At 41.3% G+C, this 57,671-nt stretch carries 49 protein-coding genes and 2 tRNA genes (1 of these 51 cut by a window edge); 27 read left to right on the top strand and 24 right to left on the bottom strand.

Features of this window, described 5'->3' with window-relative positions; translation table 11 throughout:
* Positions 1 to 2 precede the first annotated feature (2 nt).
* The 4 genes from KF872_09540 to KF872_09525 are packed head-to-tail and all read left to right on the top strand — an operon-like array spanning position 3 to position 2,862.
* Positions 3 to 356 carry a hypothetical protein gene (locus KF872_09540; GenBank protein MBX2903786.1) on the top strand — a complete coding sequence of 118 codons (354 nt, stop codon included), beginning with the start codon at positions 3 to 5 and terminating at the stop codon, positions 354 to 356.
* On the top strand, positions 319 to 1,137 hold the full coding sequence (locus KF872_09535; GenBank protein ID MBX2903785.1) for a DUF1295 domain-containing protein: 819 nt from the start codon (positions 319 to 321) through the stop codon (positions 1,135 to 1,137). The genes KF872_09540 and KF872_09535 overlap by 38 nt, the downstream gene beginning before the upstream one ends.
* Positions 1,138 to 1,181: 44 nt before the next feature.
* Positions 1,182 to 1,583 (top strand): RidA family protein, encoded by a 402-nt coding sequence (locus KF872_09530; protein ID MBX2903784.1) that lies wholly within the window; start codon positions 1,182 to 1,184, stop codon positions 1,581 to 1,583.
* A gap of 31 nt (positions 1,584 to 1,614) precedes the next feature.
* Complete coding sequence (locus KF872_09525; GenBank protein MBX2903783.1) at positions 1,615 to 2,862, top strand: HD domain-containing protein; 1,248 nt, start codon at positions 1,615 to 1,617, stop codon at positions 2,860 to 2,862.
* Here the strand turns inward: KF872_09525 and KF872_09520 are convergent, their stop codons facing one another.
* On the bottom strand, positions 2,863 to 3,996 hold the full coding sequence (locus KF872_09520; protein ID MBX2903782.1) for a collagen-like protein: 1,134 nt from the start codon (positions 3,994 to 3,996) through the stop codon (positions 2,863 to 2,865).
* 110 nt (positions 3,997 to 4,106) lie between these two features.
* Here KF872_09520 and KF872_09515 point away from each other — a divergent pair, with 110 nt between their 5' ends.
* The 3 genes from KF872_09515 (at position 4,107) to KF872_09505 (ending at position 8,037) form a co-directional block, all read left to right on the top strand.
* Positions 4,107 to 4,748: a hypothetical protein gene (locus tag KF872_09515; GenBank protein MBX2903781.1), complete on the top strand. Its 642-nt coding sequence runs from the start codon at positions 4,107 to 4,109 to the stop codon at positions 4,746 to 4,748.
* A 167-nt stretch (positions 4,749 to 4,915) separates the two neighbouring features.
* Complete coding sequence (locus KF872_09510) at positions 4,916 to 6,340, top strand: hypothetical protein (GenBank protein MBX2903780.1); 1,425 nt, start codon at positions 4,916 to 4,918, stop codon at positions 6,338 to 6,340.
* An 80-nt stretch (positions 6,341 to 6,420) separates the two neighbouring features.
* Positions 6,421 to 8,037, top strand: coding sequence for a T9SS type A sorting domain-containing protein (locus KF872_09505; GenBank protein MBX2903779.1), 1,617 nt, complete (start codon positions 6,421 to 6,423; stop codon positions 8,035 to 8,037).
* Positions 8,038 to 8,187: 150 nt separating this feature from the next.
* Here KF872_09505 and KF872_09500 read toward each other — a convergent pair whose 3' ends face one another.
* Positions 8,188 to 10,878, bottom strand: coding sequence for a class I SAM-dependent DNA methyltransferase (locus KF872_09500; GenBank protein MBX2903778.1), 2,691 nt, complete (start codon positions 10,876 to 10,878; stop codon positions 8,188 to 8,190).
* 472 nt (positions 10,879 to 11,350) lie between these two features.
* Between KF872_09500 and KF872_09495 the strand changes: the two genes are divergently transcribed.
* Entirely contained in the window at positions 11,351 to 12,448 is a 1,098-nt protein-coding gene (locus KF872_09495) for a bifunctional 3-deoxy-7-phosphoheptulonate synthase/chorismate mutase type II (protein MBX2903777.1), read from the top strand.
* A gap of 128 nt (positions 12,449 to 12,576) precedes the next feature.
* Complete coding sequence (locus KF872_09490) at positions 12,577 to 13,116, top strand: shikimate kinase (protein MBX2903776.1); 540 nt, start codon at positions 12,577 to 12,579, stop codon at positions 13,114 to 13,116.
* Positions 13,117 to 13,130: 14 nt separating this feature from the next.
* Here KF872_09490 and KF872_09485 read toward each other — a convergent pair whose 3' ends face one another.
* Both KF872_09485 and KF872_09480 read right to left on the bottom strand, forming a co-directional pair.
* Complete coding sequence (locus tag KF872_09485; protein ID MBX2903775.1) at positions 13,131 to 14,525, bottom strand: FAD-dependent monooxygenase; 1,395 nt, start codon at positions 14,523 to 14,525, stop codon at positions 13,131 to 13,133.
* Positions 14,526 to 14,527: 2 nt separating this feature from the next.
* Positions 14,528 to 15,715, bottom strand: a complete 1,188-nt coding sequence (locus KF872_09480; protein MBX2903774.1) for a squalene synthase — start codon at positions 15,713 to 15,715, stop codon at positions 14,528 to 14,530.
* A 225-nt stretch (positions 15,716 to 15,940) separates the two neighbouring features.
* Here KF872_09480 and KF872_09475 point away from each other — a divergent pair, with 225 nt between their 5' ends.
* Positions 15,941 to 16,429, top strand: a complete 489-nt coding sequence (locus KF872_09475; GenBank protein ID MBX2903773.1) for a DUF2147 domain-containing protein — start codon at positions 15,941 to 15,943, stop codon at positions 16,427 to 16,429.
* 28 nt (positions 16,430 to 16,457) lie between these two features.
* Positions 16,458 to 17,714, top strand: coding sequence for a helix-turn-helix transcriptional regulator (locus KF872_09470; protein MBX2903772.1), 1,257 nt, complete (start codon positions 16,458 to 16,460; stop codon positions 17,712 to 17,714).
* A 9-nt stretch (positions 17,715 to 17,723) separates the two neighbouring features.
* Here KF872_09470 and KF872_09465 read toward each other — a convergent pair whose 3' ends face one another.
* On the bottom strand, positions 17,724 to 19,259 hold the full coding sequence (locus tag KF872_09465) for an aromatic amino acid lyase (GenBank protein ID MBX2903771.1): 1,536 nt from the start codon (positions 19,257 to 19,259) through the stop codon (positions 17,724 to 17,726).
* Positions 19,260 to 19,385: 126 nt separating this feature from the next.
* Between KF872_09465 and ribD the strand changes: the two genes are divergently transcribed.
* Entirely contained in the window at positions 19,386 to 20,423 is a 1,038-nt protein-coding gene (gene ribD / locus KF872_09460; GenBank protein ID MBX2903770.1) for a bifunctional diaminohydroxyphosphoribosylaminopyrimidine deaminase/5-amino-6-(5-phosphoribosylamino)uracil reductase RibD, read from the top strand.
* Positions 20,424 to 20,439: 16 nt separating this feature from the next.
* On the opposite strand, the gene KF872_09455 is transcribed toward ribD, so the two are convergent.
* The 9 genes from KF872_09455 to KF872_09415 all read right to left on the bottom strand — a co-directional run bounded on the left by KF872_09455 (position 20,440) and on the right by KF872_09415 (position 33,084).
* The gene (locus KF872_09455; protein ID MBX2903769.1) at positions 20,440 to 21,156 is read right to left on the bottom strand and encodes a geranylgeranylglyceryl/heptaprenylglyceryl phosphate synthase; all 717 of its coding nucleotides are present in this window, start codon (positions 21,154 to 21,156) and stop codon (positions 20,440 to 20,442) included.
* Positions 21,157 to 21,164: 8 nt separating this feature from the next.
* Positions 21,165 to 21,695 (bottom strand): hypothetical protein, encoded by a 531-nt coding sequence (locus tag KF872_09450; GenBank protein MBX2903768.1) that lies wholly within the window; start codon positions 21,693 to 21,695, stop codon positions 21,165 to 21,167.
* Positions 21,696 to 21,717: 22 nt separating this feature from the next.
* The gene (locus tag KF872_09445) at positions 21,718 to 22,116 is read right to left on the bottom strand and encodes an HIT family protein (protein MBX2903767.1); all 399 of its coding nucleotides are present in this window, start codon (positions 22,114 to 22,116) and stop codon (positions 21,718 to 21,720) included.
* Between the two features lie 5 nt (positions 22,117 to 22,121).
* A complete protein-coding gene (locus tag KF872_09440; GenBank protein ID MBX2903766.1) occupies positions 22,122 to 24,581 on the bottom strand; it encodes a T9SS type A sorting domain-containing protein in 2,460 nt (819 codons plus the stop codon).
* 101 nt (positions 24,582 to 24,682) lie between these two features.
* Entirely contained in the window at positions 24,683 to 25,453 is a 771-nt protein-coding gene (locus tag KF872_09435) for a hypothetical protein (protein ID MBX2903765.1), read from the bottom strand.
* Positions 25,454 to 25,465: 12 nt separating this feature from the next.
* On the bottom strand, positions 25,466 to 25,684 hold the full coding sequence (locus KF872_09430) for a hypothetical protein (GenBank protein ID MBX2903764.1): 219 nt from the start codon (positions 25,682 to 25,684) through the stop codon (positions 25,466 to 25,468).
* Between the two features lie 23 nt (positions 25,685 to 25,707).
* A complete protein-coding gene (locus KF872_09425; GenBank protein MBX2903763.1) occupies positions 25,708 to 31,038 on the bottom strand; it encodes a T9SS type A sorting domain-containing protein in 5,331 nt (1,776 codons plus the stop codon).
* A 389-nt stretch (positions 31,039 to 31,427) separates the two neighbouring features.
* Positions 31,428 to 32,219 (bottom strand): 3-deoxy-8-phosphooctulonate synthase, encoded by a 792-nt coding sequence (kdsA, locus tag KF872_09420; protein MBX2903762.1) that lies wholly within the window; start codon positions 32,217 to 32,219, stop codon positions 31,428 to 31,430.
* A 13-nt stretch (positions 32,220 to 32,232) separates the two neighbouring features.
* Entirely contained in the window at positions 32,233 to 33,084 is an 852-nt protein-coding gene (locus KF872_09415) for a PorT family protein (GenBank protein ID MBX2903761.1), read from the bottom strand.
* Positions 33,085 to 33,174: 90 nt separating this feature from the next.
* Here KF872_09415 and KF872_09410 point away from each other — a divergent pair, with 90 nt between their 5' ends.
* The 3 genes from KF872_09410 to KF872_09400 are packed head-to-tail and all read left to right on the top strand — an operon-like array spanning position 33,175 to position 34,402.
* Entirely contained in the window at positions 33,175 to 33,456 is a 282-nt protein-coding gene (locus tag KF872_09410; protein ID MBX2903760.1) for a hypothetical protein, read from the top strand.
* Positions 33,457 to 33,465: 9 nt separating this feature from the next.
* Entirely contained in the window at positions 33,466 to 34,230 is a 765-nt protein-coding gene (locus KF872_09405; protein MBX2903759.1) for an MBL fold metallo-hydrolase, read from the top strand.
* A gap of 19 nt (positions 34,231 to 34,249) precedes the next feature.
* Entirely contained in the window at positions 34,250 to 34,402 is a 153-nt protein-coding gene (locus KF872_09400) for a hypothetical protein (protein ID MBX2903758.1), read from the top strand.
* A gap of 119 nt (positions 34,403 to 34,521) precedes the next feature.
* On the opposite strand, the gene KF872_09395 is transcribed toward KF872_09400, so the two are convergent.
* Both KF872_09395 and KF872_09390 read right to left on the bottom strand, forming a co-directional pair.
* Positions 34,522 to 34,596, bottom strand: a tRNA-Pro gene (locus tag KF872_09395).
* A 24-nt stretch (positions 34,597 to 34,620) separates the two neighbouring features.
* Positions 34,621 to 34,708: transfer RNA gene (locus KF872_09390), tRNA-Ser, on the bottom strand.
* A 305-nt stretch (positions 34,709 to 35,013) separates the two neighbouring features.
* On the opposite strand from KF872_09390, the gene KF872_09385 reads away from it, so the two are divergent.
* From KF872_09385 to KF872_09370, 4 genes are all read left to right on the top strand, one after another.
* Complete coding sequence (locus KF872_09385) at positions 35,014 to 35,553, top strand: DUF177 domain-containing protein (protein MBX2903757.1); 540 nt, start codon at positions 35,014 to 35,016, stop codon at positions 35,551 to 35,553.
* 22 nt (positions 35,554 to 35,575) lie between these two features.
* Positions 35,576 to 35,764, top strand: a complete 189-nt coding sequence (gene rpmF / locus KF872_09380) for a 50S ribosomal protein L32 (GenBank protein MBX2903756.1) — start codon at positions 35,576 to 35,578, stop codon at positions 35,762 to 35,764.
* Positions 35,765 to 35,836: 72 nt separating this feature from the next.
* Entirely contained in the window at positions 35,837 to 37,186 is a 1,350-nt protein-coding gene (locus KF872_09375) for an MATE family efflux transporter (protein MBX2903755.1), read from the top strand.
* An 87-nt stretch (positions 37,187 to 37,273) separates the two neighbouring features.
* Positions 37,274 to 38,797 carry an aspartate aminotransferase family protein gene (locus tag KF872_09370; GenBank protein ID MBX2903754.1) on the top strand — a complete coding sequence of 508 codons (1,524 nt, stop codon included), beginning with the start codon at positions 37,274 to 37,276 and terminating at the stop codon, positions 38,795 to 38,797.
* Between the two features lie 13 nt (positions 38,798 to 38,810).
* On the opposite strand, the gene glmS is transcribed toward KF872_09370, so the two are convergent.
* The 3 genes from glmS to KF872_09355 form a co-directional block, all read right to left on the bottom strand.
* Positions 38,811 to 40,649, bottom strand: coding sequence for a glutamine--fructose-6-phosphate transaminase (isomerizing) (gene glmS, locus KF872_09365; protein MBX2903753.1), 1,839 nt, complete (start codon positions 40,647 to 40,649; stop codon positions 38,811 to 38,813).
* Positions 40,650 to 40,655: 6 nt separating this feature from the next.
* Positions 40,656 to 41,948, bottom strand: coding sequence for a DUF4270 family protein (locus KF872_09360; protein ID MBX2903752.1), 1,293 nt, complete (start codon positions 41,946 to 41,948; stop codon positions 40,656 to 40,658).
* A 68-nt stretch (positions 41,949 to 42,016) separates the two neighbouring features.
* The gene (locus tag KF872_09355) at positions 42,017 to 42,826 is read right to left on the bottom strand and encodes a glycogen/starch synthase (GenBank protein MBX2903751.1); all 810 of its coding nucleotides are present in this window, start codon (positions 42,824 to 42,826) and stop codon (positions 42,017 to 42,019) included.
* Positions 42,827 to 43,190: 364 nt separating this feature from the next.
* On the opposite strand from KF872_09355, the gene sucC reads away from it, so the two are divergent.
* The 4 genes from sucC to KF872_09335 all read left to right on the top strand — a co-directional run bounded on the left by sucC (position 43,191) and on the right by KF872_09335 (position 47,072).
* The gene (gene sucC / locus KF872_09350; protein ID MBX2903750.1) at positions 43,191 to 44,402 is read left to right on the top strand and encodes an ADP-forming succinate--CoA ligase subunit beta; all 1,212 of its coding nucleotides are present in this window, start codon (positions 43,191 to 43,193) and stop codon (positions 44,400 to 44,402) included.
* A gap of 81 nt (positions 44,403 to 44,483) precedes the next feature.
* A complete protein-coding gene (locus KF872_09345; protein ID MBX2903749.1) occupies positions 44,484 to 45,785 on the top strand; it encodes a PAS domain-containing protein in 1,302 nt (433 codons plus the stop codon).
* Between the two features lie 27 nt (positions 45,786 to 45,812).
* Positions 45,813 to 46,238 (top strand): response regulator, encoded by a 426-nt coding sequence (locus tag KF872_09340; protein ID MBX2903748.1) that lies wholly within the window; start codon positions 45,813 to 45,815, stop codon positions 46,236 to 46,238.
* 66 nt (positions 46,239 to 46,304) lie between these two features.
* A complete protein-coding gene (locus KF872_09335; GenBank protein MBX2903747.1) occupies positions 46,305 to 47,072 on the top strand; it encodes an alpha/beta hydrolase in 768 nt (255 codons plus the stop codon).
* Positions 47,073 to 47,095: 23 nt separating this feature from the next.
* Here the strand turns inward: KF872_09335 and KF872_09330 are convergent, their stop codons facing one another.
* Both KF872_09330 and KF872_09325 read right to left on the bottom strand, forming a co-directional pair.
* Positions 47,096 to 47,791 carry a hypothetical protein gene (locus tag KF872_09330; protein ID MBX2903746.1) on the bottom strand — a complete coding sequence of 232 codons (696 nt, stop codon included), beginning with the start codon at positions 47,789 to 47,791 and terminating at the stop codon, positions 47,096 to 47,098.
* Between the two features lie 21 nt (positions 47,792 to 47,812).
* Positions 47,813 to 48,436, bottom strand: a complete 624-nt coding sequence (locus KF872_09325; protein ID MBX2903745.1) for a hypothetical protein — start codon at positions 48,434 to 48,436, stop codon at positions 47,813 to 47,815.
* 58 nt (positions 48,437 to 48,494) lie between these two features.
* Between KF872_09325 and KF872_09320 the strand changes: the two genes are divergently transcribed.
* Complete coding sequence (locus KF872_09320) at positions 48,495 to 49,361, top strand: aldose 1-epimerase family protein (protein ID MBX2903744.1); 867 nt, start codon at positions 48,495 to 48,497, stop codon at positions 49,359 to 49,361.
* Positions 49,362 to 49,376: 15 nt separating this feature from the next.
* Here KF872_09320 and uvrC read toward each other — a convergent pair whose 3' ends face one another.
* The 3 genes from uvrC to KF872_09305 form a co-directional block, all read right to left on the bottom strand.
* The gene (gene uvrC / locus KF872_09315) at positions 49,377 to 51,209 is read right to left on the bottom strand and encodes an excinuclease ABC subunit UvrC (GenBank protein MBX2903743.1); all 1,833 of its coding nucleotides are present in this window, start codon (positions 51,207 to 51,209) and stop codon (positions 49,377 to 49,379) included.
* A gap of 41 nt (positions 51,210 to 51,250) precedes the next feature.
* The gene (gene lipA / locus KF872_09310; protein ID MBX2903742.1) at positions 51,251 to 52,114 is read right to left on the bottom strand and encodes a lipoyl synthase; all 864 of its coding nucleotides are present in this window, start codon (positions 52,112 to 52,114) and stop codon (positions 51,251 to 51,253) included.
* Between the two features lie 86 nt (positions 52,115 to 52,200).
* Positions 52,201 to 52,638, bottom strand: coding sequence for a response regulator (locus KF872_09305; protein ID MBX2903741.1), 438 nt, complete (start codon positions 52,636 to 52,638; stop codon positions 52,201 to 52,203).
* A gap of 488 nt (positions 52,639 to 53,126) precedes the next feature.
* Here KF872_09305 and KF872_09300 point away from each other — a divergent pair, with 488 nt between their 5' ends.
* The 3 genes from KF872_09300 to KF872_09290 form a co-directional block, all read left to right on the top strand.
* Positions 53,127 to 55,562 carry a hypothetical protein gene (locus KF872_09300; protein ID MBX2903740.1) on the top strand — a complete coding sequence of 812 codons (2,436 nt, stop codon included), beginning with the start codon at positions 53,127 to 53,129 and terminating at the stop codon, positions 55,560 to 55,562.
* 33 nt (positions 55,563 to 55,595) lie between these two features.
* Positions 55,596 to 57,365: a T9SS type A sorting domain-containing protein gene (locus tag KF872_09295; GenBank protein MBX2903739.1), complete on the top strand. Its 1,770-nt coding sequence runs from the start codon at positions 55,596 to 55,598 to the stop codon at positions 57,363 to 57,365.
* Positions 57,366 to 57,523: 158 nt separating this feature from the next.
* A protein-coding gene (locus KF872_09290) for a UDP-2,3-diacylglucosamine diphosphatase (protein ID MBX2903738.1) crosses the window boundary here: on the top strand, positions 57,524 to 57,671 show its 5' portion. The gene runs 596 nt beyond the window's last position; the window shows 148 of its 744 coding nt (coding positions 1-148); its start codon is at positions 57,524 to 57,526; the stop codon falls past the right edge of the window.

Raw genomic sequence — 57,671 nt, 5'->3', positions numbered from 1 at the left:
ACATGAAACTAAATAAACCAATTGCAGGCTATCATTTACTCATGATTCTTTCTGCTGTTGATGAACAGTTTACTTTCCAAGAAGATAAGGTAATTGCACAATACATTGCCGAGCAATTTCCCATAAAAGTAGATTTAGATGCCGAAATAGAATTCCTTGCTGCGCTACCTAAAGAGGAATACATGAAACATTTCCAAACAGCAATGGACAATTTTTACAACGATAGTACCGAAGAAGAACGCTTAGATTTAATAGACTTTGCCGTGCAATTGGTAAAAGCCACTAAACCCATCACTAAAGAAGAAAACATCTTTTTAGATGAACTCTTTAATGAATGGACAGAAACTGCAATTTAACACACTTATTCCCGGCATGAATTTTACGGCACAAAATATAAGCCTTGCCGCTTGGGCATGGATTGGATTGGCATTGTTGCTACTTCCCCTTATTTTAAAAAACAAAGCACCTTACGGCAGGTATGTTTCTTCGAAATGGGGCATTACCATTCCCAATAAATTAGGCTGGTTCTTAATGGAAATTATTAGCCCCGCTATGCTTTTGGGCAGTTTCTTTTGGAGCGCACAACCCAAAAGTGGCATTGCTATTTTTTTAGTCTTGCTATGGTGCCTGCACTACTTCAACCGCAGTATTATTTTTCCGTTACGCACCAAAACAAACGGAAAAGTTATTCCGCTTACACTGGTACTTTTTGCCATTATTTTTAATGGAATAAATGCGCTGCTAAATGGCTGCCACCTCGGCAATTTTACCACCACTCCAAATTGGAATACCAACGAAATTATTCGCATTGCCGGTGGGTTTTTAATTTTTATTTCGGGAGCTTATATCAATATTAGAAGTGATAATATTTTACTCAACCTGCGCCAACCGGGCGAAAGCAGCTATAAAATTCCGCAAGGCTTTTTATTCAAATACATTAGCTGCCCCAATCTGCTGGGCGAAATGATTGAATGGATTGGCTTTGCAATAATGGCATGGAATATTCCCGCACTTTCATTTGCCGTATGGACAATTGCCAACCTTGCCCCCCGAACCTTCCACCTTCACCAATGGTATGTGGCAAATTTTGATAACTATCCACGAAACAGAAAAGCACTACTTCCTTTTTTGTGGTAAAAAATTTTAACCGGAGTACCGTAAATTTGCATCAATAATTCTTTATGCTCAACGAAAACTTACCAAAACCAATGGGGCTATATCCCATGACCAAAAAGGTTGGAAATTTATTGTTTGTTTCCGGTATGGGACCGCGCCAAGCCGGGTCAGATTCTATTCCCGGATTAAAGTTAGATAAACATGGAAACTACCTTGAGTTTGATTTCGAAGCACAGGTACACAGCGTTTTTAATAATATAAAAGTTGCTTTGGAAGAAGCGGGAAGCAACTGGAATAAAATAGTGGATGTAACCGTGTTTCTTGTAAACATGAAACGCGACTTCCACACCTTCAATAAAATTTATGCCGATTATTTTAACCAAGTTATGCCATGCCGCACCACGGTTGAAGTAACAGCGCTGCCTTCGGCCATTGCCATAGAAATAAAAGTAATTGCCGAAGTATGAAATTAAATGTTCAATCTCGCAATTGGTAAGCATCTTTCTACCCGTGAACAAACGTAAAATATTCAACGATCCTGTGTATGGTTTCATTACCATTCCGCACGAGTTGATTTTCGATATTATTGAACATCCCTATTTCCAGCGGCTACGCAGAATTAAGCAGTTGGGCTTAAGCGATTACATTTATCCGGGAGCGCTACACACGCGCTTTCATCATGCGCTGGGAGCATTTCATTTAATGCGCAAGGCCATTGCCGTGCTAAAAGTAAAAGGCGTAGAAATTTCTGCCGAAGAGGAGTTGGGTGCCTCCATTGCCATTTTACTGCACGATATTGGACACGGGCCTTTTTCGCACACCTTAGAAAAAACACTTATTAAAGGCGTGCACCACGAGCATATTTCCAAAATATACCTCCAAAAACTGAATCGAGAATTTAACAATAAACTTTCCCTTGCCATTAAAATTTTTGAAGGCTCTTATCACAAAAAATTTCTGCACAGTTTGGTTTCATCGCAGTTAGATGTAGATAGACTCGACTACCTCACCCGCGATAGTTTTTTTACCGGAGTAAACGAAGGCATCATTAGCTACGATCGCATTATTGAAATGATGAACGTAAAAAACGATGAACTTGTAATAGAGCAAAAGGGAATTTACTCTATCGAAAAGTTTATTATTTCGCGCAGGCTCATGTATTGGCAAGTGTATTTACACAAAACCGTTTTATGTGTAGAATGGATGCTGGTAAAAGCCATCGAAAGAGCAAAAGCACTCACGGCAACAGGCGTAGAATTATCATGCTCCGAGGCGCTACATTTCTTCCTTAAAAACCAACTTACACTTTCCGATTTTGAAACAAACGATACTGCCATACAGCACTTTTCTAACTTAGATGATATAGATGTTTTTGCCGCACTTAAAACATGGAAAACAACTTCGGATCATGTGCTTTCGTTTTTGTGCAATGCCATTTTGAATCGCCATTTGTTTAAAATAGAAATGTATAACGAAGCCGTTTTGCCACAAAAGCTAACTGCCTTAAAACAAAGCGCTGCCGCGCATTTCAACCTTTCTGAAGAAGAGGCATCGTGGTTGGTATTTCAAGGCTCTACCTATAACCATGCTTACAATGCCAAACATGCTACCATAAAAGTAATTGATCAAAAAGGTACTGTGCAAAATGCCGAAAATATTTCCGAGCATTTAGAAGCTACCGTGCTCAGCGAAAAAGTGGTAAAGCATTTTGTGTGCTATCCCAAAGAACTATTGCAGGCTAGTTAGTTAAAAGCCTGTTCCGCCTGTATTCCAAGAATTGGTTGGGCGTTGGTCATCTACCAATTGTCGTTTTATAAACATAATATCTACACTCCAACTTTCGCCACTGGGGCCTTCTGTGTCGCCTTTAAACCACCATGTGTTGGTAGAAGTATTAGCGTACACCGCGGCTCGTGTACTTTCTGCATCATTATTACTAGTTGGGTAAAAGCCTGCTACCACAGCCACCCAATCTGCAGTAGAAACACCTGTATTTCTATTAGGGTCATCGCAACCACCACAACTAAAACGTCTAATTACAATCGGTTTACTGCCTGCCACAAAAATATCGCCATTAGCTTCTACGCTCATGCGGTTTTGGTTATTGGTAACCAATACCAAAGGAGCATTGCCTGTTTGTCCTAAGTTATTGCTGGCGGGTGCAGTATTTCCACCCACCAACCAAGCTGCCTGTGTGGTGGTAAGAGTGCCATTGCCATCGGTAATAGCTGCTGTACCCGAAGCGTTAAACGAAAATGCCGTATTAAAACTGCCCGGAGCAGTAGCACCGGTAGGACCGGTAACACCTTGTGCACCTGTGGCTCCCTGCGGGCCGGTAGCACCTTGCGGCCCGGTAACGCCTGCCACACCTTGTATGCCTTGTGGACCCTGAGGGCCGGTATCGCCCGTGTTGCCCTGTATGCCTTGCAGACCTTGTGGGCCGGTGTCGCCCGTATTGCCTTGAACGCCCTGTATGCCTTGTGGGCCGGTTGCTCCGGTTGCTCCACCACTGGTGGGAATAATTACCGAATTGCCGTTTGATATAGTAAGTGTTTGGCTGGCACTATCGAAGTTAAGCGTTTGCGCATCGGTAGGGAAGGGCACCCATTTTGTACCATCCCAGAAGTAAAAGAGAATATCAATAGGATCAAACACCATAAGCCCTTTGTCGGCTGCGGCAAGTGCTGCGGCTAATGCAACACGCTGCTGCTGGTTCAGGCGTGGAGCTAAAAAGCCTTTGTCTTTTGCCGGAGGATCTAAATCCAAAATAGCGTTTGCATTGGGTGTGCTGGTACCTATGCCTATATTGTTTTGAGCGGTAAGAAATAGTGAAGAAAACACTAAAAAAAGCAATGCTGAAAGTGCCGATATCTTTGTCATAAATTCAAACCTACATAAATATTTGGCACTAAAACAGTACCTTGTAGAAGTATTTTTTGTTTAGGTGTTTATGGAATGTAAGCATCTTATCATCTTCAATAAAAAACAATATGCCTTTTATTTTTACACTTTTCATAATTGCCTTACTGGCGGGCTGCCAACCACAACAACCAACGGCACACCAAACCAATACTGCTGCCCAGCGCGACACTATTGTAATAAAAGATACGGTGGTGGTTATTGTAAAAGAAAAAGCAGTAGAAAAACACGAACCCGATACGCCTAAAAAAACGCCTACTCCATTACCGAGCACACCTTTAAAAACCCAAAAGAAAACAACACCCGCATTAACTCCACAGCAATATACCGAGCCTAAAGACACACAATACTTTTACTACAAAAACAGCAAAACCATTTCGGTAAAAATTACTCCATGGGAAAATAGCAGACGCTTTACTATTCTATACGATCCATTTGGAAAAGAAACCTATAAAATGGAAGCTGTAAACAGCAGCTATCAAATATCGGTGTATTTGAAATTTCAAGACAATGGTGCAGTTGCAAATGCTAATATTCACACCAATCCGGGAGCCAGCATGTATTGGTATGAAGACGATATTTCTTTTGACCTGAACAACGAGCCTCTATGGAAAACATCGAAACAGCTACCCGAAACACAGCTAAAAATAAATGTGCCGGAGTACTGGGATAAAAAACTGAAAACCTGGAGAAAACAGGAAAGTATGGAATAGTTGCAGCAAGCCACATCCCTTTAAATCTCCTTATTTTATTATAGTTCTACAAGTTTTTGCGCTATCGTATTTTATTTTCTATAATTATTGCAACTCTTGCATGTATGCTTGTATGGCAATGCAGGTTTTTTGCCTTCGGGCAAATAAAAATTGGAGCATAGAAACACATGAGAACAGTAGAACTACTTAAAATATTAGACAACAAAAACCGCAAAATTTTCCATGCAGGAATAAAGAAACACCATCGAAAAAAACTATTGCTGCTGCTTGATTGGTTTCTAAAAAATGGTGAAGCAACTACCAACAAGAAAGAAATGTATGAAGCGGTTTTTAACGCCCAATACGAAGAAGATAAAGATTACCTGCTACGCAACGAACTGCGCCTATTAAACAATGAATTAGAAGATTTTATAGCATCACTTCCTCTTAATACCGATACATCAAAAGATAATTTACAAAAAGAAATAAACCTGCTGCAACACATTGCAGAAACAGGCAACGAAGCACTTTTTAATACTTATTTCAACACTGCATTAAAACAAGCCTCCCAAGCAGGAAAATTTGAAACACTTGCCAAACTGTATTCTCTCAAAAGCAAGTTCCTAATTAGGTTTAAAGAAATAAGCATTAAAACCTATAACGAAATAATACACCTACTGCAATTAGAAAACCAAGCATTAACTTCGCTATCAGAAGAAACACTGAGTATAAACACCCTTCACCTGCACTATTCACAAAGAGTTTTAGAGCAACTGCAAGGAACATCTAAGTCTTTACCTTCATTAAAAGCACTACCGCTTTTGGCAGAAGCTGCACTCATTATTCAATACAATAAACTAATTGCTGCAAGCTATCTGCAAAAAGGTGAAGAAAAGATTGAAACCCTACTTGCTGCCTTAAAAATACACCCCAAAATTATTGTGCTTCGAGAAGAAAAAAAGCGCGACACAGCTACTATTTATGGCAATATTGCACTTGAATATTTTCTACACGAGCAGCACGAAAAGGCACACCATTACTATAAAAAAGCCATTGCTTCTTGCACTCCCGCACAAATAAATATTGAACTTCTTTTCAACTATTGTATCAACGCGCTTGCAATGGGGCATCACAAATATTTTATAGACATTGCCAAGCAACACCAAACAGCCATTGCCGGCAACCATAAACTAAAATACCGATTTCAATATTTCACAGCTATGGCTTTACTGTTTGAAAACAAGCCCAAAGAAGCCTTTCTGCTATTAGATCACGATATTTCTAAACGCCCCGAAAACGAATACTACTTTTATAGAATGGTATATTCTATGGTTTACTATCAACTAAACGATTTTGATTTAGCAGCGCGTGAACTAGAAAACATCTTGCAGAGTTTTAGATTCCGAAAACCCATAGAAGCCTACGATAAAGCACTGGTAAAAGCTATGCAACAACTGCTTGCCACACATGCGCTTAGGCATCAAAAAGAAAAATACGCCAAAGAACTACACAAACTAAAAAAACAAACCCACGAACTTCGCCAAGATACTACACGTTTCAGCAAAACAATTCACAAATGGTTGCGGTTACAAATAAGTAAAATGGAAAAATAATTGCCATCACAAACGCCACACTTTCACCATGTAAAATATACTTGTTACACTTCTTTTTTGCAGCAATAAAACAAAGGTTTATGAAAAGAAGTTTACTGCTTACCATGTTGCTGTACTTTACTTACAGCACCTATGCCCAACAAATTCTAAAAGATATAAGAAGCGGACAAGACGGCTCCGAGCCCGGCTATGAAAACGCAATTATGCACAACGGCTATCTCTATTTTACTGCTGATGAAATTGGAACTTACAGAGCACTTTACAGAACAGACGGCACCACAGGCGGAACTGAAAAACTATTGGGTGATGTAAATTTCAACGTATTTAACCTCTATGGATTTTTAAACAACGAATTGATATTTACGGCAGGAAATTTTACCGATGGAAGTGCCCTGTACAAAACCTCGGGTACTAACTCTTCTTACACACTAATTAAACAGTTAAACACAGTTGATTTAATTTCTTTTGGAGCAGGCAGCGCAGCCTTGGGCAACCATCTCTATTTTATCGGAGCCGATGAAACACACGGTTTCGAACTTTGGAAAACAGATGGAACCACAGCAGGCACAGAAATGGTAAAAGACATCAATCCCGGCTCCGGCAATGGCATTTCAAACATTAGCATTAACAGCAACTTTGGGAAACTCGGAAACATACTTGTTTTTAGCGCCAACGATTCTACCTATGGCGCAGAACTTTGGAAAACAGATGGCACCGAAGCCGGCACAACTATCTTAAAAGATATTGAATCCAATAACTCGTTGGGAGCTTTCTTTGGTAGCAACCCCACCTACTTTACATTGTTCAACGGCAAACTATACTTCTCTGCATACCGCACAGTAGATGGCAGAGAACTTTGGGTTACAGATGGCACTACCAACGGAACCCAATTAGTAAAAGATTTAGCTACAGGCGATGGCTATCCAAAAGATTTTGTAGTGTGGAATGGCGCTTTATACTTTAATGCCTATGCCACCAACGAGAGCTACACACTTTGGAAAACAGACGGAACTGCCAACGGAACCAATACCGTAAAATTACCTTCTGCCGGAGGGCCTGATTTGCTTTCAAAAATTACTGTATTCAAAAACAAGTTGGCATTTATTGCTGCATCCACCTCCGGCACCACTTCTGTTTGGCTCAGCGATGGCACATCTGCCGGAACTGCAGCAGTTTCTAACAACAATCTTCAATTTTACTCTGTTGGCGATTTGGTATTGGCAACCTCTAACTACTTTTACTTTGCCGGCTCCAACAGCAATGGCACTTTTAACTTGTATCGCAGCGAAGGCACTGCCAACAGCTTGCAGCAATTAACGTCAGGCAGCAATTTCGATATAGATTTATACCAACCATTTTATTTGATGAATAACTGTGTGCATTTTGTGGCTACAGACGGCACCACCGGAAAAGAGCCTTACACCGTTTGCAATCAACAAACCGTTGGTATAAACCACATAGAATTGCTTTCCGCGCAGCTTTATCCCAATCCGGCAAACCATTTACTTAATGTTACCACATCGAGCAACGAAGAACTAGCACTGCATGTTTACAACCTCTCCGGCAATGTGGTAATGCAAACAACCGTAGTAAACAATTTGAATTTAGATATTGCACAGCTAACATCCGGCTTCTATTTCATAGAATTAAAAGCACCCAACGGAGTTTCTACTCGCTTAAAATTCATTAAAGAATAATAAGCACCTTTGCGCTTAATGCAGAAGGGCGAGGAGAATTTATATAGTATTCTCCTCGCCCTTTTTTCTACTATAACTTGAATAACTAGATTACTCTTTTACTAACCATTGGTAGCTAATGGCGCTCTTTACGGCTGTATCGTTTTGTTTTTACCAAGCCCTTGCTTTAGCCTTTTTAGTTTTCTCTTTTGTAAAAAGGTCTGCCGTGTATTTCCCGTAGAGTTCAAATAAAAATTCCATTCTATTTGCTTCCGTTGTGAAGGCTTGCAGACGGTAAGCCAAGTCAACGGCTTTGTCTAACTCATTGTGTGCTTTAATTAAAACTGGTGGCATTGTCAATGGGTCGTAAAGGTCGGCAAGTGAACTGTTAGGAAATTGTAGTCTTGCATCTAAAACCTTTTGAGCTGCTGTTTCAATAGCTTTAATTTGTTTTTCAGTTGGATTTTCTGGCCAAGGAAAATTATTGTAAACTACAGAGTTTGAATATCGATAATCACTTTTTAGTCTTCCACACAAATTGCGAACCCAAGCCATATGCATCTCTGAAGTCAAAATTCCAAAATGAAATATTGTTGCATTAGGAATTATTAAACATAAGTTACTTGCAATAATATTTGATGGCATAAAGCCAATCGGAATATATCTTCTTTTCTCAGACGAAACGCTTGGAATAATTATGTATTCACTTTCACTATGTGAAACAAAAGCAAACTGCGAAGAATTGTTTGCTAATTCTCTTGTGTCCTTTCGTGTACTATTTTCTCTAAATGATTTTACACCTTTTAGTCTTTCTGAAATGAAAGTTGATTTTCTTAAATCAGAAGGTTCAGCATCTTTTAACCATAAACAATATCTTGGAATATTATTTATAAATTCTACGCTTCCAACGTATTTTCTAATATATTTTGAAATAAAAGACTCTTGATTTATTGCTTCATTTTTTACTTCTTCATTAAATAACAAAAAACCACCATCTATTGGCTGATTACCGAATTTGATTTTAGGAACATTGCAAAGTGGGTTTGTCCGTTTAGTGATTAAAATGTCTTTCGCATCAACTAAATACGGATTGATGTTTTTAGCTTTTATTTCGTGGGCTTCGCCTCTAATATCTTCATACTCAAAAATGCTTTTGTTTGCAGTATCGTAGTTAGCGAAACCAACTATCACACAATACACTGCTGCATTTCCTTTTGCTTCGTTGCTCCACTTAAAAGTGCGATGAGCAAAATGAATTTTAATACCGTATTTGTTTAGCATTTGCTTCCAAAGAATACTCGTTTGTTCGCCCTGAACGATAGAGTTTGTGGAAACAAAAGCAACCTTAATTTTGGTGTCTTGTATGTATTTAGCAGCTTTGATATACCAACCTGTTACATAGTCTAAAACTCCGCTACCGTCTGCATTGTCAAATTCTTTTACAATTTGGCTACGTTGAAATTGGGTCATCAACTTAGAACCAATAAAAGGAGGATTACCAATTATATAATTAAACTTTATCTCATTTATTGGTTCTGGCTTGCCTGTGTGAACAGTATAAGTTTCTGCTTGAATATTGGCGGTTTTGTATTCAGCCGCAGGTTCTTTAACTAAATAAATATTGGCGTGCTTTGCAATTACGTTAATCTCATTAACCGGATTTAATAAACTTTGCCAATCTGTTTCTAAGGCATCGCCATGAACAATTTTTGCAGCCTTTTTAAGTGGTAAACGAACAAAGTATTGCCCAAACTCCTGGCTTATTTGCATATTCATTTGATGGTCGATAAGCCACATGGCTACTTCGGCAATTCGTGCAGGAAATTCTTCGTATTCAATTCCGTGCATCATGTCCACATCTAACCAAATAATTTCTCGAACATCTAAGAATCCTTGACCCGATTTGTTCAACACTCTTAAAATTTCAATTTCAAGCAGTCGTAACTCTCTATAAGTAATTACAAGGAAATTTCCACAGCCACAAGCAGGGTCTAAAAACTTAAGTTTGCTCAATTTTTTATGAAATTCTTTGAGTTTGGAGGCTGAGGCTCTCGAAGCCTCAAACTCTTTCCAAAGTTCATCGAGAAAAAGTGGCTTAATGAGTTTTAAAATGTTGGTTTCGCTGGTGTAATGCGCTCCAAGGTTTCTGCGCTCTTTTGGGTTCATTACGCTTTGAAACATGGAACCAAAAATAGCAGGCGAAATTTTGCTCCAATCTATGTAACAACAGTTGAGCAATGCTTGGCGCATTTTTGTGTCGAAACTTGCCATTGGCAGGTTTTCTTCAAACAGTTTCCCGTTTACATACGGAAAATCGGCCAATTGTTCATCAAGGTTTTTAAAACGACTTTCTCTTGGTGTATTTAATACTTGAAACAACTCTTGCAATTTAGCAGCAAGGTCGCTTCCGTCTTCGGCTGTTCGCTGTTCTATATATTCTTGAAATTGCTGCTTGTTGAAAATGGTGGTGTCTTCTGCGAAAAGTAAAAACAGAATACGAACCAAGTAAACTTCTAATGGATGTCCGGTATAGCCAATTTCTTCGAGCCTATCGTGCAGTTTGCCCATTAGCTCTGCTGCCTTTATGTTTGCAGGGTCTTGCTCTTTGTAAACCTTTTTTTGATATCCTAAAATATAACCAAAATGCTGAACATTTTTTACAAGCTCTTTGAGCTTAAACTCTATGATTTTATCATCTTCAAGGTCGTAAAGTCTAAAGCTATCAAAGTCGGAAACAAGAATATATTTTGGCAATTCGTGTTGTTTCAGTCCGTGTGTATATTCTTTTGCTTGTTGGTAGGCATTATCGAGGTTTTTGCCCTTACTTTTCATTTCAATTAAAATCGTTCCTTTCCAAAGCAAGTCTATGTAACCGTCTTTGTTGTCCGCCTTTTTTACTCTGTGTTCAAAGGTAGAAACACGTTTGCTGCTAATGCCAAATACGTTAAAAAATTCAACTAAAAATGGCTTTGCATCTGCTTCTTCGTTTGATGTGCCCGCCCATTCTTTTGAGAATTTTAATGCTCTCTCTTTTATTTCGTTCCAGCTTAATGCCATTCTATAATTGTATGGTTGCTAAGATAAGTTTTAAAATCTTTCTGTTGCTCTAAGCATTGGCTATAGAGGAGTCTTCTGGTTTTGCGAAGGATTTACTTCTTAACTAAGCCGTCTGCTATTGTATTATTTGCCTTGCATGCCCTAACCTTCCAATGTATGCTGCTTTAACCTTGCTATCGAAAACCTGTAAAATACAAACATCCATTTCTATTCAAATTCATTTTTTACCACCCTTTTTCAGAACCAGACTGTACCTTAGCCTCGGCAAAAATTCTTTATGTCTGCTTTAGAAAAACCTACGTTTGAAATTACACCGCTGCAACAATGGAGTAGTACTTCAAAAACACCCTTTGTAATTGCAGGACCTTGCAGTGCAGAAACAGAGCAGCAAGTACTCGAAACCATACGCGCCATAGCCGCCAACGCACCCCAGGTAAACATGCTGCGGGCAGGCATTTGGAAACCGCGCACGCGCCCAAATACTTTTGAAGGTGTTGGCCCTGTTGGGTTGCCTTGGATAAAAAATGCAGGAAAAGAAGTTGGCCTGCCTGTAATGGTAGAAGTGGCCAATCCTCTGCATGTAGAGCTAAGTTTAAAAATGGGCATAGATGCACTGTGGATTGGTGCCCGCACTACCGTATCGCCTTTCAATGTGCAGGAAATTGCAGAAAGTTTACGCGGTGTAAACGTTCCCGTTTTTGTAAAAAATCCGGTAAACCCCGACCTCGATCTTTGGGTAGGAGCCATAGAGCGGCTCTACAATGTGGGCATAAAGAAGCTGGCAGCCATTCACCGCGGCTTTTCTACTTACGATAAAAGTGTTTACCGCAATCCGCCCATGTGGGAAATACCAATTGAACTGCGCAGGCGCTACCCGCAAATTCCCATTATTGTAGATCCATCGCACATTGGTGGCAAGCAAGATATGGTGCAAACGCTGGCACAGCAAGCCATGAACATGAGTTTTGATGGACTAATGATTGAAACCCACATTAACCCCGATGTGGCATGGAGCGATGCACAACAGCAACTTACGCCCGAAGCGCTTGGTTCATTGCTCAATACACTGGTGGTACAAGAAACCAATATTGAAAAAAACAGCTTTGAACACCTTTATGAATTGCGTGCCCGCATAGACCGCATAGACGATTATATAGTAGAACTGCTGGGAGAGCGCATGAGCATTAGCGAAGAAATAGGCGTTTTTAAAAAGAAAAATCGCTTAGCTATTCACCAGGCAGAGCGGTGGGCAAATATTGTGAAACGCACGCTGGAAAACAGCAAACGTGCAGGCTTAACCGAAGAGTTTATTCTAAAAATGTTTCAGCAAGTGCATAATGAAAGCATTCGCCATCAAGAAAAAGTAATGAAATAAAAACGCTGCGCAAACACAACGCCAATAGTCTATTGCCCTATTTCGTATTCATTAAACTTGTAATGGTTTACGGATGGCTGAATAAAACAAAATTTTGCGCTTTACATTTGTAAAAACAAGCGCTACACATGAAGCCGGTATTTATTGTTGGGTTTATGGGTGCTGGCAAAACCGGCACCGGCAAAAGGCTTGCCAATGCACTTAAACTAGAGTTTATTGATGTTGATTGGGAAATAGAAAAGCGCATCAAAAAAAGCATATCGGAGCTGGTACTTAAAGAAGGAATAGAAGAGTTTCGCACCATTGAGCACGATGTGCTTATTTCGCTCAACTACGATGGAAAACTTATTGCTACCGGAGGTGGCACACCCTGCTTTTACGACAATATGGAATACATGAACTCGTTGGGTACCACTGTTTTTTTTGATGTAAACGAAGAAATTTTATTCAGCAGGTTACGCAGCCAAGAACACCGCGATAGGCCACTCATTGCAAGCCTTTCCGGTGAAGAATTGCGCGATTTTATTCAAAAGAGTTTAGTACAGCGCAGACCTTTTTACGAAACTGCCAACCTTACTTTTAATCCCGTAAAAATGCACGTAGATGAAATGGCAAAAGCCATATTAGCTTACGAACAGCAAACCACCGCCATAGCAGCAACAGAATAACACTTGCACTTTGCTTACGCAAAAATTTTATTACCTATCCAAAGCGCCATTTTTTCTGCCTTTCCGGGCTGCTCATTTATAAGCAAGGGCGAAACAATCTTAACTGCATCGCTAAACATACCAAACGATTGCTTTAAGTTAGATACAGTTGGCCGCTGTAATACTTTTCCTCCGGCTCCTTGCACCGCAACCGCAAAGAAATGCCGCAGCAACAAACTGCGTTTCCGCGAAACAGCAGATAGCAATGCCACCGGCTGGGCAGCTTGCTTTCCACCTTGCTTTAAGTAATCGAAACACGCTTGGCTCAGCGTTTCGTGCGAAAACACTTTGTACAGTGCATTTGCTAAAATATTGATGGTAGCATCGGAGCTGCTGCGCTGCTCGTAAAAGTTTTTAACTGCTGCCAAAATATTCGCCTTGGTAAAAACGCTGCTCTCCTGAATTGATAGCAGTAAATCGCCCAAGCGTTTCACATCAGAAAAAGCAACCGTCATTCCTCCGCCCGTAAGCGGATGGCGCATATTAAGCGCATCGCCCATAATTACAACTCCCGCTTTATACTTCGGTTTTGCCGGCAAATAGTGGTTGGGCATTACCTTAAACTTTCCCTCTTGTATGGCAGCATCAAAAGAAGGATACATCATTTTAGGTAAAAACGGGCGCACTTGCTCCTGCAAATAGGTATTCAACAGCGCGCCTTTGCGCGGTGCTTCGCCTCCCGGAAAATCTATGAGCATACGCGTTTCGCTGCTGCTAATAGGGTATGCCAAAAATGGAGTTTTTCCTCCTGCAAAAACATGACCATGATTTGGAAATGGAAGACTGCAATGCTTTAATACCAAGCCTAAAAAATAGCCACTCACTTCCTTTTGTATTTCGCAAAGTTGGTTTCTAAACACCGAAAAAATACCATCGCTAACTACTGTAAGTGCTGCCGTAAAAAGCACTTCGCTATCGGAGTTTTTTAACCTTACTCTAATGCCCGTTACGTGTGTTTCTGTTTGTTCCAAACCTGCCACTTCACCTTCTACACAAGTAACATTAGTGCCTTGCTTGGCTGCCGCTCTTATTTTTTCTACAAACTTACCATTGTGAAATCCGCGCCCCATAAGGTTATTTCCTGCTGCGTCTTTTGGGTATTCAACCGTAAAGTGTTCGTTGTTTTTAAATACTGCATAGCCCGACACTGCTTGTGCATCAAAGCCTTCTAAACAATGTTCCAGCTGCATGGCTTTAAGCTGCTCTACGCCTCCCGGTTGCAATAGTTCGCCCACAATGCGGTCTTGCTCGCGCCAATCTTTTTCTACCAATAGAATTTTTAGTCTGCTTTGCCGCAAATAAGCAGCCAGCGAAGCTCCGGTAATTCCTGCGCCTACAATGGCAATATCAAATGTTGAATCGGCATTCATTGCTAAAAGAAAACTGTTTGTTCAATTGTAATGGTAGCAGGTGTTTCCCATTGGTAAGGCTGCGGTTTGTACAGTGTGGTTTTTATTGCAGCCACTTGGCTCAGCACCTGCGCACCCAATGGTGTATTAGAAGTGGTTTTGCTCTCAATTAGCGATAGCGCCTGCTCTGCAAACTTTTGAAAATCGCTCATATCGTTGGTGTAAACCATAATAGATGCCGCTTGCGGCTTGCGAATTTTTACCGTAGAGGTAAACACAGCCGCATTGTTGTAAACCTCTGCCAAAGTAGCCAGCGCCATAGCCTGCGGAATAGCGCAAAACCTAAACACCTCTTTGTTTTGCAACAACCGCAAATACGTAAAACAATCCTGCACATGCGTAAGTGCATCGACCACTAATTCGTTTAAGCAGGCCAACGATTTTGGGTGCTGTGGGTTTTTGCTGAACCACGAAAAATCATCGGTATATTTTTGCCATACTTCGCTATACCAAAAAATACGCTGCTGCAAAAGGTCTTCAAAATAATCGCGTATAATGTTTGTTTTTTGAAGCATTAAACCCATAGCATTAGAAATGCCGAGTTGGTTTTTTAATTGTGTGTCTTCTTTACCCGAAGCCGAAAATAAACCAGAAAGCCCATAGCCAACCAAACCTGCAACATAGTGACAGTACAAGTTGTAGTCGTCTTGCGTATGCAACTTGCTTGTGGCAAATTGTGCCATACCATCGCCCATTTTGCGGCAAATATCTGTAATAACTTCACGGTACTTGGGTTCCAACTTATTGAATGCCCGCGCCACTTTGTAATAATGCAGCAGCAACAAACGGTAATCGGGCGTATCGCCAATATTTTCGAGTTGCAACGATTCGTTGCCGCACTGCTTGTAGAAATTTTGCAGCAGGTGCAGTTTCTGCGGCAGCGGCAAATTCATATCGTCTTCAATAGTATCTAAACCGCGCAGGGTGAGGTAAAAAATACAAACTGGATTGCGCAATGCTGCAGGTAATTGCTGAATAACTACTGCAAACGAGCGCGATACTTTATTCAATGCAGCATAGCAAAATTCTATATCGGCCATTTGAAATGCTGCTGCTCTTAAATCTACATCGCTCGAACTGCTCCCTTGTATTTTTAACAAAGCAATTAGTTCTTTGGTGGTGTGTGGCAAATTTTTTAGTACAGTACTCATGGTGAATTTTTACTGCAAAAAAGGTTGCCGCAACCACCTCAAACGCCCGCAGTACACAATTAAGACAAAGCAGCAGGTCTAAACTTTAAAACCAATTGAATTTCAATTTATTAGAGGCGTTTTAATTGCCAAATTGGGCAGTACCGTTGGGAGTTTAGACTTCTTATTGCCCTCACACAAAGTCTCGATTTCTACATTTGCACTCTATAATTTTTTCTACACTGTATGAAACGCACTTTTTCTGTAATGGCATTTATGTTTCTTTCTCTCCTGCTTTTTGCAAAAATACGAGGCGATAAAGAAAAGATACTTGGCTACTGGATGAATGAAGAGCACGATATTATTATCTATATTTTTGAAGATGCCAACAACCTTTTTCAAGGTAAAATTGTGTGGTTGAAAGATTCCTTAGATGAATACGACAACTATAAGCGCGATGTAATGAATAGCAACTCTAAATTGCGCTCCCGAAAACTAATTGGCACAAACATACTTTGCGATTACAAATACGATGCAGGAGATAAAGAATGGGAAAGTGGCAGAATTTACAATTTTGAAAACGGAAATACCTACCGCAGCAAAATGTGGATTAACGAGGAAGGAGTATTGCGTGTGCGCGGGCATTGGTGGATTTTATGGTTTTTAAGCAAAACTAAAAGCTGGACCAAATCTATTCCTCCCGAACTGCTCCATGCCGTAGCACGAAGAAAATAATCCTTACCAACCGAAGACACCAAACAGTATGAACGAGGGAATTTTATACATAGGAGCATCGCAATGCGTTTTTGCCGCATTTGTATTGCTTATGCGCCAGCATAAAGCCACACACGAAAAAATATTGTTGTGGTGGCTGCTGGTTATGGCACTAAAATTCTTTGTGCTTATTTTAAAACTTTACCACGATGAGTATTTCGATGCCGAATTCGCCACCGGACTCATCCCCTTCACGTTTGGCCCATTCATGTATTTATACACTCGTTTTTTAACCGATGACGATGCTCGTTTTAAGTTCTTAGACCTTAAACATTTTCTACCCTTTCTTATCAGCACCATTGTTTATTTCGGCTATTGCCGCGAGCGGGTGTCGTTTGCCGAAAGCACTTATCTGGCAAACGATGAACACCTATGGATTCGCGCCTTGTTTGCCGTTGGTATTATTGGTTCGGTAGTGGTGTATAGCACGCTTACTTCGGTGCAAATACGTTTGTTTTTCAAAAATTTTCGCCATAAGTTTTCGTTTGAATCGGGGAAACAACGCATTTACTGGCTGCGTTTTGTAAACATTACTTTTATTGTTAGCAATGGTGTGTTTCTATTTGCCGGAGGCTGGAATGCCGTGCACTACCAAAAAGTATTTAACCTCGACTTTCTTTCTGGCGTGGGCCTAATTTTATTGGCGTATGCCGTTAGTTATTTTGGCATGCAGGAAAAAGGATTGTTTCACACATCGGTACGCAGAGAAACCACATCGCCATTTACCATAAGCCATGAAGAACAACTGCAAACCACCAAAGAATTAAAAACCATCTTAGAAGAAAACCACATTACCGCCAGCAAAAATTTAGAAGAGAATATTGATATTGAAACTATTGAAGAAAATGCCATACCCAACAGCGATTCCATTGCTAAAAAACCTTTGGTAAGCGAACCCGAAATGGAGCGTGTAATTGAGCGCCTGCTTGCATTTATGGATGCCGAAAAACCTTATAGAAATCCCGAACTTACTATACAAGATTTAGCCGATAAAATAAATATACAAAAGCATCACCTTACCTTTATTATCAATACAGGCTTGCATAAAAACTTCTTCAATTTTGTAAACGAATACAGAGTAGAAGAGTTTAAGCAAAGGGTTGCCAATCCTAATTTCAACCACCTTACTTTGCTTGCAATTGCTTTCGATAGTGGTTTCAATTCCAAATCTTCTTTCAATAATATTTTCAAAAACATTACGGGGCAGACACCTTCGGAATACAAAAAAACAATAGATGGTAAATAGCACCCAAAACTATACCACTGCTATGTTTTCCTCTTTTAAATATAGTTGAATTGCCCGCAACGCCTTAAACGAAGGCGCATCTTTAGCAATAGCGGGCATTACCTTTCTTATGCCCTTGTAAAACAACGTTGGCTGTGGCGAAAGCTGCCCACCAAGCCCAAGGCTATCTATGGCTTCGGCAATGGCTAAAGCATGCACGCTCAACACTTCAAAAGTGTTTTCTATTACGCGTGCCGCCATGAGCGCTGCATTGCTACCCATGCTTACAATATCTTGGTTATCGTTGTTGCTAGGAATGCTGTGTACATAAACGGGCGTTGAAAGCGATTGGTTTTCAGCCACAGTAGATGTGGCCGTATATTGAATGCCTTGTATGCCAAAGTTTAAACCAATTACTGCGTTATTGATAAACGGAGGCAGCTTGCCATTCAATTTATCGTTGAGTAAATAATTGAGCTGGCGCTCTGCCAGCATAGAAAGTTTGGTAACTGCCATTTTAAGCTTATCCATTTCGAGCGCCACATAATCGCCATGAAAATTTCCTCCATGAAAAACATTCTGCGAAGCATCGTCCACAATCGGGTTATCGCTTACCGAATTTAACTCGTTTAGAATTGTTTGTTCGGCTTGCAGAAGTGTATCCCACACAGGACCTATTATTTGAGGTGTGCAACGCAAAGAATAATACTCCTGAACTTTTTCCTTAAAATGTGTTTCATCGGTAGAAGTATATAAATACTCATGGCGGCTGCGAATGAGCGTGCTCTGCGCCAATACACTCCTTAATGCCGCAGCAATGGCTGCTTGCCCACTGTGAAGTTTAGCAGCATTGAGCGACTCCGAAATATGATCGTTATAGGCTCTAAAAATTTCATTTATAGTGGCAGAAAACAGTACACTCCAATTAACCAATTTCTTTACTCGAATTATGTTTACAAGAGCAATTCCCGTCATACACGAAGTGCCATTCATAAGCGCTAAACCTTCGCGCAACCGTATGGCAAAAGAGGTGAGTTTTTCGGCTTCAAACACTTCTGCAGCAGGTGTAATTTTACCATTGTAAAAAATTTCGCCCTCACCAATAATAGCAAGCGCCATGTGTGCCAACTGCACCAAATCGCCACTGGCACCTACGCCACCATGTTCATAAATTACGGGCAATAGATTGCGATTCAGCATGGCTGCAATCAACTTTAGCAAATCCGGGTGGATACCGCTTTTGCAACACGCCAAAGTAGAAAGCCTATCTAGCAACATGGCTTTTGAGAACTCTGGCGCAATGGGCTTTCCACTGCCTCCGGCATGGCTGCGTATTAGGTTATATTGAAGCGAAAGGCGCTCTGCATAAGGAATTTTATACTGTGCCATTGGCCCAAAGCCTGTATTTATTCCGTAAATAACTTTATCGGAAGAAAACTCCCGCAAAAAATTGAAATTGGCTTCAGCGCGCTTTAGTACAGATTCGGGTATTTCTACGGCTACATTTTCAAATAAAACTTGCTCAACTTGCTGCAACGTTAAAGGGGACTCTCCTATGGTAATCATCATCGTTTTTGTAATTAGCCGCAATTTTATGAAATGCAAATCACTTGGAAGCAAAAAGTAAAACCATACCAGTTATATTTTGTGTTTTGCACCTGAATTCTTTTAAAAAAACAACACTTTTGATGCGTGAATGCACACGAAATATACATGCACCGATGCCTGCTACTGGCGCAAAACGGCTTAGGAAACGTAGCTCCCAATCCATTAGTGGGAGCCGTGTTGGTGCATAACCAAACTATTATTGGAGAAGGCTGGCATAGGCAATATGGTGCTGCTCATGCAGAGGTAAATTGCATTCAATCTGTAAAACCGGAACTGCGCCATCTTATTGCAGAAAGCACACTGTATGTAAATTTAGAACCTTGCAACCACACCGGAAAAACACCGCCTTGTACACTGCTGGTATTAGAGCAGCAAATTAAAAAAGTAGTAGTTGGCAGTACCGACCCCAACCCATTGGTGGCAGGCTCCGGCATTGCTCGCTTGCGCCAAGCAGGAGTAGAAGTTATAGAAAACATTCTACCGCAAGAATGTGCTGTACTCAACCGCAGGTTCTTTACTTTTCATCAAAAAAAACGCCCGTTTGTAATTGTAAAAATGGCGCAAAGTGCCAATGGCTTTATGGCACCAAAGGGCAAACAACAGCAATGGCTTACCAACGATATTTCTAAACAATTAAGCCACCGCTGGCGCAGCCAAGAAGCGGCAATTCTTATAGGAAAAAATACAGCACTTATAGATAATCCGCAACTCACCACTCGCCTCTGGAAAGGCCGTAACCCTTTGCGTATTCTTGTTGATAAAAAAAACGAAGTACCCGATTCGAGCAATATTTTTAGCACCGATGCCAACACCTTGGTTTTTAACCAAACACATTCACTGCAAAAGGAACATATAGAGCTACAGCAAATTGAGTTTACACAAAATGTGCCTGAGCAAATACTGCATCAACTCTTTTTAAGGAATATACAATCGGTAATTGTAGAGGGCGGCCCTGCTACCGCACATGCTTTTTTACAAGCAAATGTTGCAGACGAAGTGCGCCTAATTACCGCACCTTGCTTATTAGCAAATGGAATTGCCACTCCGGTTTTTTCCGGGAATTTACGCGAGCAATTTTACCTGCAACAAGATATGATACAGGTATTTAATCTTTCTTCATAAGCAATGGCTGCTCAGCTTAAAGAATAGCACCTATTTGGTTTAAAACTTCAGGCTGGCGCTCTAAGATATTGCCAACTACTACCATGTCGGCTCCGGCATTAAATGCTGCCAAGGCTGTTGCTGCATTCACAATGCCTCCTCCGGCAATTACCGGAAGTTGCACCGCATTTTTTACGGCTTCAATCATAACTGCATTTACCGGGTTGGAGGCTCCGCTGCCTGCTTCTAAATATACTGCTTTCATGCCTAAAAACGATGCTGCCAAGGCTGTGGTGGCAGCAATTTCAGGCTTATCGGCAGGAATAGGAATTGTTTGTGTAATGTACGAAGTGGTAGATGTTTTCCCGCCTTCTACCAAAATATAAGCGGTAGGAATTACCTCTATGTTTGCTTGTTTTACTGCAGGAGCAGCTATTACTTGCTGTTCAATTAAATAGGTGGCATTTCGTCCGCTTACAAGGCTTAAAAACAATATACCATCGGCATTTCCGCTTACTTGAAATGAATTTCCCGGAAATATAACTACCGGAATCACACTGTTTGTTTTTAAAAACTTTATTGTGCTCTCAAAATTTGAACCATATAATAAACTGCCACCCACCAACCAATAGGCAACTTTATTGCTTTCGGCAAGTTCAACTATGTATTTTAAGGAATGCTCGTTGTAATTATCCGGGTCTATAAGTACCGCCAATTTTTTCTTTCCGTTAGAAAAAGATTCGAGCAAACTCATACGTGGCATTAAAATGTTTCGCGGGCTTCGGCCTTTAAAAAATCGAGTGCCTGCTGGGTTGGCATTGGCACATTGGCATTGGCAACAGCCTGAAAAATAATGCGGCTCAACTCTTGTGCGCTCGCTCCGGCATTTACTTGTGCACTTACTAAATTGATGGTTTTAATAATTTCATCTTTAGATTGCACAATTAAATTCCAGCAGTTATCGCTCACATAAATTTGTTGCGAAAGGTTGTGCTCAAATTCTGCCCTAACAGTTTTTACGATAGCGTATTGTAGTTCGTGGCTTGCCATATCCGGCTCTATACAACGCGCCACCAATGCAAATGGCGATATGCGTTCTAAAAACAATGCCAAGCGTTCATAAGCTTGCAACCGCAGCACTTTCAACTCTTTGGAGTCTTTAAGTTTTATTTCCAGCAGTTTGGCTTCAAGCTCTTTTTTGGTGTATTGTTTCAATACCAAATAGGCTGTTAGCAATACCAATACGCCCGGTATGGTTATAGAAAGAATTTGAAGAATAGCAGATGCTTCCATACTGCAAGAATACAACTAAAAATCAGGAGGTTAAATATTGCCTAATGCTTGCTGCCACAGCATCCATTTCTTCGGGTGCAAATTTTTGCTTTGGCTGCGTAAAATCTATGTCGCGCATGGCATTCAACGGTACTAAATGAATGTGTACATGCGGTACTTCTAACCCAATAATGGCAACGCCTACTCTCTTACACGGAATTGCTTTTTCTAATGCAATGGCTACTTTTTTTGCAAACAAGTTGAGCGAAACGATGGTGTTGTCATCTAAATCAAAATACTTATCTACTTCTTGCTTGGGAATAACCAACACATGCCCCTTCACTAAAGGAAAAACATCTAAGAATGCCAAGTGCTTTTCGTCTTCAGCAATTTTATAGCAAGGAATTTCGCCTGCAACAATTTTAGAAAAAATAGATGCCATATTTCTTACTGTTTACTTACAGCTATTTTTACGGTAACTGTTTTTCCTTCGGCTTTGAAACGCACAAAGTACATTCCCGCAACAAAACTTTCGGTATTGATGGCAACCAACTGGCTGCTAACGTCTTTAACCGTTTGCTGCGCCACCAATGTTCCATTTGCAGTAAAAGTAGAAATGTGTACATCGCAAGTGGTTACGGTATTTACTTCAAACCAAACATTTCCGCCACTGGTTCCTGCATTTTTCACCCAAATTATTTCTCCAATTTCTTTTAAACCTGTTGGTTGCGAAACGGTGAAAGCACTGCTTTGGGTACAGCCCTTATCGTCCGTTACAGTAACGGTGTAAGTACCTGCAGTTAGGTTACTGCGATCTTTGGTAACAACGCTATTTCCCCAATCGTAATCGTAATTAGGAGTGCCTCCGCTTACTGTAAGTACAATAGCACCATCAGCACCTCCTGCGCTGCTTACGTTTGTTACCTGCCCACTCAAATTCAGCGAATCGGGTTGTGCAACGGTAAAGGTTTGTGTGCCTGTGCAGCCGGTTCCATCATCTACCGTAACTGTATAAACACCTACTGCAAGGTTTGTAGGATTTGCCCCACTTGCACTGCTGCTCCATGTGTAATTATAGTTGCCGGTACCTCCGGTTGTTACTACCGAAATAGCACCATTACTACCGCCATAGCAAGCAACATCTGTAGCTGTGCCCGTTACGTTTAAATTTGCAGTTTGCAAAATGGTATCTTTTCGCTCTGCTGTACATCCTTTACTATCGGTTACGGTTACACTATAAGCGCCTGCTGTTAAATTACTTCTACTAACCGTAGTATCATTATCGTTCCACAAATATGTATTGCCGCCATTGCCGCCTGCTGTGTTTAAAGCTAAAGAACCATTATTGGTGCTGCCACAAGTTATATTTCCTTTCACCGCATTCAATACTAATGGTGTAGGCTGTTTCACGGTATCGGTTTTTACAAGTTGGCAATTGTTAGTATCGGTAACGGTAATGGTATATACACCTGCTGCCAGATTAGTACCATTGCCGCTACTCCAAGCGTACTGATATGGTGCCGTGCCTCCGGTACCTGCAATAACAATTGAGCCGTTGCTCTCGCCAAAGCAGGCAACATCTAACTTAGCCACATTGGCTCCTAATGCTGCTGCCGGCTGCGTAATGCCGATATTGGTTACTACAGTGGTGCAGCCCAGTTGATCCGATACTGTTACACTGTAAACTCCTTGCTGTAAATTGTTTCTGCTTGCACCTGTACCGTTATCGCTCCATGCGTACGTTATGGTTCCGGTTCCGCCTGTTACATTCACAGTAGCACTACCTGTAGAGTCTCCAAAACATTTTACGTTTGTAGTAGCTCCCAAAGATGCAACCGGGGCGCTGCCTGCGCTGGTGCCTGGAGCAAAAGCAATACCTCTAAAAACAGTGTTGGTTGCTTTGCCCACCAATGCCGTAATGCTAGCATTTATAGGTTGATTGTATCCAGCCATATCGGTAAATGCGCAAATAGAATCTTGAGAAGCCACATATCCGCTTACGCTTCCGCATGCCTCTATAAGCGCCAAACCTCTAAAAGAATTAGATGAAGCCAATCTACCATTGCTTACCCATGTTCCTGCTACTTTGCTGTATTTAAGAACACCACCCTTAGTTGTGTTATCATTTACCAAATACAGCAAGTCGTTGCCCGGCTCGGTAGCATCTACATCAAATAGCACGAAAGCATAACTGGAGCTATCGTTTACACCACTTAAAGAGGTAGTGGTTTGCCCTGAAGTAGTTGGCAAGCCGCTACCCACTTCGCTAACACCAAAAAAAGTGCTGGAAGCAGAAGAAAGATACAATTGCCCACCAAAAACATTTACAACTCTTGTATTGGTTGGAGCAGCACTTATTTTAGTTGGCGTGGCGGTAAAGCTATCTGCGGGTACATAGTAAGTGCCGCCCGAAGAGCTACTTCCTGCACCACTAAACCAAACACCGGTACCATCATTGGTTGCAGCACCTCTAATATTACTGGTTTTATAGGCACTTCCTGCCACTATGCCCGTTTGGGTATTTATATTTCCATTTGCATCTACGATTGCAGCCACTCTGCCAACCGATAATGAGGTAACGCTGGCAGCACCAACAGTAGTATCGTACCCTGCCAAACACAAATACTGCTTATTGGCAGAAAGCGTTAAAGCGCCCTCAGAAACAGCAGAGCCACTAAGCGTTAATCTATGGTGATTGCCATTGGTAGCAGTAGGCAATGCTTTTGATTGCACCAACTGCCCTGTAACGGAATACTCATCTAAAAAAACAGGTTGCGATTTGCTATCTAAAGAAACGGAACCATCGCCAACTCGCACCACCACTATATTTCCGGGAGTAAAAGATTGGCAATAAGTAGCTGTGCCCCACAAACCACAAGCAACCAACAAAGCGTAGAACTTCTGCATAAAAGAGTTTTTTTGATTGATATACAATGATAACAATTTATGGCATCATGGCTCGCTATTACAATTCGCATACATTGCATACTTGGTTGCTATGGAGCTTTTTAAAAAATGTGTTGATATACATTATGGTCAGCATCGCCATCTAAGATAAAGTGGCTCTGCTTTTTTATGCTTAGACCAATACCAAAACACACATACACCAAAAGAATACAAAGGTGCAGCGAAATCGAATACTCGTTTGTAAGCAATAAAAGCGGCACCACTGCCAAAGCTAATGGCAACCAAAACATTTCTAAAAAATAAGCTCGCCCAATGGCAATAGAAAAATCATCTTCTTGCCCTACGGGAAAATAATACCTGAAAAATCTTTGCCGTATAAAAAAGCCAAAACCCATTGCCAAAAGCAGCCCTACTACTGCAATTGCCAAGCCCGCCCCAAAAGGCAAATAAAACCAAGCAGCAATAGTGGCAAAACCCTGAAAAGCACCCCACAAAAATGAAATATGCGATGCCGGAACAATTACCAAATTAGTAAGGAAGAAATTTATACAAGCAATACTCCACCAAAAAAGAAAAAAGCGCATCGGGCGAACACGGTATCTTATTCTCGAAAATCGCAACAGCAATACTCCCATAAGCAACATCAATATGGGTGCTGAACCAAAAGCCACAATCACGCGTGGTTTCGACCAGTAATCGTAATCTCTATTAAGATTTAAAATTTCGTTGTAAGTAGGTATCGCTTTTTGACCCAACAACCAACAAGCAGCAGCAGTAAGCACCATATACGTGCATACTGCCAACACATATACTACAGCTATAAATAAGCTATTGATAATTATTCTTCGCGTGCGACTGTTGTGGGTTGGCACAAGCAAATTTTACTACGCCTCTTCAGCTTTTTTCTTTCTGTTGTTTCTCATCTTTTTTGCGCCATACAATCCGGCACCTGCCAAAAGCAGCACTGCGCCCCCATCTATAGGAGCTGCTTGCGGATTATTATTTTGCCCTTGGTTGGGCGGCACAATTTGCGCTATAACAGCAGTAGTGCAACTACAAAAGAAAAGCACTACAAAAAGTATTTTTAATGAACTATTTTTCATGTAATCTGCAATTATAGTATTACTTACTCTTTTATCAATTTCGAAACAAAGTGGCTGCTGCCTGTGGCTCTCAATGTGTAAACACCCGATGGAAGCATAGCAATATCCACCATTTTATTTTCGTCTTGAGCCGCCACTGGAATAGACAGTACTACTTTTCCTGCCACATCAAAAAGTTGAATTTTTTCAAATCCGTGTTGCTTACCCATAGCAATGGTAACTAAACCTGCGCTTGGGTTTGGATATACCTGCACCTTACCGGCTTGGGCGGTGTGTATGCCGCTTACTTCATTAGCTTTATTGAAATGTAATACAAAGCGCTCGTTTGGTTCACCAAAGGTTCTTGTAAAGCTGTAATTCAACGATTCGGAGATAGGCGTAAAGGTTTGTTCTTTGGTATCTTCGAGCGTAGCGGTAATGCCTGCACTTGTTAAGGTTGCCACATCGCTAAACACCAAAGAAAAATTATCGGAAACAGCACTATGCACACCCAGAGGAACCGATTTTGTTTCACCCGGATTCAATTCTTCGTAAGCATTGTAGCGCATTCTTTCGCTGGCAGCTACTGTGTAAAGTATTGGCACACTCCAACTTGGGCTTAGCCTGTTGGCATCCAACTCACTATCAAAAGCATCGGTAGCGCCTTGGTAAAAATAAACCATAGTAGCATCTAATTCGCCATTGCTGCCTGCCAAAGCCACATTCAGGTAATGCTGGCGCGGTCCGTTTTTATGGAAGGTTGGATTTCCCTTTTTTCTAAACGTATTATCCAGCGAAAAATCTGCTGTGCCGCCTACTGTTGCTTTTCTTATTTGGAAACCTTGTGCAACGGCAATATCTAAACCTGCGGGATCTAATGGGTCGCTGGCAATCCAGTTGCCACTCGATGCGCTGATTGGTTGCCACATTTGTATTTGTGCATCAAAGCCCATGGCTGTTAAATCGGCAGCTTTTAAATTGATTGGGCTTGGGTATGGATTGCTCACAATATGCCACCCGCGCGTGCTGCTGCCTTGTGTGGCGGGAGGTGTGTATGGAGCACCAATAGAGCCGCTCTGGCGTGTTAATCCGCCATAAGTTACAGTGCCATTATTTACTTTTCCTTTAAAATTCAATACTTGCCCACCATTGGTGTACATAGAATAGCCTCTTGCATTTGTAAGTGTTCCGGCAGATTTCACGTACCACAACGAGTGAGAACAATTATCTATTGGAGTAGCATCTTCTTTCAACTCCAAAATACTCCCCATGGGTGAATTTTGTGCTACCGAATCGGGATTGCATTTTCCAATAATAGGCACAACTTGTGCGCCATTGGTGCCGCTTGCCGAAATACCAAAACTGCTTACACCAACATTGTAAATAGGAGCACCTACAAATCTAGAACCTTGCACACCTGCAAAAGCACGTTTTACAGTAAAGGTGCCTGAGCCTGCCAAGGTAGAACCATTATCTTGCACCAAACTGCCACCGGATTGAACCGTGAAATTACCATTATTGGTAAGTACGCCCGTTACGGTTAATGCTTTATCTGCCGGAATGGCAAAACTTGCACCCGTTGCCACCGTTAAATCTCCAACGGTTACATCTACTTCCAACACCGGGTAGTGTGGTCTGCCGTTTGGAATAGTTACATCATCGTTGGCAGCAGGTATTCCACTGCTCCAGTTGCCAACTTCGTTCCAATTGGTATTGGTATTGCCTGTCCACTGAGTGCCGCCACACACATTAGCCGTTACTCCTTGGCTGGCGGTTGAAGTACAACCAAACCCATCGGTAATAGTAAGCCCATAAGTGCCGGTAGTTGTGGCAGTAATGTTATTGGCGGTGCTGCTACCTGTCCAAGAATAGGTAAGCACATTGCCGCTGCTAGGATTGGCAGTTAATGCAACGCTACCCGGAGCACAAAAAGTGGTAGGTCCTCCGGCAGTTACAGTAGCCGATGCCGTTTCGTATTTATATAAGCGCATATTGTCTATACGTGGCGGAGCAGAGCCTCCCATATTGCTAGAAAATCTCAACCGCACATTGCTTGCCTTTGGCAATACATTGTCTAACACAATAGAGTCCCAACGCCCGGAACCTGAAAACTGGGGATACGACACCGGAAAAAACTGTGTGCCGTCTGTACTTATTTCTATGGTAAACAAGGTACTATCCACATACGTAAAACTACCCGATTTATAGTATTCAAATGCCAACCTGTTTGGATAGGCATTGGTGGTATTGATATTTGAAATGGTTACCACACGCTTACCTGCAGGAGCCGAACCCGTTCCCACAAAAAACATATTACTACCTCCACTCGGAGAAAGCACTGTAGTTCTAATATCTACGGTATAGATACCCGGAGAAACCGTAAAATCGGAGTTAGAAAAATGAGAATAGTCGGTATGGGTGGTTACACTAGATGAACCGGTAGTGCCAAAAGTTTCTGCCCAAACCAAAGATCTATCGTAAGCAAGATTTTTAGCTAAAGCAAGGTTTGAAGTTGCCACCAACGGCCACACGCACGACCCGCCACTGGCGGTCATTTCTACCCAAATTCTATCTTCTGCACTAGGTGAAGTGGTATAAGTAGCACTGTTGGTGTCTACTAGAGTTCCATTTTTATACCATTGGTAGGTAGGCGAAGCTCCTCCATTGGTTGGGTAAGCCGTAAATGTTTGGCTCACACCTGCACAAAAAGCAGGGGAAGAAGAAGCTACTCTCACATGAGCAGGAATAGTAGATGAAGTTGAAACCGAAAGAGAACGGGAAGGGCCTGCACAACCGTTTATAGAAGGTGTAACAACAATACTGCCGGAAGTAGCATCGGAAGTAACTGTTATTTGCCCTAAAGTAGAATTATTGCCTGCGGTAATTACCCAATCGGTAGGAACTGTCCAATTGTAAGTTACTCCGGCAACCGGAGTAATACTATACAGTAAGCCCGGCATATTTTCACATGCAGGATTAGTTCCCGAAATAACCGATGGCTGTGCCGGAAGGGCAATAACCACTATTTGTTTTTCGTTGCTATTGGCAGAACTACCGCCACAAGTTACCACACAACGGTAATAATTAGCATTTCCGGATAATCCCGTAGGTACATTGTATGTAGCCGCATCTGCTCCGGCAATATCGGTAAAGCCCGATCCGGAAGTTGTAGAGTATTGCCATTGGTAGGTAGCTCCTGCAGGCACGCTGCCATTTACGCTAAATGTAATACCCGAAGCAGCATAACCGCTGCATAGCGAATCGGGGTTGGCAGGAGAAAGCGTAAGTGCTGTTGGGCTGCCCGGAGTGCCACTGCATGCCACCGGAGGCAAGCAAGTTACGGTAATATCATTTATCCCTCTTTGGTGAGTACCGGAGGCTCTGTTGTCTAAGAAACGAAGATACTGCGTACCGCTGTAGCTGCTAAGATCTATTTCCGAATTGGCAGCACAAGTAGTGGTAATACTGGTAATACTTGCCACATCAGTCCACGGACCGGAAGGCAATGTACTTATTTGAACTTTCAACTCCCAAGCCGTGCTATTACTGCTTCGTTTCTTATTAAAATTAAGCTTATTGGGATTGTTTATGGCTGGAGTAATTACATATTGACCTGTTGCAGCAAAGAGAACGCCATTGCCTGAACATGCCTGCCCGGAAGACTCCGAAGCTCCCGAGAATGTCCAACCCGCATAACCGGAGGCATCGACTAAACAAGGTCCTGTGGTTACAGTTAAAGTGCCATCTACCAATGTAAAAGTATAATTAGTAGCCGCACCTCCCGAAAGTGTAATGGGGTAAGTGCCCACAGGAGAACCAGTTACTGCCGTGGTACTTGCAGTTGGCTCCGTTATATTGGCTTCTGTATCGCCACCCACAAAACCTGTGTAACTAATAGTAAAAGTTGGATTGGCAGCACCCTGTACTTTCGATGCATCGTTTGCCGTAGCAGTAAGTGCCGCTTGCGCAATATTTACAGTGGTGCCGGGTTGGGTTAATGTATAATTTCCCGCATCGGCTCCGGTAATGGCAAAGGTTACTGCCTTATTGCTTCCGGCATTTTTGTTGGCCATAGTTCCGGTAGTACTAAGTGTTACCACATCGCCACTAATTACACCCGCTAATGTACCGCCAACGGTTACCGTGGTAGCTCCATTGTAAACGCGGTCGGTAGCAGTAGCTCCGGTTACGGTGAGGGCAACCGGTGTAATATTGGCAGTTAATCCGCTGGGCTGTGTAAGTGTATATTTGCTCGCATCTGTCCCACCTAAAACAAACCCCGAAACTACCGTTGATTTATTAGTGCCCACCGTGGCAGTATTAAAAGTAGCTGAACCTCCGCTCAATGTTACATCATCACTACCCACAACTCCCACCAAAGCCGGAGTTCCTACAATAGTGGCTGTAGTTGTTTTGTCATACACTTTATTTCCTATGCTGATTCCACTTATAGTTAATGATTTTGGGTTAATAGTAACAACTAACGTTTTGGTATCGGTGCCACTGCCATTGGCAGCAGAAATATCCACATTAAATGTACCTACATCCGTAGGTGTTCCGGTAATATCTCCGGTTCCGGTATTAATAGAAAGCCCGGATGGCAACCCTGTTGCACCATAAGAAGTGGGGCTGTTGGTAGCCGTTATGCTATATGAAAAAGTTGCACCATAAGTGCCTGTTTTAGTTAAAGCACTGGTAATAGTAGGTGCTGCACCTCCCGATGCCGTACCGGTTACTGAAACATTATCAATAGAAAAACCGGGTCTAGCTCCGCTACCGAGGGTATCTTTAATAACCCATCTAAGTTGAACAACTGCTTGATTATCGCAAGCCGCAGGTAGGGTTACAGTAATAGTACTTACACCTACTGTGGTTGTTCCTGTAGTATTGGTTGGAGACATCTGATTGTAATAACCCGATGAAGCAACATTCGTAAATGTACCCGAAGTACCCACTCTGTATTGTAATCCAAGCACATTTTTTCTTGAATTTTCAGTTCTTTGCGTTCCTGCATCGAATGCAACACCAATAGAAGTATATCCTGTTGTGTTAACTGCCAAGCAAGCCGTACTCATTGCGCTGCCCGTAGCCATAATACCCAACTTACCAATAAAATCTGCCACATGGCGAGATGTTGTAGTATTGGTTGCTACGATAATTGACCTATCAACAGATGGTGCTGCTGTGGGAAAGGATGTCCCCAAAGAGCCGCTAATATCCCACCCTTGCCAACCTGCCGGATATACAGGAGAAGCGCCTGTTAAACTTGAAAAATCTTGTGAATACGGAATAGCCTGCGCAGATGGATTGGTGGGTTGCGCCCAACTTGCCAGCCAACAAAAAACTAATGCGAGTAGTGAAAATTTTTTACCCATACAAATGTGTATTTTAATCCTTCAATTTTTCAAAAAGGGCTGCGAAATAAAACAATCGGTCTATAAAAAAGAACTTTTACACATTAAATGTTTATGATAACAATGTTACTACAATAAGATGAAAGGTATCATTCTTAAGATGGCAGTGCAACTTTCGGCCAACAAGCCCGAAATTAACTTTTAATGCTGCCTTTGCAGCTAATAAAATCAACAGTATTAAATGAAAAACAGATATGTAAACTTCATCTCAAACGACCATTTATTGGACAGTATCGGCAACTTGCATAAGGCATATTTGAAGGCTCAAAATAATATCACACAAAAAGAATAAACTCCAAATAGCAGCTGGGTAAATACTCGCCCCTACCGATTTTAAACCAATGTAGCAACTATTTGCACAAAGCCCCAATTGCATGCAGCGCCTGCGGCAACATGTTTAAATAAAGCGAGTTGGCACCATCAGAAAGTGCCATTTCAGGATTGGGGTGCACTTCAAAAAAGAAACCTCTTACGCCTATTGCGGCAGCGGCTTTTGCCAGCGGTAGTGCATAATTGCGGTTGCCTCCGGTTTTGCCCGGCAAGGCTCCGGGCTGCTGTACGGCATGGGTAGCATCCATTACTATGGGCACCCCCAATTGTTGCATATCTATAATTCCGGTGTAATCTACTACTAGCCTTTCGTAACCAAACATGCTGCCGCGCTCGGTAAGCAGTATTTGCTTGTTGCCCGCAGCCATTACCTTTTCTACCGGATACCGCATTTGTGTGCCGCTCAAAAATTGGGCTTTCTTAATATTCACAATTTTGGCTGTTTGGGCGGCAGCCTGCAACAAATCGGTTTGCCTACATAAAAAAGCAGGTATTTGAATTATATCCACTATATCTTTAACCATATCGGCATGTTCCGGCAAATGAATATCGGTAGTAACCGGAATTTGGAAGTTGGATTTTATTTTCTCTAAGGTTTTTAAGCCCGCCTCTATGCCATTGCCTCTAAAAGAATGAATAGAAGTGCGATTAGCCTTATCGAACGATGCTTTAAATATATAAGTAAAACCCAACTGCACAGCTACCTGCTTGGCGGTTTCGGCTATTTCAAAACAAATTTCTTCGGATTCTATTACGCAAGGTCCTGCTATTAAAAACGGCTTTTCCTGAAGTGCTTGATACAATGCTGCCATGCTATGCTATTTATTACTTCTTTTTCTTTGGACTTAAAATATACATAAACCTAAATGTGAGCACATTGTTGTATTGCTTGCTTACTTTAGAGCCGGGCAAGGCATCGCGCATGCCAAGCAGCGAATACGAGAACCTGCCCCCCAGCGCAAACTGCTCTTTAATAATAAAATGTAAACCCGCTTCGGCACACACATCGAACCTGCGTGGCTCTTTTAAAAATTGCGATGCTATGGGCGCAGAGGCATCGGGATTGGTATAGTCTTTACCGCCAATTATTTGCTTAAAACGAGCCATGTAACCCAGCGATATGCCTGCGCTAAACATTACTATGCGCTTATCGTGCACATTAAATAAAATGGGCACCTGCACATAATCGTGTACCAGCCTAAAGCTACTATCGGCAGTATTGTTGCTAAACAATCTCCGCTGTGCGCCTTTCATGTTGTACACAATTTCCATGCTCACACTCATGTATTTATGAAACTTTACCATAGTGCCCACGCCTACATGCGCCCCCAAATAATTATAGCCCGAAGCATCATCGCCATCTACTTGGCAGGCATTTAAACCTGCAAAAAACAACCCCTTAAACAATCCGTTTCTAAAATCCGGTTTTTCTTCTTCCTTTTCCTCCGGTAGTGGTTTTGCTGCTTTATGCTGCCTCACTTTCTTTTCCTTTTTGGGTTTTTCGGGCACTTCTTCTTCCTCATCTAAAGGATATGTGTGGTCTATCTTTTGCTCTGTATTTTCGGCAGGCTTTTCCTCGGAGTTTTTCTTTTTATCCAAATCGAATCGAATAACGGGAGCTTCCTGTGCCAATAAAAACAGCGGAAAAAGAAATATCAACAATGTTTGTTTTTTCATAAATAAACTGCTCGTAATAAAACACTAAATTCGTTGCAAGTTTAAGGTATTCGCACTTCCTTTTTCATAATAAAAAAATGACGATAAGTTATGTTTAAATACAACACCGCTTTATTAAAGAAAGTAGAAGATATTTATCACGAAGGCGGCTATACTGTTCGCTATGAAAAAGGAAACTTCAACAATGGCTACTGCGTGTTAGAAAGCAAGCGGGTGGTGGTAATCAATAAATTTCACGACCTTGAAGCTAAAATAAACAGCCTCATGGAAATACTTACCGAAGTAAACATAAGCCCCGAAAACCTACCCGAAGAAACACGCAATTTATATCACAAAATTTTATCGGAAAGAGCAGAAACTCTTTTTAGTTAAACTGCAAACGTGAAGGTTACATTTTTAGGAACAGGCACCAGTGCCGGAATACCTTTGGTGGGCTGCAACTGCAATGTTTGCACCAGCACCGACCCGCGCGACAACCGCCTGCGCTGCGCTGCTTTTATAGAAATAAACCACACAAAAATTGCAATTGATTTGGGACCCGATTTTCGCCAGCAACTACTGCGCGAACATATTCAACAGGTAGATGCCGTTTTAATTACACACCCGCACCGCGACCATATTGGCGGATTAGACGAAATTCGCGCCCTCAACTTTACGTCTCAAAAAGCCATAGATATTTACTGCGATGAATTTTCCGAAAAAGGTATTCGCGAACTACATCCGTATGTATTTGCCAAAAGCGATTACCCATACCTGCCCCGCTTACATTTTAAACGCATTTTTAATGCCCCTTTTTGGATAAATGATATTGAAATTTTACCGATTGAAGTAATGCACGCCCAAATGCCCGTAAAGGGTTTTAGAATAAACAACTTTGCCTATATCACCGATTGCAAAACCATTGCGCAAAGCGAAAAAAGCAAGCTGCAAAACTTAGATATATTAGTACTGAATGCACTCCGCGATGAAGAACATTATTCGCACCTCACCTTTGCCGAAGCCATTGCCCTTGCTCAAGAACTGCAAGCCAAGCAAACATATTTTATTCACATGAGCCACCAAGCAGGCACACATGCAGCGCGCCAGGCAACCCTTCCTGAAAATATTTTTTTGGCGTACGATGGGCTTTCTTTGGCAATAAATTAGCTAGCTTTACCACCTTGCTGTGGAAATAGATCCTGCGGCTCTATCTGCCGGAAACGAACTGCAAACTATAGACATGAGCAAGTTTGCAAATGGCAATTATATTTTATTAGATGTAAAGCAAACCAATACTAAACAAGCCTACACAGCCACCTACAGAGTGGTGAAACAATAAACTCGTATGCATTTGTATTCAAAAGGCATCGGAAAACCGATGCTTTTTTTGTATGTATAACGGTGGATTCTGGCAATAAAAAAAGGGTTTCAGAAAACTGAAACCCTTTAATTTTAATGTCGGGGTAGCAGGATTCGAACCTGCGACCCCCTGCTCCCAAAGCAGGTGCGCTAACCGGGCTGCGCTACACCCCGAACTTATTGTTACCGCTGTAACAGCGGTGAGAGAGGGATTCGAACCCTCGGTACCCTTTTGGAGTACGACAGTTTAGCAAACTGTTGGTTTCGGCCACTCACCCATCTCACCGAATAATATTTTAAATCTTGTGCTTTATCCATTTTTTCGAGCTACCACACTCTAAGCTTATTCAACCCAAGCATTTTAAAAGTAGCCTTCTCCGCTCAAAATTTCTTGTAAAGAACAACCCTTCTTTTGTAAAAGGACGGCAAAAATAAAAATTAACGCAGCCTTACAAAATGAAAATCAAAAAATATTTAGCAGCCTTTCTAATTTAAGGGTTGTAAAAAAGCCTTGTATTATTATCTTTGCACTCCTTTTTTAAAAACGCTTGCTTATTTTTAGTTAGCGCGAACACTAAAAAACTGTATAAAGTGAAGGGGTTGCGGGATTTTCAAATTCCTTTTATTGGGTTGAAAATTGGTGTTCACGAGTTTAGCTACGAATTAAACAAGAGCTTTTTTGAGCACTTTCCGGATTCTCCTATTGGCGATTGCGAAGTGAACATAAAGTTAGAGTTCGACAAAAAAGAAACGCTCTTTACACTTAATTTTTTTATTGACGGAAAGGTTTCTGTGGAGTGCGACCGATGTTTAACTCCATACCATAAGGAAATTTTTGGCGATTTTACTTGCTACGTAAAGTTTGCTGAAAATCCGGACGAAATCCCCGAAAATGACGAAATAGTTTTTATCGGAAGAGAACAGTCGCACATAGATGTTTCGCAGCTTATTTACGAGTACGTGGTACTTTGCCTACCCATGCAAAAAATACCATGCAAAGAACCCGGAAAAGATGAGCGATGTAACTTAGAAGTATTGAACTTTCTGATACAACAAGAAGAAAAAAACAACCCAAAAGAACCGGCTATTGACCCACGTTGGGAAGCCTTGAAAAAACTAAATAAAAATTAGATAACTTTTAAATTTTAAAGCAATGCCAAATCCGAAGCACCGAATTTCTAAAGCACGCAGAGATAAGCGCAGAACGCATTACAAAGCTGTGGCTCCAACCACAGGAGTTGACCAAACAACTGGCGAAGCCCACTTGCTTCACAGAGCACATTGGAGCGAAGACAAATTGTACTACCGCGGAAAAGTAGTGGTTGATAAAAGCGCTAAGTAATATTCCCGCATTACAAATAATTCGCCCGTTTGGTTTGCCAAACGGGCTTTTTGCTTTTATAGCACACTTTTTATGAGCTTTACCAAACAGCAGTATTTTGCTTCGCTTAAACAAACATTGCAAATAGGGCTTCCCATTATGGCAAGCCACTTAGGGCATGTGCTCATGGGCTTTTTTGATACGGTTCAAATTGGCGGCTTGGGTGCACAATACATTGCCGCCACAGGCTTGGCAAGTACCGTTTACTGGCTGCTCACACTGCTGGGCACCGGAGTTTTATTTGTAGTAGCACCTTTGGTATCTGCTGCCTTTGGCGAAAAAAACGAAGCCAAAGCCATAGGCATTTTTAAAAGCAGCCTGCGCCTTGCCACTTGGATTTCAATAATATTCACCTCCCTATTTTTCTTCTTTATCTACCATTTTGAAATTTTTGGACAATCGCAACAGGTAAATGCCATAGCAAGCCGCTATTTGCTAATAGTAAACCTTACTACTCCCGCCATGATTTTTTTTACGGCAGGCAGGCAACTACTGGAAGGCATGGGCAAAACAATGCCGGGAATGGTTATCAATATCGGAGCACTCTTGCTCAATATTTTCTTAAACGACATACTTATTTATGGCAAACTGGGTTTGCCCCCTTTGGGCGTAACCGGAGCCGCCTTAGCCACCTCCATATCGCGGGTAGCCATGCTACTGGCTGTATTCGTGTATATTTACAACAATCGTTTTGTACTCCAATTATTTAAAAAACACAGCCAAGCTGCGGCAGCTACCATCGGCTATGTATTCCCTATTTTAAGCATGGGCATTCCGGCATCGCTGCAAGTTTTTTCTGAAGCAGCTGCATTTAGCGTAGCGCATATTATGAGCGGTTGGCTAGGCGAAATAGAATTGGCAGCCCACCAAATAGCTATCAATTTGGCTTCTATGACCTTTATGGCTATTGCAGGTATTTCTGCAGCCGGCACCGTAATAACCGGATTTGGTTTAGGTGCAAAAAACAAGGAGCAAATAATACTCAGTGGCAGAACCACCATTGCTCTTACGCTGCTGTTGGAAATAGCTTTTCTGCTTTGCTTCTTCCTTTTTTATCGGCAACTGCCATTCCTCTATACCAATAATGCCGAAGTGGTTGCCATGGCATCAACACTCATTTTGCTGGCGGTGTTTTTTCAACTGAGCGATGGCGCACAAAATGTAGCTGTAGGGTTGCTACGCGGCTTGCAAGATGTAAAAGTTCCTGCCATACTGGCTTTTACCGCCTACTGGCTGGTAATGATTCCCGCTTGCTACTTGCTGGCTTTTAAAACCTCGCTCGGCATTAAAGGCATTTGGATTGGATTTACCATTGGGCTTAGCACAGCATCTGTAATACTCCTGCTGCGCTACAGATACGTACTCCACAAGTTGAAGTTTTAAGTGTTTATTATCTGCAAATATTCGTTTAGCAAACCACTAACCTTCTTTAAAGTTTTTACTTTGCATTGAAATTAAAAATGAGTTTGTATGTCTATCGCCAAGTTTATTGAAAAGAAAATAGTAAAGTATTTACCAGCAGTAGCTCGAGCCGTGCAGCGCAGCATGAGCGATGAAAAAAAGATAGAACTGATAATGAATGAAATGCGCAACAATCCCGAAATGGTACAATCATTGTTTCCCTATAAAGATACCTACACCGTACACCGCCAAATGCCTGAAAAAGGCAGCTCACGCGAAGCTGTGCTGCAGCAAATTCGCGAAATGCACGCAGCAGAAAGCGAACCTTGGAAAAACGGAAAAATATCCGGCTCTTTTTACCATGGCGACCAAGACCACTACGATTTTTTAAATGAAGCCTTCAGCTATTACTCGCAAGTAAATTCTATACAGCGCGATGTGTGCCCTTCGCTCACCAAATACGAAGGCGAAATTATTGCCATGACCTTAGATTTATTTCATGGCAATGAAGTAAACAAAAGAGATCCTAAACAAAAAGCCTGCGGCTCGCTCACCACAGGCGGCACCGATAGTATCTTTCAATCTGTTTATGTACACCGCGAATGGGGAGTAGATAAAGGCATTACCCAACCCGAAATTGTTTTGCCCGTTAGTGCGCATCCTGCATTCTTTAAAGCCGCACACTACTTAAACATAAAAGTGGTGGTTGCCAAGCTAAACAGCCATTACGAAGCCGATGTTCGCGATGTTGAAAGTAAAATTACTCCCAATACAGTGCTTATTGTTGGCTCTGCCGGCAACTACGGACATGGCATTATAGATCCCATTGCAGAACTTTCTGCCATTGCAGAAAAACACCAAGTTGGATTCCATGTAGATGGCTGCCTGGGAGGCTTTATTTTAGCTTGGGCAGAACCTTTGGGCATTGCCTGCCCGGTATTTGACTTCCGCCTGCCAGGAGTTACAGCCATTTCTGCCGATACACACAAATACGGCTATTCTCTAAAAGGCACTTCTACCATACTTTTCCGAAACGAGCAACTAAGGCGCTACCAATACTATGGCGAAGTAGATTGGCCGGGAGGTGTATATGTTTCAACCGGGTTCAACGGCAGCAAATCCGGTGGCTTGTTTGCCGCTACTTGGGCTGCAATGGTACACTACGGCAAAGAAGGATATATGAAACGCGCCCAACAAATTTTTGATGTAAACCTACAAATGAAAAATGTAGTTCGCGCCATTCCCGAACTTACACTCCTTGGCGATTCGCTATTTATTACGGCCATTAGTTCCGATGTATTCAACATATACCATGTAAACGATTACCTAAAAACCAAAGGATGGCGCATGAACGGACAGCAACATCCAAATGCTTTCCACTTTTGCATTACCGGACCGCAGGCAACCAATGCCGGCATTGTAGCTGCTTTTGAAAGCGATTTAAAAGCTGGGGTGGAATATGCCAAAGTGCAAACTGGCGACCCTAAATCTGCTGCCATGTACGGAGGTGCAGGGCGCGAAATAGATCCAAGTATGTATATGCCAATGCTTATTGCATACACCGATGTAACTCAAAGTACTTATCCTTTTTAAAAAAAACGGTAGTTTATTCTACCGTTACGCTCTTAGCTAAATTGCGTGGTTGATCTACATTGCAACCGCGCAACACAGCAATATGATACGAAAGCAATTGCAAAGGAATGGTGGTGAGCAAAGCTTCTAAGAAATCGCTTACCAAAGGAATTTCTAGTGCGTAATCTGTCATGGCGGGCACTTTGGTATCGCCTTCGGTAACAATGGCAATTACAATCCCTTTTCTTGCCTTTACTTCTTGAATATTGCTTACTACTTTATCGTAATTAGAAGATTTAGTGGCAATTACTACTACCGGCATTTTATCGTCTATTAAAGCAATAGGACCGTGTTTCATTTCTGCTGCCGGATAGCCTTCTGCATGTATGTATGAAATTTCTTTGAGCTTTAATGCGCCTTCTAACGCAACCGGAAAGCCATAACCTCTTCCTAAGAAAAGAAAGTTTTGTGCATTGCTGAAACGCTCGGCAATTTCAACTATTTGCGGTTCGTATTTTAGTATTTTTTCCACCTTGGCCGGGATAGTTTCTAGCTCTGCCATGGCTGTGCGCAACTCATTTTTAGACAGCTTGCCTTGCAATTCTCCAAATGCCAATGCCCATAATGTAAGAATAGAAACTTGTGCTGTAAACGCTTTGGTAGAGGCTACGCCTATTTCCGGGCCGGCATGGGTGTAAGCGCCTGCATGGCTTAATCGGGGAATAGAGGAACCCACCACATTGCACAAACCAAAAACGGTTGCTCCGTGCTCTTTTGCAATGCGCATGGCTTCTAAAGTATCGGCAGTTTCGCCACTTTGCGAAATGGCAATTACCAAATCGTCTTCGTTAATAACCGGGTTGCGATAGCGAAATTCGCTGGCATATTCTACTTCTACCGGAATGCGGGCTAAGTTTTCAAATAAATACTCGCCCACCAAGCCTGCGTGCCAAGAAGTACCGCAGCCAACAATAATAATACGCCTAAGGTTTTTTATTTTATGCTCATACTCTTTTAAGCTGCGCATGGCAAAGGTGCCTCTTTGCGGATCGAAACGACCACGAATACTATCGTAAATTGAGCGCGGTTGTTCATGAATTTCTTTGAGCATAAAATGAGGGTAGCCGCCTTTTTCAATGGCTTCTAAATTCATTGCCAATTGCTGAATAAATGGCGATACTTCTTCATTGGCTATGGTGCGAATGGTAAGTTCTTTATCGCGGATGTATGCAATTTCACCGTCTTCTAAATAGAGTACTTGGCGTGTGTATTCAATAATTGGAGTGGCATCGCTTGCCATAAAATATTCGCCTGCTTCGCCAATACCCACCACCAATGGGCTGCCTTTACGTGCGCCAATAAGTTTGGTAGGGTCGTTGCGCGAAATAATTACAATGGCGTATGCACCAACCACTTCGTTTAATGCCAAGCGTACAGATTCTTCTAAGGAGCAATTCTCTTGGGTCTTAATTTCTTCAATTAAATGCACCAGCACTTCGGTATCAGTATCGCTTTTAAAGGTGTGTCCGCGATTTATTAGTTCCTCTTTGAGGGTGGCGTAGTTTTCTATAATACCATTGTGTATAATGGCTATTTCACCGGATTGAGAAAGGTGCGGGTGGCTGTTGGCATCGTTGGGTTCGCCATGGGTTGCCCAGCGCGTATGCCCCATTCCTAAATTTCCATTTATATTGGCACCAAGTGTAGCGGCTTCTAAATCGGCTACTTTTCCTTTCTTTTTGTAGATGTTTAATGTATGGTTATACAGTGCTACTCCTGCACTATCGTAGCCGCGATATTCTAATCTTTTTAAACCCTTAATTAAAATCGGATACGCCTCGCGATGACCGATGTAAGCAACTATTCCGCACATATTCTTTTACAGTTTGGTATAAATGATTTTTAATGCAATTCTATAATTTTTGTCGGTGGAATTAGAGAGCACCATGCGTTGCCCGTTGGCATCGGGTGCTGCCAATACAAATCCATTGTTTTTATAGGCACCTTTTAGTAAATTTTGGGCATAGCGAGTAATATTTACACGATAGCGTTTAATGGTTTGCCCGTTTATGGTAACGGTTTCAATTCTACCGTTGGAGTAATCGGTGTCATTCACCTCTACTCCCAAGTCGTTCAATCTATAAAAAGCAATAGCGCCCGGAGGGGTAAAAATAGTATCGTAATTGCTATAAACTGTAGAAAGCGGAATAATAAATTCTGCTTTGTTTATGGCTACGTTTTGGGGCAAAGAATCTAACTCCGGAATGGTAATTTTTACTTTGGTTCCACCTCCACTTACTATTGGCAGTATTTCATCGCTTACGGTTTCGGCATTGATAAGGTATTGGTTTACGGTGTTGCCCAATGTGTGCTCAAAGCGGTTTACACTTTGGCCCGAAGATGAAATAGGGAATAAATACACCAGCGAATCGCTAGCGCTGTTGCTGTAATACAGTGCTATGCCGGTTTCGGCAGCATATAAATTGAATGCTACCAAGCCATTGCCTTGGGCACCCGGTTGCACCGATACGCTAAGTCCTTTCATAAAGGTTTTAAAGGCGGTGCTGTTTATTAAGTTAAGCGTGTCGGCATGTAGAATTTTATTACCAAAATCGTTGCTCAATCTTATACGCAATTGTGGGCTGTATGCCACACCATAAACATTTACCGTATCTAAAGCATTGGGTACAAAATTACCGAGTTGGGCTACCGGAGGGGTTTTTACTGCAAAACTGGCATTGCTGTAATACTGGACATTGCTTAAAATATCTTGGTCTAATTCATATACGCTGAGTTGCACCGGTTGGGTATTGTTGCCATATAAAGCGCGATAGTTCAACACCAATACACAAGAGTCTAAGGTAAGGTTTTCTCCAAAATTTATATTGTTGGTAGTAGTTCTAAAGTTGGCATAAAATCCGGCATAGGTAGAACCGAAAACAGGGTCGGTAATATTGCCCAAAATACCTCCGCTAACGCTACTGGTACCTATATTGCTTTCGCGCTGTAAATAGCTGTTTACCGAAAAGGTATCTGCTGTACCAAGAAGTAGTTCTTCGTCTTCGCCCAACAGGGTTTTATCGGTAATTACCGGTTCTGTGCAGGAGCTTGCTTCAAAAAAAATTGCAGCGAGCATAAAGCCCACTGCAATATTGGTAATACTTAATTTCAAGTTTCAAATTACTTTTTATGAATAACCAAAACGCAAGGCTATGAAAAAAATTTCATGCCATACTTTTTTTAGTTCATAACATTAAAGAAAAACTTACTCACTTCTTCTACGCTTCCCTCGCCAAGATCTAAGTTTAAAGTTGGCTTCTTAGTTTTCTTTACGTGCTTTTGAACTTTATCGTCTAATTCGTTATTGCCAACAATTAAGGCATCGGCAAATTCGGTTCCGCCAATAAGCAGGCTAGCATTATCGCCATTCTTAAAATACTCTACATGTTTTGGCGTAATATCATCGCTAATGCGCAACAGTGTAGGGAAATTGCTTTTTAGTGTAGAAGGAAACTCGTTTTTGTAAACGGTATAAACCACTTTGGCATTGGCAAAAACCGGATCGTCTTTATATGTAGTTTTTAAATACATTGGAATTAAACTGGTCATCCAACCAACGCAGTGGATAATATCCGGTGCCCAACCAAATTTGCGAACGGTTTCCAAAGCTCCTTTGCAGAAGAAAACCATACGATCGCTGTTGTCTTCAAAAAAGTTGTTGTTTTCGTCTTCAAACACGGCTTTGCGCTTAAAGAAGTCTTCATTATCTAAAAAGTAAACTTGCAGGCGTGCTCCCGGCAACGAGGCTACTTTAATTACCAACGGAAAATCTTCATCGTTAATAATTACATTTATACCGCTTAGGCGCACTACTTCGTGTAACTTATGTCTTCTTTCGTTGATATTTCCAAATTTGGGCATTAAAACACGGATTTCGTTTCCGTTTTCTAAGATGTGCTTAGGGAGTTCGTTTAAAATTCTTGAGGCTTCGGTGAGATTGATGTAGGGATCCATTTCCTGCGTTATTATCAGGATGCGCTTCTTTTCCATGCTTAACTATTAGATTTTTGTGAACAATAAAGCGTTGAGAACGTTTTCCGCTAAAACGGGCTGCAAAGATACTAATAAAATCTTGAATAAAACCAAAGAAATATTGAATTTCTATTTTAACACCAATGTAATCGCTTCAAATTTTAATTTGTTTTTAATTGATTAACAATATATTGCAACAAAACGGTATTTACAAACTTTAAACACCCGCTCCACAGGCTACCATCTGCAACTTGCGCTTAGCGATGCTGCAAACACACCGACTGCCCAATAAAACATTCATTTCTTCAAAAATTATCCCCTAAATTTAAAACAGCTTTATACATTCGTCCGTTCAAAATTCTATAAGAAGAAATTATACATCATGAATTTACACGAATATCAGGCAAAAGAACTACTCAAAAAAAACGGAGCATCCATTCAAGAAGGAATAGTAGCAGAAACAGTAGAGCAAGCCGTAGAAGCCGCTAAAAAATTAGATGAGCTATACAACAGCAAGTGGGTGGTTGTAAAAAGCCAGATACACGCAGGCGGAAGGGGAAAAGGAAAAATACGCGGAACCGACCAAAACGGTGTGGCACTTGCCAAAAACTTAGATAAAGTAAAAGAAATAGCAGGCAATATTTTAGGTGGTGTGCTGGTTACAAAACAAACCGGAGAAGCAGGTAAACTGGTAAATAAAATTTTGGTGGCACAAGATGTGTACTACCCGGGCGAAAGTGAGCCAAAAGAATTTTATATCTCTATTTTGCTCGATCGCGGTACCGGAAAAAACGTTTTTATCTATTCTACCGAAGGAGGAATGGACATAGAAGAAGTAGCCGAAAAAACTCCGGAATTGGTTCATAAAGAGTGGGTAGATGCAGCCGTAGGCTTACAAGACTACCAATGCCGTAAAATTGCCTTCAACCTAGGCTTAAGCGGCAATGCCTTTAAAGAAATGACCAAATTTGTAAAAGCACTTTACAATACCTACCTCAGCAGCGATGCCGCTATGGTAGAAATTAACCCTTGCCTAAAAACTTCCGACAGCCGTATTATTGCCGTAGATGGAAAAATATCTTTAGACGATAACGCACTTTACCGCCATGCAGATTTAGCCGCCATGCGCGACCTAAACGAAGAAGACCCCACAGAAGTAGAAGCAACCAATGCCGATTTAAACTATGTAAAATTAGATGGCAACGTAGGCTGTATGGTAAACGGAGCAGGATTAGCCATGGCAACCATGGACATGATAAAACTAAACGGTGGTGAGCCTGCCAACTTCTTAGACGTGGGTGGCACAGCCAATGCCGAAAGAGTTGAAAAAGCCTTTAGAATTATTCTTAAAGATCCTAATGTGAAAGCAATTTTGGTAAATATATTTGGAGGTATTGTTCGTTGCGATAGAGTAGCGCAAGGTATTGTAGATGCCTATCGCACTATAGGCAATATTCCGGTGCCAATTATTGTGCGCCTCCAAGGAACCAATGCTGCCGAAGCCAAAAAACTAATTGACGAAAGCGGCTTACAAGTACGCCCTGCCATACTTTTAAAAGAAGCAGCAGAAGAAGTACGCAAAGCATTAGCATAAAAGTTATATTTAGAACGAACCGTAAGTTTGGATTTTCGTAAATAACACTAAGTTTACGAAACACTTACCATGTTCTAAAATATGGCGTCCGCTACCACAACCACAGAAACTTGGCATCCACTACTTGCACAGCACCTAAACTTGCTGCCGGAGCATTTGCGTTCCCATAAAGATTGCCAAGCATTTTTATTAGAGTTAAATAAAAGTGTTCAAACCAATGAGCAAGCAAAAAATTTTGCAGAGCACTCTCTGCGTATTCTGCAAATAGAGAAAGCAGAGTTGGAAAGAAAAATTGCAGCAACTAACGAAAAATTTGCACTTGCCTCCAAAGCCTCTAAAGCGGGCGTTTGGGAATGGAGCGGAGCTACCGGCCAAATTATTTGGGACGACCAAATGTTTACCATCTACGGAATTGAAAACCAAGAACAATACCCTAGTATAAGCAAAGTGTTTTTCAACTTTGTAGTACCTGAAGATAGATCTACACTCAGCAAAAGTTTTGCCTCCATCACGGGTAGCGGCAACGCCTTTCAAGCAGAGTTTAGAATAATCCGCCAAAACGATAACTCCATACGCAACTTACATTTAGTAGCCTTGGTAAAACGAGGATTTAGAAACGAACCCACCCGCATGGTAGGTGTATGTTTCGACTTCACAGAAAGAAAAAAAGCCGAGGCCGAGCGCGCATTGCTAATTTCTAACCTCGTAAACTACAACAAAGATTTAGAAGAACTTGCCTTTGTGGTATCGCACCGCTTGCGCTCGCACACATCTAAAATGCAAACAGCCCTTAGTGTGCTTTCCAATGCCGCCTCAGCAGAAGCACTCAAAAACATAATTATGCAAGAAATGGAAAAGGAAGCCTTACTCATGGACGAAACCCTGCGCGACCTTACCCATATTCTTACCATGAAAAAAGAAAACTTACTTTTTGAAGAACTCGAACTAAAACCGCTATTGCAAAAAGCCATAGAACGCTGTGCCATTCAAACACCCGACATTGCCGCCAATATTGAACTATTGGCAGATGAAACCCTTACCATTGTGGGTGTGCGAGAATATGTACTCAATATTTTCTACGAACTGCTGCAAAACGCCATTAAGTTTAAAAAAGACCAACAGCCCCTACAAATAAAAATTAAGGCTAGCGAAAGCAACTCCACAGTAACCGTTGTTTTTATAGACAACGGCATTGGTGTAGATTTAAATAAACACAGCCATAAAATCTTTGGATTATATAGAAAATTCAATTCAAACATTGAGGGAAAAGGAATAGGTTTACACATGGTAAAAAAGGGTATGGATATTATGGGAGGAAAAATTCATATACTAAGTGAACCCAATAGTGGAACAGAAGTGCACCTTACATTTATTAAGCAATAAAAACTCACAAATACATCCGTAAACAACATGGAAAAAAATTACCACATACTCCTAATTGATGACGACCGAGCCTTTAATTTTTTGAATGAAAAAATTATTGAGTTCGAAAAGTTTGCCACCAAAATTTCGAGCCATGTTAGTCCGGTAGAAGCATTGGAAGAACTCAAAGACATTGCCCAAAGCAACCCACCCGGCTTTCCGGATTTTATTTTCTTAGACATTAACATGCCCGACATGGATGGCTGGGAATTTATGGACAACTTCCGCCAATTGCCCGCAGAAGTAATTGCCAAAACAAGGGTGTTTATTCTTACTTCCTCGCTTAATCCTTTAGATATTGAAAAAAGCAAAACCTACGAAGAAATAAAAGGCTTTGCATCTAAACCGCTTACTACCGAAATTCTAAACTTTATTAGAAGCGAAAAAACCAACCAATTTATAGTGCTTACCTAAGCAAGTGTTTACAAGTTTTACAAACTGCTTTTGTGCTTTTTTACCTTCGTGTAAAATTGGAAAGCAATGTATTACAAAGTACTTGGAGCAGGTAAGCCGGTAGTGCTTATTCACGGGTTTCTGGAAGAGGGAAACATGTGGAACGATATAGCTACCAACCTGAGCAAGCAATATAAAGTTATAGTGCCCGATTTAGAAGGTTTTGGAAATACGCCACTGCAAAGTTCGGGGCGTAAACTTTCGATGGAGCAATATGCCGAAGATGTACGTACGCTGCTGCAAAAAGAAAAGGTGAAAAAATGTGTATTGCTCGGGCATAGCATGGGCGGCTATATTGCACTCCACTTTGCAGAAAAATATCCCGAATTGCTGGCAGGATTTGGCTTAATAAACTCGCACTGCTTTGCAGACACCAACGAAAAAAAGGTTGCCCGAAAAAGGGGAATTGAATTTATTGCTAAACATGGTACACCTGCCTATGTACGCGAACTTTACAAAGATTATTTCCATCCTTCATTTAAGAATACCAAACTTATTGCAACACTTGCCCAACGCGCAGAAAAATACAATCCCAAAGCGCTTATTGCTGCAACCAATGCCATGATGAAACGCAAAAGCAAAGAGGAGGTATTAAAGAAAACGCTTGTGCCTGTTTTATTCATAAATGGCAAGCAAGACAATGTGGCGCCAATAGCTTTTACTTCGAAGCAGGTATGTTTTCCATCTATTGCCGATGTGCATTTTCATGATACCTGTAAACACATGAGCGTGTTTGAAAAAAAGAAAGAAACGCTTACCGCCATAAGCAGGTTTGCATCCTTTTGTTTTATGTAATGCTTACAAATTGTGCTGATTGATTATTGCTTGGCAGCGCGGTAAAAAGTTTCGTTGCGCAAGTATTTCGTTTTTAAGAGCGGGCAAATTTTATAGCGCTCGTCTTTAGTGTCTTCGTATAAGGCTGTTAAGGTTTCAAACACATGTGTAATGCCAATTTTATCGCACCACTCAAACGGACCAAATGGGTAATTGGTGCCTTGTTTCATTGCTAGGTCTATATCTTCTATGCTTGCTGTTCCTTCTTGCAAAGTGTAGCAGGCTTCGTTTATTATCATAAAAATTACCCTTGCTTTTACCAAGCCAACGCGGTCTTCTACCGGAAGCCACTGTTGGTTCAATAGCTGCATTACTTTTTCGAGCTCGGGTGTTTCAAACTTTCTAAAAAGGCTTACTTCCCAAACATCGTTTTCTAAAAAAAACGGCAGCGCATTGATGCCAAATAAACGGCAGCGCACTTTGCTATCGGCAACGTAAACGGCTTCTGCCAATTGCTGCTTGAGTACACTTACAAAAATTGGTTTTTCGCGCAGCGATGCATACACAGGAAAATTTTCGCTATCGTCATCAAAGTTTACATCAAAGATGGCATCAAAATCTTCGAAATCTTCTTCGGCATCGCCATCGCTTAATTCTACCTCTACTTGCGGACAACGGAGTACAAACCTATTGCGCAAAACATTCCTGCGCTCTTCTTCGCCAATAATTAAAATCCGCATAAATATATTTGAGTGGTATGATTACTGCTCGTTTACCACATCTTTCCAAGAAGATGGCGCTTGCTTGCCTTTGTATTTGGGGTTTTTCTCCCATTCAAACACGCGTTGCTTATCTACATACTTTGCAACAAAAGCATCTTTTATGCCTAACCCGCGTAAATCTTTTTTCAACTTTTCGGCTTCTTCTTCGGTTTCAAAAGAACTGATGACGTAGCGTTTAAAACCTTCTACATCTTCATAACCTACAAATTTGGGATGGGCAAAGTTGGCGGTAATATCGTATTTTTTGTAAAAGCCAATTTGCACTTTATACACTGTTCCCATAGGCACTTCGGAAGCATCTACCACTTTGGCAGGTTTACTTTCGCACTCACCCAGCAAGCGGTTGGCGGCTTCTAATCTTTTTTCCAACTCTGCTTTTTCGCCTTCTGCCACAGCTAAATCGTCTTTCAGCTTTTGTACCAATGCTGTATTATCTTCTGTTGCCTTTTGGCTGGTTTGCTTTTGCTGGTAGTAACCTTCCAAGTTTTTCTTGTATGATTTTAATTCATTTTTCAATTGTTTCTTTTGCTCTTTTGTAAGTTTTTGAGCTTGAGTAGAAACACTTAAAAGCAACACAAGAATGAGTGAGAAAAATTTCATCATGAACTTATTTTTAGATTAACAAATTTAGAATTTGCAGACAGCTATTGCACAACAATTTATGCACAATATAGAAAATGAATTTTTAAAAGTAAGCGCCCGCAATTTGGGTGCTGAATTAACTTCTCTTTTTAGTAAAGAAAGTAACATAGAACACTTGTGGCAAGCCGACCAAAAATGGTGGGGCTGGCACGCTCCGGTGCTGTTTCCGGTGGTGGGGCGCTGCCAAAACGACCGCATACACTTAGGCAAAAAAGCATACCCAATGGAGAAGCACGGTTTTGCCCGCAAGAGTAATTTTGATTTGATTGAACAATCGGAAACGGCTATGGTTTTTAGCTTAAAAAGCAGCGATAGCACTAAGCAGTTTTACCCGTTTGAATTTGAATTTAACATTGGGTTTGAACTGCACAAAAACAGCCTGCAGCAATGGTTTAGCGTATCTAACAAGCATGAAACACCTATGCTTTTTTCTTTGGGTGCGCATCCGGCTTTTGCCGTTCCGTTTTCAAAAAACGAAGCGTTTAATCAATACCATTTGGAATTTGAACATGCCGAAATTTTAAATAGAAAACATATTGATACCGATGGCTTCTTCAACGGAGTTGCTTCAATAGTTTCTACCAATGGCAACATACATCTTACACCCGAATTATTCAACAGCGATGCATTGATTTTTAAAGACCACACTTCGCGCAGTGTATGTATAAAAAGCAATTTACATTCACATTGGTTGAAAGTAAAATTCGATGGATTTCCGTATTTAGGAATTTGGACAAAAGAAGGTGCGCCATACGTTTGCATAGAGCCTTGGTTTGGCTGTGCCGATACTGCCAACCAAACTACCGATTTTGCTGCCAAAGAAGGAATTATAGCGCTGCAACCGGGCAAAGAGTTTTATGCCGCATTGCAAATAGAGGTTGGCTAAAAGGCCATAGAATTTTTAGTTTGAAACAGAACTGCCGGCACCGGGCGTTTCGGTAAAATAATCTGCAATGATTGTAGCTTTTGCAGCGCCTACCAACGAGGCAATTTCGCTGTGTGTTGCTTTTTTAATTTGAGCTACCGATTTAAAATGTGCAAGCAAAGTTTCGGCAGTTTTTTTTCCAATACCTTCAATACTTTCTAACTCGGTAACTGTGAATTTTTTGCTGCGTCTATTGCGGTGATGGGTAATGCCAAAGCGGTGTGCTTCATCGCGCATACGCTGAATAAGTTTTAGGCTCTCGCTTTTTTTATTGATGTGCAGCGGAATAGAATCTTCGGGAAAATATATTTCTTCTAACCTTTTTGCTATGCCCACAATTGGAATTTTACCATACAGTTCCAGTGTTTTTAAACTTTCTACCGCGCTGCTCAGTTGCCCTTTTCCGCCATCTACCACAATTAGCTGTGGCAGGCCTTGGGCTTCATCCAGCAAGCGTTTATAGCGCCTGTAAATTACTTCTTGCATAGTGGCAAAATCGTTGGGACCTTCTACGGTTTTTACATTAAAAATACGGTAGTCTTTTTTGCTGGGCTTAGCATCTTTAAACACCACACAAGCGCTTACCGGATTGATGCCCATGATGTTTGAATTATCGAAACACTCGATGTGGCGCGGCAATTCCTTTAGTTTTAAATCGTCTTTAAGAGTGCGCATAATCCTGAACGAAGGATTCTTCTCTTCGGATGTCATCATGCTTTTCACCTTTTCTTCTTTGGCATAGAGGGCGTTTCTGGTTGCCAAGTCGAGCAGTTTCTTTTTATCGCCTGCTTGCGGAATGGTGGGTGTGTGCACAAATGGTATCTCTACCTCAAAAGGCAAAATAATTTCGGGGTTATCTTCATTTACTTCGTCATCCGAAAAACTTATTTCTACAATAGCGCACTGCAGAATTTCTTCGCTGGTTTCTTCCAACAGCTTTTTTACTTCTATGGCACGGGCTTTTACGATAGTTCCGTTGCTTATTTTTAAATAGCTTATGAATGCGAATGTTTCGGTTTCGGTATAGCCATACACATCAATATTGTGCAACTTTGGATTTACAATAGTGCTTTTGGTTTGCCACACTTTCAGCACTTCAATTTTTTCTTTGAATTCGTTGGCGCGTTCAAAATTGAGCTGCTCGGCAAACTCATTCATTTTCCTTTTTAAAAAATTCATCACCGAACCAAAATTGCTTTTGAGCAGGTTCTTTATTTCGTTTATGTTTTCGGTATATTCTTCTTCGGTTTGCAAGCCCACGCAGGGACCCAGGCAATTTTTCATGTGGTATTCCAAACACACCTTAAATTTTCCGCTTTGAATATTTTTAGGCGTGAGTGCCAGCGTGCAAGTTCTAATTGGGAAAAGCGTAGTAAGCAAACCAAGCACGTTGCGCACATTGTTTACCGAAGTAAACGGACCTATGTATTGGCTGCCGTCTTTAACTACTTTTCGGGTTAAAAAAACACGAGGAAAGGGTTCGTTTTTAATTACTATATACGGATATGTTTTATCGTCTTTTAAATCGATATTATAGCGCGGTTGGTATTGCTTTATGAGTGCGTTTTCGAGCAAAAAAGCATCTTGCTCTGTGCCCACAATGGTAAACTCTATTCTGGCAATACTGCGCACCATTGTTTTAATGCGAAAACTTAAATCGCCTTTGGTGAAATAGCTAGAAACGCGCTTGCGTAAATCTTTTGCTTTGCCGATATACAGTATTTCGTTGCTATCGCTGAAATAGCGATACACACCCGGTTGGTTGGGTATGGTTTGCTGATACTGTGCTCTAAATTCTTCGGCTGTCAATTACTCTTTAATTGCAGGTAAACAAAATAAGCAGTTAGGGTTTATTTCTTTATGTGCCTTTCTGCGTGGTAGCTGCTGCGTACCATGGGACCGCTTTCTACAATAGAAAACCCCTTTGCTAAACCAATATCTTTTAGCTCTTTAAACTCCTGTGGCGTAACGTACTTTTTTACCGGCAAGTGCATTTTGGTTGGTTGCAAATACTGCCCAATTGTAAGCACATCTACCGATGCACTTCTTAAATCGTCCATTGCCTCAATAATTTCTTCGGTGGTTTCTCCCAAACCAAGCATTATGCCGCTTTTGGTTCTTTCTATGCCGCCATCTTTTAGGCGCTTTAACACGTCTATACTGCGTTCAAAACGAGCTTGTACGCGCACTTCGCGACTAAGGCGCTTTACGGTTTCAATATTGTGGCTTACCACTTCGGGTTTTACATCAATAATGTGTTGCAGGTTTTCTTGTTTACCTTGAAAATCGGGAATGAGCGTTTCCATTGTAACGCCCGGGCAATGCCTGCGAATAGCTCGAATGGTTGCCGCCCAAATTTTGCTGCCGCCATCGGTTAAATCATCGCGATCTACAGAGGTAATTACCACATGCTTTAATCCCATGCGCTTTACCGATTCTGCAACGCGGAAAGGCTCTGCAATATCTACATTCTCCGGCTTGCCTGTAGCAACATTGCAAAACATACAACTGCGGGTACATACATTTCCAAGTATCATTAGCGTGGCAGTTCCTGCGCCCCAGCATTCTGTTTGGTTAGGGCAATTGCCGCTTTCGCATATAGTGTGGAGCCTGTTTTCTTTAATGTTTTTCTTTACTTCGGAATACTCAACTCCAGCAGGTAATTTTATTTTAAGCCAATCGGGTTTTCGCGGCACAGAAACATTTTCGCTCATGTTGCTTTATGAAATTTGAGCAACGAAGATAAGCGCTAAAGTTGAAACCCAATTGGCAATAAAAAGAATTGGCATTTGTTCTATTTCTATGATGTTTTATTCAGCATCATCCAATAAAACCCCAACTCCGCTACTACTTTTGAAAAGGCATCGAACTCTACCGGTTTTACGATGTAACTGTTTACACCCAACTTATAGCATCTATCAATATCAATATCTTCGTTAGAAGAAGTAAGTACCACTACCGGAATAGTCTTACTTGCCTCATGTTTTTTAAGCTCTTCTAAAACCTCTACCCCGTTTATTTTGGGCATTTTTAAATCGAGCAATACCAATTTAGGAGGCTTAGCGGTTTTACGTTCAGTATATTTTCCTTCGGCAAAAATAAAATCGAGTGCCTCTTGCCCATCGCGCACATGGTAAATGGAATTAGCAAAATTTCTGGCTTGCAAGGCATACAATGTTAGTTCTGCATCGTAGGGGTTATCTTCTACCAATAGCACATCTATATTTAGAAAATTCATATATCGGAGTTTGGAGATAGATTAAAAGTAATTAAGTTTTATAGAAAGCAAAATATATGTGCTGCTACACCTTTAAAGTTGGTGCGCCAGTAAAGTTTACATTTAGCAGGTGAGCAATAGTGCTATTGTTGTAGGTATTGTAAGTGTCGCTTACAACACGTTTCATAGAAGAAGCAAAGCGCTTATCAATACATTGCAAAGGTCTACCGTTGTAGCAACGCTTTTACTAAACAACGTTTGTATTAAATTAAGATAGCACTTGAGTATCAACAAATAAAAGTTTCTATGAGATAACTCACTCATAGACTATACAATGGCTTCCTTTCCACATACATAGGCTTATTGCACCTCCTGCATAGTAGCCCCAACCATATTTTACAGCATCTCTTCTAAATATACTTGCAAGGAAAATTGCATAGCTTCTTATTCAAGAATATTAAATTTTCTTAATAATATAGATTAACTTCGTTGTATATAAATTTATGATTATGCAACACGCTTACATTTTTATCCGCAACGCCCTTATTACACTTGCATTTGCATCGGTTTTAATGATAGCTGCCTGTAAAAAGGACAAAGAAGAACCTACCCAATCAAAAACAACCGGTATTCAGGTAGTGCTTCCTAGCGGTTCTTCGTTGAACCTTTCAAATACAGCAGTTTACTCTTTGTCTCAATCATTCCCCATAGGCAGCGATGGCAAAGCCAGTATTGCTTTCAATGCAGGAAGTTATGAAGTAGTTTTTCTATATCAAGGCGACAAACCTGTATTGGCGGGCATCATTACAGACAACAACAAAGAAATATCTGTTGCCACCACCGCTCAGGTATTATTGTATTACGGCTTGGGAACCATGTATTCGCCCAGCAAAGAAGAGCGCATTGCCTATATAAAAAAGATACCTACGTATCCACAGTTTGCAGGGCTAAAATCCTCGCTGGAGCAGTTGTTTATTTCTAACCCACTTATGCTCTCAACAGATGCATACAAAGAAGCGTACATAAAAGCAGTAAGTGAAATACATAATAAGCCTGTACTTGATTTAATTGGCAGGCAGATAAAAGTAAAAGATGCAGATGATACTAAAAGTGGTATAACAGTAAGAGCACAAAGCGGTAGTGATGAAAACATGGAGGTACTCAACAGCTATGCTCGCAGAGGACATGCCTATATCTATAAGGTAGCTTACCGCGACAATACCAATTATCCATATACGCTTCTTTCTCAAATACTGAATATTACTCCGGCAGATTACAATATGGCTGTGCGTGGGAAGGCTGGCTCAACTCCCGAAGTTTCAGGCCCGCAAGCACTTCCGTTACAGAACAACGAAAGCGAATCCACATGGAAAGTGCGTATTGTGGGTATTGGCGGAAAAGAATCGAGTATTGCCATGTCTAATGCTGAAAAAACAAAGTATGAAGAAATGTGTATCGAGTTTTTTGCAGTTGACCTATTGATGCCGCTTATACTTGACCACTTAAACCAGTCGAAAGTGATATACGATGTATTACCCAACAACATTGAAAGAGTACGAGCCTATATTAACGAGGTAAAAGCACTTCTTAGGCCTGAAACTATTGACTTGGTAAAAGACGGTGAATATACGCAGGCAATTACCGACTTCTGCGATTATGCCTTGTGGGAATCGCAAAAACGCGAACTACTTTATACAAGACTATTGGAATCTATCAGCGGTATTGTGCCTGCACAAGAGTTGCAAGCATTGTCGGAGTTGGAAAAAAACGAGAAGCAGCAACAGGCATTTGTTGATATTATCAAAGGGGGATTGTTTTCTTGGCTCATAAACGCAAACGTTGATGATAACGCCAATCCTATAGAGTCTCGTTTTACACATATCAAAAATAGCAACACACTCGATGAATGGACCGTGCTAAGTAAAAACAACGATGTAACCATTACACCCAAGCATTCAAAAACAATGAAACTTACCAATCATACACTTACCGCTTCCACTAATGCTGCCCTCAGCAACGGTGAAAAAGTTGAGTATGTGTGGTCCACATCGGGCTTGTTTGGTGTTTTCAAACAAAACGGAGCAGAGGTAACAACTACTACTGCCTCCTCAACTACTACTGCCACATACTATGGCAAAATAGCTCCAGATGACGATAATGTAGAAACCATTTATGTGAAGGCTTTCATAGTTGGGCCAAATGGATCCAGAGAGTTGGGAACGGATACAGCTTACGTTAATGTAAAAAAACTAACGATTGTAATGAAACCCAACGGAGCTACGCTCACTCCAAAAGCCGGAACCAGATCGCTCACACTAAAGCTGCTAAACGCTGATGGTACCAACCCTATTATTCAAGGCAATGGAGTAGAATACAAAGTGGAATGGAGCACTCCGGGTAAATACGGATCTCTTGATGGCAACACAAAAACGTATGTAACACCTAAAAACTCTGTGATTTATACAGCAACAGATGAAGATGTGGTTTCTGCAACCGAAAACATTACTGCACGGGTTTTCTTTAAACTTTCCTCTTCCGATTGGATTTTTCGCGAAGAAGTGAAAGGCACCGTAAAAATAAGCAACGACAATAAAACAATTATCTATTACGCGCCACTTACAGCATATCATAATGATAGAGATGATGCCGGAGGTAATTTATGGCATTACTCAAATTGCGGAGTTGCTATTGCACCGGTGGCAGACGCAAAAACCTATTCAGTAACAATTACACTGGGAAGCGGCAGCACCTATTCCGAAAACTGGTCGGCAAAAGACCCTGGTTGGTTACACGGATATATGTACGCCATTGACCCCAATACCACAGGAACCTACTATGTGGGCTATGGTGCCAGTTGGGGAAGTTGCGTAAATAATGGTTGTGAGCACCGCACAGCGGACTGTAGTGGAGGAGAAGCCCTAATAACAATCACACTTAATAAGTAATTATATTCCTAGAACAGTTAAACCTGAAGCGTTATGAAACACACATTTTTTATTTCACTTCTTTTGTTGTTTGGCACTACTATTCACGCACAAACTATAGATTGGGCTGCACCAATCGGTGGGCACTATACAGACCGTGCCTTGTCGGTTATTATAGATGCTCAGGGCAACAAATACATAGGTGGTCACTTTAACGATACAGTAGATTTTGACTTAGGTGCAGGTCCTGCTTTCAAGGATTGTACACCCGATGCACTTGGCAGAGGAAATGCTTTTGTGCTCAAACTGGATGCTACCGATAATTTTGTGAAGGTGCTCACATTTGGCAACCCGTTAGATCCGCGCTACATAGGTGTTACCAGTATGAAAAAAGATGCTTCCGGCAATTTGTTTTTGCTAGGATATTTCAATACTACCGTAGATTTTGACCCCGATACGGCTGTTACGCATGAGGTAGTTCCCATAAGCACCAGCGATATTTTTTTAGTGAAGTTAGATGCCAATGAAAATTTTTTGTGGGCAAAGAATTGGGCTGACAACTTCCCCGAAGGATCTAATAATGGCGGTGATGAAGAAGGACCCGCAATGACTATTGATGCCTCAGGGAACGTATGTATTGCCGGTAGATATAAGGAAACGGTTGATTTTGATCCGGATACCAGTGAATATGAATTGACTTCAATGGGACAACGAGGGTATGTGTTGAAGTTTGATAACAACGGCAATTTTCTTTGGGTAAAAAGTATTGATGCCGATACCGTAGGAGGCGCTTTGGTTTTCCCGCGTTCTATTGCATCAGATGCATCAGGTAATCTGTATGTTTCCGGAGATTTTATAGGAGCTGTTGACTTTGACCCGGATACTGTTTCGGCTTATACACTTACCGACAGTATTCAGAAGGGCTTTCTGCTGAAACTATCGGCAAACGGTAGTTTTCAATGGGCAAAACAGATGGGCGGGGTTGGCGCTAGTGCAATAAGCACGTATAATTTTGTCAATGCCGTAGCGGTAGATGGGGCATCCAATGTTTTGGTAGCCGGTAGCTTTATGGGTACAGTTAGTATGGGTTCTACCACTTTAATTTCAAAAGGCTATTCCGATATTTTTATTTCCAAACTCGATGCATCGGGCAACTATTTGTGGGCAAAAAGTATAGGTAACACTTGGGACGGTGAGCGAGCCACCCGAATGACAATTGATGCAGCAAACAATGTGTATATAGCGGGAACTTACAAAGGTGGAATAGATTTTGACCCGGGTGCGTATGTAAAAAACATCACATCTGTTGGAGCCTTAGATGCATTCTTGTTAAAGCTCAACACCAATGGTACGTTTAATTGGGTTAAGAGCTTTGGTGGATCGGACAATACTGAGCGAATCTACAGTGTGGCAGTAAAAGACAACAGCATATACACCGTTGGTAGGTTCATGACACAAATAAACTGCGACAATGATGGCAGCTATTACATCAACGCAAGTTATATAGGCTCCGGCACCGAACGGTTTGATGGGTGGGTTGCTAAAATTAACCAAGGCGTTACCGGAATTAACGAAAACGTAAGTGAATTTTACTTTACTATTTATCCCAACCCTACCTCCAATGAATTTATTGTTGATTTATCGGCTTCTAATCAAACCAATATACAGGCTGCACTTTTTGATATTAACGGTAGAAAAATTCGTGCGATTGCCTTAGACACGCCTATAACTAAAGTAGATGTTAGCAGCCTTCACAAAGGACTATATTTCTTACAACTACAAGGAAACGACAACATTAGCATGATGAAATTATTGGTGGAATAGTAGAAAAACTGCTGTTCAAAACATTCTAAAAAAAAGACACAACTCTTGTAAATTAAGTTTTTAGAAAGCAAAATGTATGTGCTGCTAAACCTTTAAAGTGGGTGCGCCTTTGCATGAAATTAGCAGGCTTGTATTCTGTTTCCTATTTTGCAGCGCACATGCGTATTTATTTTGCATCGGATTTACATTTAGGAACACCCAACAGCACTGCCAGCCGCCAGCGCGAACTGCTGTTTATTCAATGGTTAGAAATGGCTGCTGCCGATGCTACCGAAATTTTTTTGGTAGGCGACCTCTTTGATTTTT

It is taken from the genome of Chitinophagales bacterium (genome assembly GCA_019638515.1).
Lineage (GTDB): Bacteria > Bacteroidota > Bacteroidia > Chitinophagales > LD1 > UBA7692.
Note: the sequence above shows the minus strand (reverse complement) of the source record. Positions and strands in the feature narration are given on the sequence as shown.

Coding starts and splice junctions, on each gene's coding strand:
- glmS (MBX2903753.1), bottom strand. CDS start 40,649: ATGTGCGGAATAGTTGCTTACATCGGTCATCGCGAGGCGTATCCGATT.
- KF872_09440 (MBX2903766.1), bottom strand. CDS start 24,581: ATGCAGAAGTTCTACGCTTTGTTGGTTGCTTGTGGTTTGTGGGGCACA.
- KF872_09305 (MBX2903741.1), bottom strand. CDS start 52,638: ATGAATTTTCTAAATATAGATGTGCTATTGGTAGAAGATAACCCCTAC.
- KF872_09300 (MBX2903740.1), top strand. CDS start 53,127: ATGCAACACGCTTACATTTTTATCCGCAACGCCCTTATTACACTTGCA.
- KF872_09415 (MBX2903761.1), bottom strand. CDS start 33,084: ATGAAAAAACAAACATTGTTGATATTTCTTTTTCCGCTGTTTTTATTG.
- KF872_09510 (MBX2903780.1), top strand. CDS start 4,916: ATGAGAACAGTAGAACTACTTAAAATATTAGACAACAAAAACCGCAAA.
- KF872_09480 (MBX2903774.1), bottom strand. CDS start 15,715: ATGAGTACTGTACTAAAAAATTTGCCACACACCACCAAAGAACTAATT.
- KF872_09535 (MBX2903785.1), top strand. CDS start 319: ATGAACTCTTTAATGAATGGACAGAAACTGCAATTTAACACACTTATT.
- KF872_09410 (MBX2903760.1), top strand. CDS start 33,175: ATGTTTAAATACAACACCGCTTTATTAAAGAAAGTAGAAGATATTTAT.
- KF872_09430 (MBX2903764.1), bottom strand. CDS start 25,684: ATGAAAAATAGTTCATTAAAAATACTTTTTGTAGTGCTTTTCTTTTGT.
- KF872_09445 (MBX2903767.1), bottom strand. CDS start 22,116: ATGGCATCTATTTTTTCTAAAATTGTTGCAGGCGAAATTCCTTGCTAT.
- KF872_09465 (MBX2903771.1), bottom strand. CDS start 19,259: ATGATTACCATAGGAGAGTCCCCTTTAACGTTGCAGCAAGTTGAGCAA.
- KF872_09340 (MBX2903748.1), top strand. CDS start 45,813: ATGGAAAAAAATTACCACATACTCCTAATTGATGACGACCGAGCCTTT.
- KF872_09330 (MBX2903746.1), bottom strand. CDS start 47,791: ATGCGGATTTTAATTATTGGCGAAGAAGAGCGCAGGAATGTTTTGCGC.
- KF872_09530 (MBX2903784.1), top strand. CDS start 1,182: ATGCTCAACGAAAACTTACCAAAACCAATGGGGCTATATCCCATGACC.
- KF872_09520 (MBX2903782.1), bottom strand. CDS start 3,996: ATGACAAAGATATCGGCACTTTCAGCATTGCTTTTTTTAGTGTTTTCT.
- KF872_09320 (MBX2903744.1), top strand. CDS start 48,495: ATGCACAATATAGAAAATGAATTTTTAAAAGTAAGCGCCCGCAATTTG.
- KF872_09370 (MBX2903754.1), top strand. CDS start 37,274: ATGTCTATCGCCAAGTTTATTGAAAAGAAAATAGTAAAGTATTTACCA.
- KF872_09485 (MBX2903775.1), bottom strand. CDS start 14,525: ATGAATGCCGATTCAACATTTGATATTGCCATTGTAGGCGCAGGAATT.
- KF872_09490 (MBX2903776.1), top strand. CDS start 12,577: ATGAAGCCGGTATTTATTGTTGGGTTTATGGGTGCTGGCAAAACCGGC.
- KF872_09455 (MBX2903769.1), bottom strand. CDS start 21,156: ATGAGTTTGCTCGAATCTTTTTCTAACGGAAAGAAAAAATTGGCGGTA.
- KF872_09505 (MBX2903779.1), top strand. CDS start 6,421: ATGAAAAGAAGTTTACTGCTTACCATGTTGCTGTACTTTACTTACAGC.
- KF872_09375 (MBX2903755.1), top strand. CDS start 35,837: ATGAGCTTTACCAAACAGCAGTATTTTGCTTCGCTTAAACAAACATTG.
- sucC (MBX2903750.1), top strand. CDS start 43,191: ATGAATTTACACGAATATCAGGCAAAAGAACTACTCAAAAAAAACGGA.
- KF872_09450 (MBX2903768.1), bottom strand. CDS start 21,695: ATGGAAGCATCTGCTATTCTTCAAATTCTTTCTATAACCATACCGGGC.
- KF872_09355 (MBX2903751.1), bottom strand. CDS start 42,826: ATGGAAAAGAAGCGCATCCTGATAATAACGCAGGAAATGGATCCCTAC.
- KF872_09335 (MBX2903747.1), top strand. CDS start 46,305: ATGTATTACAAAGTACTTGGAGCAGGTAAGCCGGTAGTGCTTATTCAC.
- KF872_09475 (MBX2903773.1), top strand. CDS start 15,941: ATGAAACGCACTTTTTCTGTAATGGCATTTATGTTTCTTTCTCTCCTG.
- KF872_09295 (MBX2903739.1), top strand. CDS start 55,596: ATGAAACACACATTTTTTATTTCACTTCTTTTGTTGTTTGGCACTACT.
- KF872_09515 (MBX2903781.1), top strand. CDS start 4,107: ATGCCTTTTATTTTTACACTTTTCATAATTGCCTTACTGGCGGGCTGC.
- KF872_09470 (MBX2903772.1), top strand. CDS start 16,458: ATGAACGAGGGAATTTTATACATAGGAGCATCGCAATGCGTTTTTGCC.
- KF872_09495 (MBX2903777.1), top strand. CDS start 11,351: ATGTCTGCTTTAGAAAAACCTACGTTTGAAATTACACCGCTGCAACAA.
- KF872_09325 (MBX2903745.1), bottom strand. CDS start 48,436: ATGATGAAATTTTTCTCACTCATTCTTGTGTTGCTTTTAAGTGTTTCT.
- KF872_09540 (MBX2903786.1), top strand. CDS start 3: ATGAAACTAAATAAACCAATTGCAGGCTATCATTTACTCATGATTCTT.
- kdsA (MBX2903762.1), bottom strand. CDS start 32,219: ATGGCAGCATTGTATCAAGCACTTCAGGAAAAGCCGTTTTTAATAGCA.
- lipA (MBX2903742.1), bottom strand. CDS start 52,114: ATGAGCGAAAATGTTTCTGTGCCGCGAAAACCCGATTGGCTTAAAATA.
- KF872_09425 (MBX2903763.1), bottom strand. CDS start 31,038: ATGGGTAAAAAATTTTCACTACTCGCATTAGTTTTTTGTTGGCTGGCA.
- rpmF (MBX2903756.1), top strand. CDS start 35,576: ATGCCAAATCCGAAGCACCGAATTTCTAAAGCACGCAGAGATAAGCGC.
- KF872_09345 (MBX2903749.1), top strand. CDS start 44,484: ATGGCGTCCGCTACCACAACCACAGAAACTTGGCATCCACTACTTGCA.